Source organism: Pseudonocardia kongjuensis, from assembly GCF_039526905.1.
GTDB lineage: Bacteria > Actinomycetota > Actinomycetes > Mycobacteriales > Pseudonocardiaceae > Pseudonocardia > Pseudonocardia kongjuensis.
This window is the reverse complement of sequence record NZ_BAAAJK010000006.1, coordinates 229,668-285,900: the sequence shown is the minus strand read 5'-3', so window position 1 is coordinate 285,900 and position 56,233 is coordinate 229,668. Positions and strand designations below refer to the sequence as shown.

General features: G+C 74.1%; 55 protein-coding genes, 1 pseudogene and 1 riboswitch (2 of these 57 only partly in view). Of the genes and pseudogenes, 24 read left to right on the top strand and 32 right to left on the bottom strand.

The features are described from left to right. The 4 genes from ABD160_RS08955 to ABD160_RS08940 all read right to left on the bottom strand — a co-directional run. A protein-coding gene (locus ABD160_RS08955) for a TIR domain-containing protein (protein ID WP_344020343.1) crosses the window boundary here: on the bottom strand, positions 1–50 show its start. 460 nt of this gene lie to the left of the window's left edge; 50 of the gene's 510 nt are visible here — the first part of the coding sequence; its start codon is at positions 48–50; its stop codon lies off the left edge, out of view. Positions 51–415: 365 nt separating this feature from the next. Further along, a complete protein-coding gene (locus ABD160_RS08950) occupies positions 416–970 on the bottom strand; it encodes a sugar O-acetyltransferase (RefSeq protein WP_344020341.1) in 555 nt (184 codons plus the stop codon). Positions 971–1,146: 176 nt separating this feature from the next. After that, the gene (locus ABD160_RS08945; RefSeq protein ID WP_344020339.1) at positions 1,147–1,830 is read right to left on the bottom strand and encodes a uridine kinase family protein; all 684 of its coding nucleotides are present in this window, start codon (positions 1,828–1,830) and stop codon (positions 1,147–1,149) included. 473 nt (positions 1,831–2,303) lie between these two features. Continuing rightward, the gene (locus ABD160_RS08940; RefSeq protein WP_344020337.1) at positions 2,304–3,215 is read right to left on the bottom strand and encodes a putative RNA methyltransferase; all 912 of its coding nucleotides are present in this window, start codon (positions 3,213–3,215) and stop codon (positions 2,304–2,306) included. 313 nt (positions 3,216–3,528) lie between these two features. On the opposite strand from ABD160_RS08940, the gene ABD160_RS08935 reads away from it, so the two are divergent. Continuing rightward, positions 3,529–4,005, top strand: a complete 477-nt coding sequence (locus ABD160_RS08935) for a hypothetical protein (protein WP_344020335.1) — start codon at positions 3,529–3,531, stop codon at positions 4,003–4,005. Between the two features lie 38 nt (positions 4,006–4,043). Here ABD160_RS08935 and ABD160_RS08930 read toward each other — a convergent pair whose 3' ends face one another. Next, positions 4,044–4,565, bottom strand: a complete 522-nt coding sequence (locus ABD160_RS08930) for a GNAT family N-acetyltransferase (protein ID WP_344020333.1) — start codon at positions 4,563–4,565, stop codon at positions 4,044–4,046. 340 nt (positions 4,566–4,905) lie between these two features. Then, complete coding sequence (locus ABD160_RS08925; protein ID WP_344020331.1) at positions 4,906–5,904, bottom strand: Abi family protein; 999 nt, start codon at positions 5,902–5,904, stop codon at positions 4,906–4,908. Positions 5,905–6,280: 376 nt separating this feature from the next. Between ABD160_RS08925 and ABD160_RS08920 the strand changes: the two genes are divergently transcribed. Next, a complete protein-coding gene (locus ABD160_RS08920; protein ID WP_344020329.1) occupies positions 6,281–6,709 on the top strand; it encodes a pyridoxamine 5'-phosphate oxidase family protein in 429 nt (142 codons plus the stop codon). A 219-nt stretch (positions 6,710–6,928) separates the two neighbouring features. On the opposite strand, the gene ABD160_RS08915 is transcribed toward ABD160_RS08920, so the two are convergent. Beyond that, complete coding sequence (locus ABD160_RS08915) at positions 6,929–7,384, bottom strand: hypothetical protein (RefSeq protein WP_344020327.1); 456 nt, start codon at positions 7,382–7,384, stop codon at positions 6,929–6,931. 391 nt (positions 7,385–7,775) lie between these two features. Here ABD160_RS08915 and ABD160_RS08910 point away from each other — a divergent pair, with 391 nt between their 5' ends. Continuing rightward, positions 7,776–9,476 (top strand): NAD(P)/FAD-dependent oxidoreductase, encoded by a 1,701-nt coding sequence (locus ABD160_RS08910; RefSeq protein WP_344020325.1) that lies wholly within the window; start codon positions 7,776–7,778, stop codon positions 9,474–9,476. Next, entirely contained in the window at positions 9,473–10,909 is a 1,437-nt protein-coding gene (locus ABD160_RS08905; protein WP_344020323.1) for an ATP-binding protein, read from the top strand. The genes ABD160_RS08910 and ABD160_RS08905 overlap by 4 nt, the downstream gene beginning before the upstream one ends. A 46-nt stretch (positions 10,910–10,955) precedes the next feature. Here the strand turns inward: ABD160_RS08905 and ABD160_RS08900 are convergent, their stop codons facing one another. Together ABD160_RS08900 and ABD160_RS08895 are read right to left on the bottom strand one after the other, a co-directional pair. Further along, a complete protein-coding gene (locus ABD160_RS08900) occupies positions 10,956–11,729 on the bottom strand; it encodes an SDR family NAD(P)-dependent oxidoreductase (RefSeq protein ID WP_344020321.1) in 774 nt (257 codons plus the stop codon). Then, positions 11,726–12,325, bottom strand: coding sequence for a hypothetical protein (locus tag ABD160_RS08895; RefSeq protein ID WP_344020319.1), 600 nt, complete (start codon positions 12,323–12,325; stop codon positions 11,726–11,728). The genes ABD160_RS08900 and ABD160_RS08895 overlap by 4 nt, the downstream gene beginning before the upstream one ends. Before the next feature lie 161 nt (positions 12,326–12,486). Here ABD160_RS08895 and ABD160_RS08890 point away from each other — a divergent pair, with 161 nt between their 5' ends. Beyond that, positions 12,487–13,392: a LysR family transcriptional regulator gene (locus tag ABD160_RS08890; RefSeq protein ID WP_344020318.1), complete on the top strand. Its 906-nt coding sequence runs from the start codon at positions 12,487–12,489 to the stop codon at positions 13,390–13,392. An 18-nt stretch (positions 13,393–13,410) separates the two neighbouring features. Here ABD160_RS08890 and ABD160_RS08885 read toward each other — a convergent pair whose 3' ends face one another. Continuing rightward, positions 13,411–14,391 carry an AraC family transcriptional regulator gene (locus ABD160_RS08885; protein ID WP_344020316.1) on the bottom strand — a complete coding sequence of 327 codons (981 nt, stop codon included), beginning with the start codon at positions 14,389–14,391 and terminating at the stop codon, positions 13,411–13,413. Positions 14,392–14,472: 81 nt separating this feature from the next. Here ABD160_RS08885 and ABD160_RS08880 point away from each other — a divergent pair, with 81 nt between their 5' ends. Continuing rightward, positions 14,473–15,318 (top strand): NAD(P)H-binding protein, encoded by an 846-nt coding sequence (locus tag ABD160_RS08880; RefSeq protein ID WP_344020314.1) that lies wholly within the window; start codon positions 14,473–14,475, stop codon positions 15,316–15,318. 17 nt (positions 15,319–15,335) lie between these two features. Next, positions 15,336–15,755 carry a pyridoxamine 5'-phosphate oxidase family protein gene (locus tag ABD160_RS08875; RefSeq protein ID WP_344020312.1) on the top strand — a complete coding sequence of 140 codons (420 nt, stop codon included), beginning with the start codon at positions 15,336–15,338 and terminating at the stop codon, positions 15,753–15,755. A gap of 16 nt (positions 15,756–15,771) precedes the next feature. Here the strand turns inward: ABD160_RS08875 and ABD160_RS08870 are convergent, their stop codons facing one another. Beyond that, positions 15,772–16,071: a hypothetical protein gene (locus tag ABD160_RS08870; RefSeq protein ID WP_344020310.1), complete on the bottom strand. Its 300-nt coding sequence runs from the start codon at positions 16,069–16,071 to the stop codon at positions 15,772–15,774. A gap of 187 nt (positions 16,072–16,258) precedes the next feature. On the opposite strand from ABD160_RS08870, the gene ABD160_RS08865 reads away from it, so the two are divergent. The 4 genes from ABD160_RS08865 (at position 16,259) to ABD160_RS08850 (ending at position 20,671) form a co-directional block, all read left to right on the top strand. Next, the gene (locus ABD160_RS08865) at positions 16,259–16,483 is read left to right on the top strand and encodes a hypothetical protein (RefSeq protein WP_344020308.1); all 225 of its coding nucleotides are present in this window, start codon (positions 16,259–16,261) and stop codon (positions 16,481–16,483) included. Between the two features lie 107 nt (positions 16,484–16,590). Beyond that, on the top strand, positions 16,591–17,655 hold the full coding sequence (locus ABD160_RS08860; protein WP_344020305.1) for an alpha/beta fold hydrolase: 1,065 nt from the start codon (positions 16,591–16,593) through the stop codon (positions 17,653–17,655). Between the two features lie 5 nt (positions 17,656–17,660). After that, positions 17,661–19,481, top strand: coding sequence for a helix-turn-helix domain-containing protein (locus ABD160_RS08855; RefSeq protein WP_344020303.1), 1,821 nt, complete (start codon positions 17,661–17,663; stop codon positions 19,479–19,481). A gap of 146 nt (positions 19,482–19,627) precedes the next feature. Then, positions 19,628–20,671, top strand: coding sequence for an alcohol dehydrogenase catalytic domain-containing protein (locus ABD160_RS08850; protein WP_344020301.1), 1,044 nt, complete (start codon positions 19,628–19,630; stop codon positions 20,669–20,671). Positions 20,672–20,721: 50 nt separating this feature from the next. Here ABD160_RS08850 and ABD160_RS08845 read toward each other — a convergent pair whose 3' ends face one another. Then, positions 20,722–21,339 carry a DedA family protein gene (locus ABD160_RS08845; RefSeq protein WP_344020902.1) on the bottom strand — a complete coding sequence of 206 codons (618 nt, stop codon included), beginning with the start codon at positions 21,337–21,339 and terminating at the stop codon, positions 20,722–20,724. A 64-nt stretch (positions 21,340–21,403) separates the two neighbouring features. Here ABD160_RS08845 and ABD160_RS08840 point away from each other — a divergent pair, with 64 nt between their 5' ends. After that, entirely contained in the window at positions 21,404–22,141 is a 738-nt protein-coding gene (locus tag ABD160_RS08840; protein ID WP_344020299.1) for a class I SAM-dependent methyltransferase, read from the top strand. Positions 22,142–22,148: 7 nt separating this feature from the next. Here the strand turns inward: ABD160_RS08840 and ABD160_RS08835 are convergent, their stop codons facing one another. The 10 genes from ABD160_RS08835 to ABD160_RS08790 form a co-directional block, all read right to left on the bottom strand. Further along, positions 22,149–22,829, bottom strand: coding sequence for an SDR family NAD(P)-dependent oxidoreductase (locus ABD160_RS08835; RefSeq protein ID WP_344020297.1), 681 nt, complete (start codon positions 22,827–22,829; stop codon positions 22,149–22,151). Next, positions 22,826–24,043, bottom strand: coding sequence for a sialidase family protein (locus ABD160_RS08830; RefSeq protein WP_344020295.1), 1,218 nt, complete (start codon positions 24,041–24,043; stop codon positions 22,826–22,828). The genes ABD160_RS08835 and ABD160_RS08830 overlap by 4 nt, the downstream gene beginning before the upstream one ends. After that, complete coding sequence (locus ABD160_RS08825; protein WP_344020293.1) at positions 24,040–24,867, bottom strand: ATP-binding cassette domain-containing protein; 828 nt, start codon at positions 24,865–24,867, stop codon at positions 24,040–24,042. Before ABD160_RS08825 ends, ABD160_RS08830 begins: the two co-directional genes overlap by 4 nt. Continuing rightward, entirely contained in the window at positions 24,864–25,679 is an 816-nt protein-coding gene (locus ABD160_RS08820) for an ABC transporter ATP-binding protein (RefSeq protein ID WP_344020291.1), read from the bottom strand. Before ABD160_RS08820 ends, ABD160_RS08825 begins: the two co-directional genes overlap by 4 nt. Then, positions 25,676–26,620, bottom strand: coding sequence for an ABC transporter permease (locus ABD160_RS08815; RefSeq protein ID WP_344020289.1), 945 nt, complete (start codon positions 26,618–26,620; stop codon positions 25,676–25,678). Before ABD160_RS08815 ends, ABD160_RS08820 begins: the two co-directional genes overlap by 4 nt. Then, a complete protein-coding gene (locus tag ABD160_RS08810) occupies positions 26,617–27,609 on the bottom strand; it encodes an ABC transporter permease (RefSeq protein WP_344020287.1) in 993 nt (330 codons plus the stop codon). The genes ABD160_RS08815 and ABD160_RS08810 overlap by 4 nt, the downstream gene beginning before the upstream one ends. Before the next feature lie 3 nt (positions 27,610–27,612). Then, on the bottom strand, positions 27,613–29,190 hold the full coding sequence (locus ABD160_RS08805; RefSeq protein WP_344020285.1) for an ABC transporter substrate-binding protein: 1,578 nt from the start codon (positions 29,188–29,190) through the stop codon (positions 27,613–27,615). 186 nt (positions 29,191–29,376) lie between these two features. After that, positions 29,377–30,162: a DeoR/GlpR family DNA-binding transcription regulator gene (locus tag ABD160_RS08800; RefSeq protein ID WP_344020282.1), complete on the bottom strand. Its 786-nt coding sequence runs from the start codon at positions 30,160–30,162 to the stop codon at positions 29,377–29,379. A gap of 4 nt (positions 30,163–30,166) precedes the next feature. Continuing rightward, positions 30,167–31,210 carry a 4-hydroxythreonine-4-phosphate dehydrogenase PdxA gene (gene pdxA / locus ABD160_RS08795; RefSeq protein WP_344020280.1) on the bottom strand — a complete coding sequence of 348 codons (1,044 nt, stop codon included), beginning with the start codon at positions 31,208–31,210 and terminating at the stop codon, positions 30,167–30,169. Continuing rightward, a complete protein-coding gene (locus ABD160_RS08790; RefSeq protein ID WP_344020278.1) occupies positions 31,207–32,421 on the bottom strand; it encodes a four-carbon acid sugar kinase family protein in 1,215 nt (404 codons plus the stop codon). Before ABD160_RS08790 ends, pdxA begins: the two co-directional genes overlap by 4 nt. Positions 32,422–32,740: 319 nt before the next feature. On the opposite strand from ABD160_RS08790, the gene ABD160_RS08785 reads away from it, so the two are divergent. Both ABD160_RS08785 and ABD160_RS08780 read left to right on the top strand, forming a co-directional pair. Continuing rightward, a complete protein-coding gene (locus ABD160_RS08785; RefSeq protein ID WP_344020276.1) occupies positions 32,741–33,715 on the top strand; it encodes an aldo/keto reductase in 975 nt (324 codons plus the stop codon). 11 nt (positions 33,716–33,726) lie between these two features. Next, a complete protein-coding gene (locus ABD160_RS08780) occupies positions 33,727–34,482 on the top strand; it encodes an HpcH/HpaI aldolase family protein (protein ID WP_344020274.1) in 756 nt (251 codons plus the stop codon). Positions 34,483–34,559: 77 nt separating this feature from the next. On the opposite strand, the gene ABD160_RS08775 is transcribed toward ABD160_RS08780, so the two are convergent. The 5 genes from ABD160_RS08775 to ABD160_RS08755 form a co-directional block, all read right to left on the bottom strand. Beyond that, positions 34,560–35,378, bottom strand: a complete 819-nt coding sequence (locus tag ABD160_RS08775; RefSeq protein ID WP_344020272.1) for a class I SAM-dependent methyltransferase — start codon at positions 35,376–35,378, stop codon at positions 34,560–34,562. A gap of 64 nt (positions 35,379–35,442) precedes the next feature. After that, positions 35,443–36,411: an ABC transporter substrate-binding protein gene (locus ABD160_RS08770; protein WP_344020270.1), complete on the bottom strand. Its 969-nt coding sequence runs from the start codon at positions 36,409–36,411 to the stop codon at positions 35,443–35,445. Continuing rightward, entirely contained in the window at positions 36,408–37,268 is an 861-nt protein-coding gene (locus ABD160_RS08765; protein WP_344020268.1) for an ABC transporter ATP-binding protein, read from the bottom strand. Before ABD160_RS08765 ends, ABD160_RS08770 begins: the two co-directional genes overlap by 4 nt. A 2-nt stretch (positions 37,269–37,270) precedes the next feature. Continuing rightward, the gene (locus ABD160_RS08760; protein ID WP_344020266.1) at positions 37,271–38,374 is read right to left on the bottom strand and encodes a FecCD family ABC transporter permease; all 1,104 of its coding nucleotides are present in this window, start codon (positions 38,372–38,374) and stop codon (positions 37,271–37,273) included. Next, positions 38,371–39,426 (bottom strand): FecCD family ABC transporter permease, encoded by a 1,056-nt coding sequence (locus ABD160_RS08755; protein WP_344020264.1) that lies wholly within the window; start codon positions 39,424–39,426, stop codon positions 38,371–38,373. Before ABD160_RS08755 ends, ABD160_RS08760 begins: the two co-directional genes overlap by 4 nt. Positions 39,427–39,679: 253 nt before the next feature. Between ABD160_RS08755 and ABD160_RS08750 the strand changes: the two genes are divergently transcribed. Continuing rightward, entirely contained in the window at positions 39,680–40,360 is a 681-nt protein-coding gene (locus tag ABD160_RS08750; RefSeq protein ID WP_344020262.1) for a hypothetical protein, read from the top strand. A gap of 80 nt (positions 40,361–40,440) precedes the next feature. Here the strand turns inward: ABD160_RS08750 and ABD160_RS08745 are convergent, their stop codons facing one another. After that, positions 40,441–41,283: a MaoC family dehydratase gene (locus ABD160_RS08745; protein ID WP_344020260.1), complete on the bottom strand. Its 843-nt coding sequence runs from the start codon at positions 41,281–41,283 to the stop codon at positions 40,441–40,443. A 144-nt stretch (positions 41,284–41,427) separates the two neighbouring features. Here ABD160_RS08745 and rsfS point away from each other — a divergent pair, with 144 nt between their 5' ends. From rsfS to ABD160_RS08710, 7 genes and pseudogenes are all read left to right on the top strand, one after another. Next, the gene (gene rsfS, locus ABD160_RS08740) at positions 41,428–41,820 is read left to right on the top strand and encodes a ribosome silencing factor (protein WP_344020258.1); all 393 of its coding nucleotides are present in this window, start codon (positions 41,428–41,430) and stop codon (positions 41,818–41,820) included. Beyond that, entirely contained in the window at positions 41,817–42,437 is a 621-nt protein-coding gene (locus tag ABD160_RS08735) for a histidine phosphatase family protein (RefSeq protein WP_344020256.1), read from the top strand. The genes rsfS and ABD160_RS08735 overlap by 4 nt, the downstream gene beginning before the upstream one ends. Further along, positions 42,430–43,173, top strand: a complete 744-nt coding sequence (gene octT / locus ABD160_RS08730) for a diglucosylglycerate octanoyltransferase (RefSeq protein ID WP_344020253.1) — start codon at positions 42,430–42,432, stop codon at positions 43,171–43,173. Before ABD160_RS08735 ends, octT begins: the two co-directional genes overlap by 8 nt. Beyond that, on the top strand, positions 43,170–44,609 hold the full coding sequence (locus tag ABD160_RS08725) for a xylulokinase (RefSeq protein ID WP_344020251.1): 1,440 nt from the start codon (positions 43,170–43,172) through the stop codon (positions 44,607–44,609). The genes octT and ABD160_RS08725 overlap by 4 nt, the downstream gene beginning before the upstream one ends. Positions 44,610–44,737: 128 nt before the next feature. Continuing rightward, positions 44,738–45,595 (top strand): DegV family protein, encoded by an 858-nt coding sequence (locus ABD160_RS08720; RefSeq protein ID WP_344020249.1) that lies wholly within the window; start codon positions 44,738–44,740, stop codon positions 45,593–45,595. 195 nt (positions 45,596–45,790) lie between these two features. Then, the gene (locus tag ABD160_RS08715) at positions 45,791–46,786 is read left to right on the top strand and encodes a helix-hairpin-helix domain-containing protein (RefSeq protein ID WP_344020247.1); all 996 of its coding nucleotides are present in this window, start codon (positions 45,791–45,793) and stop codon (positions 46,784–46,786) included. After that, positions 46,786–49,059, top strand: a pseudogene (locus ABD160_RS08710) (ComEC/Rec2 family competence protein); the annotation flags it as partial. The gene ABD160_RS08715 and the pseudogene ABD160_RS08710, both read left to right, overlap by 1 nt. Before the next feature lie 339 nt (positions 49,060–49,398). Here the strand turns inward: ABD160_RS08710 and thrC are convergent. Next, positions 49,399–50,667, bottom strand: a complete 1,269-nt coding sequence (gene thrC, locus ABD160_RS08705; protein ID WP_344020245.1) for a threonine synthase — start codon at positions 50,665–50,667, stop codon at positions 49,399–49,401. A gap of 6 nt (positions 50,668–50,673) precedes the next feature. Then, a riboswitch (SAM riboswitch) is annotated at positions 50,674–50,824 on the bottom strand. A gap of 127 nt (positions 50,825–50,951) precedes the next feature. On the opposite strand from thrC, the gene holA reads away from it, so the two are divergent. After that, on the top strand, positions 50,952–51,938 hold the full coding sequence (gene holA, locus ABD160_RS08700; protein WP_344020243.1) for a DNA polymerase III subunit delta: 987 nt from the start codon (positions 50,952–50,954) through the stop codon (positions 51,936–51,938). A gap of 77 nt (positions 51,939–52,015) precedes the next feature. On the opposite strand, the gene rpsT is transcribed toward holA, so the two are convergent. Further along, positions 52,016–52,279 (bottom strand): 30S ribosomal protein S20, encoded by a 264-nt coding sequence (gene rpsT, locus ABD160_RS08695; RefSeq protein WP_344020241.1) that lies wholly within the window; start codon positions 52,277–52,279, stop codon positions 52,016–52,018. Positions 52,280–52,654: 375 nt separating this feature from the next. Between rpsT and lepA the strand changes: the two genes are divergently transcribed. After that, positions 52,655–54,517, top strand: a complete 1,863-nt coding sequence (gene lepA, locus ABD160_RS08690; protein ID WP_344020239.1) for a translation elongation factor 4 — start codon at positions 52,655–52,657, stop codon at positions 54,515–54,517. A gap of 88 nt (positions 54,518–54,605) precedes the next feature. On the opposite strand, the gene ABD160_RS08685 is transcribed toward lepA, so the two are convergent. Beyond that, entirely contained in the window at positions 54,606–55,034 is a 429-nt protein-coding gene (locus ABD160_RS08685) for a MarR family winged helix-turn-helix transcriptional regulator (RefSeq protein ID WP_344020237.1), read from the bottom strand. A gap of 251 nt (positions 55,035–55,285) precedes the next feature. Next, positions 55,286–56,233: the 3' portion of a zinc-binding dehydrogenase gene (locus ABD160_RS08680; RefSeq protein ID WP_344020235.1), read on the bottom strand. It continues 18 nt past the right edge of the window; 948 of the gene's 966 nt are visible here — the last part of the coding sequence; its start codon lies beyond the right edge, outside the window — the gene reads right to left on this strand; the stop codon is at positions 55,286–55,288.

Sequence of the window (56,233 nt, the reverse complement as noted above, 5' to 3'; positions counted from 1 at the left end):
TTGATGTCTTCGCTCGCGAAGGCAACGTACGTCTTGTTCCGGTAGCTCACTCGGCCTCCCAGGCTTCAGGCGCTCGGCTCGCCAAACCGGACGCGGCACAACACAAGACACGCCCACGACCATAGTTGGGTGACGGCGATGCTACGCAACGTCACCGACGCGCCGACGCCGCCCCTCGATCGTGGACAACAGCTTCTGCCTCCCTGACCCACTGCAGTCGGCGTAAAACAGCTCGCCCTAGCTCGCTCCCAGCGGGCCGTTCCTGGGCCGTCTGGGCCGTCTCTGGGTGGTGTCAGACCACCCAGCACGAGAAACGACGCTGACCGACGGGCTGGCTGGTGTTCTCGCTGCTCGGCACCGTTTCCGTGCGCCTGGTCAGGCAGCCTGCTTGGTCTCAGAAGATCTTGTCGGTCTCTCAGATCTGGCGGATGGTGCGGGCCGGGTTGCCCGCGACGAGAACGTGATCCGGCACGGCGCGGGTGACGACGCTGCCCGCCCCGACCACGGCATCCGCCCCGATGGTCACGCCGGGGCAGACGATGACCCCGGCACCGAGCCAGGTGTTGCTCCCGATGCTGATGGGCAGGGGGCGCTCCCATCCCTCGCGACGGTGGTCGTGGTCGTCCACGGGGTGTTGCGCCGTGAGGAGCTGGGTGCGCGGTCCGATCCGGACGTCGTCGCCGATGGTGATGGTGGCGTCGTCCATGAAGAGGGCGTCGTGGTTGACGAAGGCGCGGTGGCCGAGGGTGATGTGGGTGCCGTAGCTGCACAGGAAGCGGGGCAGCACCACGACGCCGTCGCCGAGCCGGTCGACGATGTCGCGGAGGAGGGTTGCGCGTTCGTCGTCGTCATCGGTGCCGGTCGCGTTGAACCGGTCGAGGAGGCGCCCGCAGCGACGACGGTCGTCGGCGAGGTCGGGTTCGTCGAGGTACCAGTCGTTGCGGAGCATGCGTTCTTTGTGCTCGCCCACACTGCTGATCCTGGGTCCCGAATGTCCTCGGGTACAAATCCGGTACAAACCAGCCCGGCCAGCGACACCCAATGACGACCGACCGCCACCAGCGAATCCGCAGCTCAGCGACCGGATCGGCGGTGTTTCGGGTGGTCGGAGTTTCCCCAGCGGCAGTACATCTCCAAGCGCAGGCTCTACGTGGATCCGGGAGCACCGAGTACGAGGTCGAAGCAGCCGCAAGGCATTGTGGTGTCGAAGTAGTAGTTCTCAGCTGCGGACCAGCGTGCCTCCCAGCCCGCCTGGTACGAGTCACCTTCACGATCAATCAACCGCTGCCGACGGACGTCGCGCGGAATCTCCAGCAGCACCCGTAGGTCGAGCAGGTCCTGCAATTCCGGTCGGCAGCTGTACGCACCCTCGAGCACGACGACCGGCGCTATCCGGGCGATCGTGGGAGTCGCTGAGGGCGGGACGCTGTCGCTGTCCCAGTGCTCGGACTCCCAGTCGAAGCCGTGCCACTCGGCAACACCATCTCGGCGAAGTCGCTGCAGGACATCGCGCTGACGACGCCAGTCGATCACCGCAGCCGCCTTCTCCGACGCTGCTCTCCGATCCCAGGTGTCAGCACTGCCGCCGTTGTAGAACTCGTCGCCCTCGATCACGGTCACTGTGTCGCTGACATCGCCTGGTTCGACGAAGTCCTCCGAGACCGTCGCCGCGAGGGTCGACTTCCCAGCTCCGCTACGGCCGTCCACCCCGACGAACAGCGGGCGGCGGCCGGCCGTGAGGCGTCGCCGCAGCTCAGCGATCAGAACGCCGGCCGGCTCCCGCCCGTCCACGGCTGCCGCGAACACGGCCGGTCGATCGTCGGGAACCATACGACCAGAATGGCGCACTGGTTCCGTCTGCCGGTGAGTGTCCAGTCGAGTGACACCGACCGGCACGCGGCCGGACGTCCGTGGACTGTGCAGGATGCCTGACCAGTACAAGCCCCGGAGCCAGGGCAGACCCGCGCCAGGCCCGTCAGTCGGCTCGCCGACCGGCCGGTAAGGAGACGGAGCGGTAACCGGGAGAACCTGTCGTACGAATTTCCTCAGCCGTACGTCGATCGGGCGCCTCCCGGTCGGCCTACACGGCGATCCCGATCGGATCGTCCGCCGCTCGCCGTTCCATCTCGTCTGGGTCCCGGGGGCATACGGAATTCCCGCGACCGGCCCGGGGAATCCGCTCGGACGGACGGCGATGGCTGCGCCGCGATGCGCTTTCTCCGGCCGCGCCCGCCGCAGGTACCGCCGATCCGGTCCTCGCGACAGCGTCTCCGGGACGATCTCCGATCGCCCGACGTGCCGCGTCATCCGGCGCCCCGGGTCGCATCCCGACGGAGGACGACGACGTCCACCGCGGCGGTCAGCCCCACGATCCGCGGAAGCCGTGCGAGCACGCGGTCACGGTGGTCTCCGTCGACGTGATGGGCGCTCGGCCCCATGCCGACGAGTGCGCGGACCTCGCGGGGCTCCAGAGCGAGCCGCCATCGCACCTGTTGCCGGGCGACGGCCGTGAAGCCCGCGAAGGCGTGGCGCAACCGGTCCGCCTTGCGGGCGTCCACGCCGACCACGCCGAGTCGGCCGCGCAGCTCGCGCAGATGGTCGGCGCCCGCGGTCGCGACGATCGCGATCCCGTCACGCGTCAGGACACGATCGATCTCCGCCGGTGTCCGTGGACCGAAGACGTTCAGCACGACGTCGGTCGATCTCGACGCGAGCGGCAGCGGCTGCCACATGTCCGCGCCGACGGCAGCGGCCCTCGGATGGGCGCGGCCTGCGCGTCGGAGTGCCGCCACGGACAGATCCAGGGTCACGCCCCACGCGCCCGGGAGCGCGTCGAGGGCGGCTCCGAGGTAGTGGCCGGTGCCTCCGGCGAGATCGGCGACGAGTCCGTCCTGCCGGGGAGTGTGCTCGACGGCGAACGCCGTGATCGTCGAGCGCAGTGCCCCGAAGTGGCCCTGTCCCAGGAACGACTCGCGTGCCGCCACCATCGCCGCGGTGTCCCCGCGGTGGCGGCGCCGGCCGGGCAGCAGCGTGACATGGCCCTGGCGGGCGATGTCGAAGGAATGCCCCGCCGGGCACCGGAGGGTGTCGGTGTTCCGTTGCAGCGCAGCGGCATCGCACAGCGGGCACCGCAGCCGCCGGAGAACGGCGTCCAGCGGGGTCGGGTATCGGGCGGAGCCGTCGGAGTGGCAGCCGACGGCGGGTGTGGTCTCCACGATCGCGCAGTCCCTGTGAACCGGAGGGGGACGCGGCGGTGGCACGTCTGCACGACGAGCCCATGTCGGCACGGGTCAGAGGCCGTCGGACCGCGAGGCCGGACGGCGGGGTGCACCGCCTCAGGCGGTGCGGGGGCGCTTCGCGAGCGGGAGCCACATGGGTCCGGACCCTACCTGCCCGGTCGTCGTCGCGCGTCGAGCCGACACCGGATCGGATGACGATCCCGCAGTCGCAGTAACCCTCGTTGGACCGTTCGCGACACAGAGGGCAGAACCCCAGCTCACGGGGTCGGCCGTCGGGTAGAGGGGGTCCATGGGAATCGGTCGCCACGTCCTGGTCGCTGCCGTCGCCGCCACCCTCGCCGCGTCCGCGTGCAGCGCCGCGTCGGGTGCGGACCGGGTCGCCCTCGAACCGGCGGCCCCGTCGGCGACGAGCCCCTCCGCGCCCGCCACCGGTCTGCTGCCCCGGGTCGATGCCGGCTCGTCCGGGCTGCGGTCGGCGGTGGACGAGGCGATCGTGGCGGCGCACGACCGGGTCGCCGCGGCGGAGAGGCGGGCGCAGGAGGCTGCCCGTCGCAGCGAGGACCCGGACCCTGCGGGGGCCGCGCGGGCGACGTCCGATGCCGGCTGCGCGCAGCGGGCGATGGCCGCCGGGCAGTTCGACCCGTCCTGTGCGGCCTACCAGGGGTACCTGGACCCGGGTACGTCCGCCGGTCGCGCGCCGACCAGCGGCGAGGTTCAGCTGCAGTACGCCTGCGAGCAGGGCCTGGTCCCCGAGGACGACTGCTGACGCCGTGCTCGGCGTGACCGCCGGCGGGCGGTGCCGGTCTACCGGTGTCGCCTCGTAGGGTCGGTCGATCGCCGTACATCCAGCGCTGTATCAGAAGTGAGATCCCTGAGGTGGGTGGCGTAAGTGTCGGCGGAGAGCAGCGGAAGCGGGGCTCGACGGTCGCGGAAGAGTGCTCGTAGCTCGTGCCGATAGCGCAAGGCTCGAATCGTGACTCCGGCCATCAGGTCGTCCTTGCCTTGGCCGTCGCGAGCCCAGCCGGTGGCCTCGTAGAAGGCCTGGGCCCGGATGTTGGTCTCCAGGACCCACAGCGTGCCGGTCCGATACGCACTACCCAGCTCTGCGAGCGCGCTGTGCATGAGGCGGCTGCCCAAGCCCTGTCCCCACGAGGCGGGGTCGATGTAGAACGACGCGATCTCGCCCGTCGAGTCCGGACCGTCGTCGCCATCTCGGCTCGGTACAAAGTGAGCGAAGCCTGCGACCCGGGCGTCGTGGTCCTCGATGAGCAATGTGCCGCGGCCCGGCCACTCTGCCGCTTCGATCTCGGCTTCCCAACGGGCCACGCGGTCCGTCGCGTTCAGTGAATCCAGGAGTTCGTCCGGTAGCTGGCCTCGGTACCCGGCCTGCCACGATCGGACGTGGACCCTCGCGATGGCGCCTGCGTCCATTGGCTCAGCGCGTCTCACGGCCACCCTCCTCACGCTAGCTCGCCTCCGCGGCCGATGGCGGATGACGGCGCGAGTGCTATGTGGGTGCGAATCCGGTACGGACCAGCCCGGCCGACGACGACCGGCGTTCACCAGTGAATCCGCATTTCAGCGGCCCGATCAGCGGTGGTTCGGCCGGTCGATCCTTTCCCGCCGTTGAGGCCGGACCCGTACCGAGTGGGTGTCGACGAGGGTGTCAGGGAAGGAGATGCGGTCGCCAGAAGTCGTCGGCCGCCCAGCCGTCGGGGACGCCCATGCCGCGGAGATTCATCTGGGGCCGGGTACTGAGGAGGTTGTGCAGCCGCCTTGCCCACCCGCTGCCGGGGGACACCGAGCCGAGAACCGATTGCAGGGACACGAGCACGGGGTAGAGGCGCTTTCGCGACCGCTCCGGCAGGGAGTCCGCTCCCTGGAGCCATGAGATCGCGGGTGTCGTCGGGATCGCGGGGTAGACGCCGAGGCCGACGTTCCACAACCGCCCGTGATGGGCACAGATGTTGCGCGCGCGGACATAGGTCTGCATCCAGGACTCCAGTACGGGGGTGGTCAGCCCGAGGTTCTTGGCGACCGCAGTCCGGTCGGCCCGCCTGCCCAGGTTGCGGTACGCGCCGGCCAGCTGACCGATCGTCAGGGTCTCGACCATCAGCCAGGACGGCGGAAGCTCGGGTGAGCCGTACGTCGTCAGGTAGTGCTCGAGGGCCGAGCGGTGGACCAGCGAGTCCTCGCCGGTCTCCGGTGCACCGCGCAGCCGCTCGTCGCAGGTGTCCCGGACGATCTTCAGCAACCTCGTGTGCCTGCGGGAGTCGCCGAAGTGCCTGCTGCGCATGTACCAGTGCGGGTCGCCGTACGTCGTCGACATGTGGTCGGTCAGTGCGGTGCGCACGGCGACCTCTACGCGCTCGAGGGCGTCCAGGACCAGCAGACGCAGGGCGCGGTCGAAGGTGTAGAGGTCGAGCACATCGTCGAACGCCGTGCCTTCCCGGAACTCGTGGTCAGGTTCGCCGTGCCGGAACGGGATCGTGTAGGGAGAGATGCGGTAGTAGCCGATGTGCTGCAGGTGCCTGCGAGCTCGGTTCGGGTCCGGGATCCTCAGTCCGCGATCTGCGAGCCGGTCGACGAGCTCGTCCAGGCTCAGCGGCGGCTTGTCGTAGGGCAGCGAGCCGCGGGGACGAGGCGGACGAGGTCGTGGAGGCATCCTGCGCACATCCCCGACCCAAGCAGACGAAAAAATCCCCCAAGTGCGCATCGAGGAGAGGCGTGGGGGATGTAGTGGTGCGATGTTAGCACTCGCGACCGACGCGCCGCGTCCGAGCAGGCGCGTGCATAGAGGGGGACCGGCCTCCGTCCCGAGGCACGTCCGCCGAGAGTCGCCCCTCAGCGCGGGAATCGGCAGATCGGGTCGAGTCCGAGAGGGGAAGCCCTCCGAGGGTCGGTCACGGTGCGCGAACTGCCGCGGGCGAACGTGGACGGTGACCTGGGATCCGAGCACCGGCAGCCGGTAGATCGAGCCCGGTGCCGTGCGGTCCCACCGGCTTGACCTCCACCGGACTCCAGCTCCTAGCGTGCCGACCATGTCGAACGGAGCAGTCCGGGCGGGCCTGTCGGCCGACGAGTTCCTGGCCCGTCCGCTGGTCGCGCACCTCGCGACGAGCGGACCGACGGTCCGGCCGATCTGGTTCCTGTGGGAGGAGCAGGCCCTCTGGTGGATCACCGGCTCGTACAGCCGGCTGCCGGCCCGGCTCGCCGTCGACCCGGACGTCGCGCTGGTCGTCGACTCCTGCGACCTCGCCACGGGGGAGGTGCTCCAGGTGGCCCTGACCGGTCGCGCCGAGGTCGTCGACATGGACGTCGAGCGTGCCCGCCGCAAGCTCACCCGCTACCTCGGAGCAGATCCCGGCCGGTGGCCCGAGCGGTTCCGGGCCGTGCTGCGCAGTCCGGACACGCGACTGGTCAGGATGGATCCGCGGCGCCCGCCGGCCCTCGTCGACCTGAGCTTCTGACCGGCGACACACCCCGGCTGCGGGTGCCCACTTGACGCCCGGCTCGACGTGGTGCCCGCAGCCGGTCCGGGCCCGACCGGCAGTCCCGCACACCTCGGCACTGCCGGACGTCGATCACCGGCCCCACGGGCGGCCGAGCTGGAGGTGGCCACCCGGCCGGTCGCGCGGCGTCGAGCAGCCCCGGCCGCGCTCCCGGTGCCGGCCGGCGAACCCGGCCCGCTACCGGGCGTCGACCTGCGGCACCCGCCCGTCGGATCCGTGCAGCAGCCACCGGACGCCGGAGCGCGCCAGCATCAGGGTGACGACCAGCAGCGTCACCGAGACGAAGCCGCCGAGGCTGACCCGGTCGCCGAAGACCAGGTCGACCGCCTCCAGGACGACGAACTTGCTCCCGAACGCGACCAGCCAGAGACCCACCGCGGCCGTCACCTTCCCGAGCGGGGTGGACGCCCCGCGCAGCCGTGCGACGATCCGCTGCTTGGCGACGAGCACGACCTCCAGAACGGCCTTCAGCAGCACGGCCGTCAGCAGCGTGAGGGTGAACGTCTCGCTCAGCACCCGGGGCAGGTACTCGACGAAGAGGTTCAGCACGACGACGTAGGCGAACACGTCGACCAGATCGGCCGCGAGCCGTGGGTTCACCTGCGGGCGGGCGCCCCCGGCCTGATCGGACATGCCAGCCACCACCGTCGGAGATCCTCGCCGGCAGCGCCGGGCCGTGTCGCGACAGCGTAGTCCGGCCGCGCCCGCGGCCGGGCCGTCCGGCCGGGGACCCGGGCGGGCGGGAGCACCCCGCGGCCGGTCCGCGCGCTGGTCGCGCCGGGCCGCCGCCCGACGAGCGGGTACCGGGCCCGGTCGGTGGTCCGGGCCCGGCTGCTGGGCGGGTCCGGGCTCGCGCTCGCGCCCACCTCACCCGCTGGTCGGCGCCGGCGGTCGGGATCGGCACCTGGCCGGCCGAGACCGCGCTGCGCCGGCTCGCCTACCGCCCGCTACGCCACAACGGCCGGGAAGCGCGGGCCGCCCGATGAGCCTGCCGCGACGGCCGTCGGCACGGCAGGATGGTGTCATGACGGAATCCCCGGCGTCGTCCGCCGGCTCGTTCCTGCCCGCCAAACCCGCACTGGTGACGGTCGACGACGATCCCAGCGTCTCCCGGGCGGTGGCCCGCGACCTGCGCCGCCGCTACGGCGAGCGGTTCCGGGTGGTCCGCGCCGAGTCCGGCCAGGCCGCGCTCGACGCGCTCAAGGAGATGGCGCTGCGCGGCAACGACGTCGCCGTGCTCCTGGCCGACTACCGGATGCCCGGTATGAACGGCCTGGACTTCCTCGAACACGCCCTCGATCTCTACCCGGTGGCCCGCCGGGTGCTGCTCACCGCCTACGCGGACACCTCCGCGGCGATCACCGCGATCAACGTCGTCGACCTGGACCACTACCTGCTCAAGCCGTGGGACCCGCCGGAGGAGAAGCTCTACCCGGTCGTCGACGCGATGATCGAGGCGTGGGAGCGGGCCGAGCGCCGCGAGGTCTGCGAGACCCGGGTGATCGGGCACCGCTGGTCGGCCCGCTCGCACGAGCTCCGCGACTTCCTGGCCCGCAACCAGGTCCCGTACCGCTGGTACCCGGTGGAGGCGCCGGAGGCGTGCCGGCTGCTGGCCGCCGCCGGGGTCGACGACTCCCGGCTCCCGGTGGTGATCTCGCCGGCCGGTGAGTGCCTGGTGGCGCCCGAGGAGGTGCAGCTCGCCGACCGGGTCGGGCTGGCGACGGTCCCGGCCACCGACTTCTACGATCTCGTGGTGGTCGGCGGCGGCCCCGCCGGGCTCGGCGCGAGCGTGTACGGCGCGTCCGAGGGGCTGCGCACCGTGCTGGTCGAGCGCACCGCGACCGGCGGCCAGGCCGGGCAGAGCTCGCGGATCGAGAACTACCTGGGCTTCCCGGACGGCGTGTCCGGCGCCCAGCTCACCGACCGGGCCCGCCGGCAGGCCGTCCGGCTCGGCGCGGAGGTGCTGACCACCCGCGACGTCGTCGGGCTGGAGGCCAACGGCAGCGCCCGCACGGTCCGGTTCGCCGACGGCACGGCGATCCACGCGCACGCCGTCGTGCTCGCCACCGGGGTCTCCTACCGGGAGCTCACCGCGCCCGGGCTGGCCGACCTGGTCGGCCGCGGCGTGTACTACGGCTCCGCGCTGACCGAGGCGTCGGCCTGCTCCGGCGACGACGTCTACATCGTCGGCGGCGCCAACTCCGCCGGTCAGGCCGCGGTGTACTTCGCCCGCTTCGCCCGCAGCGTCACCATCCTGGTGCGCGGCCCGGGCCTGCAGGACTCCATGTCGCAGTACCTCATCGAGCAGATCGACGGGATCGACGCGATCACCGTCCGCACCGGCACCGAGGTCGTCGAGGCCACCGGCGGCGAGCACCTGGAGAAGCTGACGCTGCGGGACCGCGCGACCGGCGAGACCGAGACGGTGGACGCCGGCTACCTGTTCGTGTTCATCGGCGCCAGCCCGCGGACCGAGTGGCTGGGCGAGCGGATCCGGCGCGACGCGGGCGGCTTCGTGCTGGCCGGCCCGGATCTCCTGACCGACGGCAGGCGCCCGGCGGGATGGAACGCCGACCGCGATCCGTTGCACCTGGAGACGAGCCTGCCCGGGGTGTTCGTCGCCGGCGACGTGCGGGCCGAGTCCGTGAAGCGGGTCGCGTCGGCCGTCGGCGACGGGGCGATGGCCGTGTCGCTCGTCCACCGGTACCTGGAGAACCCGTCATGACCGAAGCCGTGCAGACCAGTTGCGACCCGGACGAGCTGCGCACCCTGTTCCTGTTCGAGAAGCTGGCCGACGAGCAGCTCGGCGCGCTCTGCGAGCAGGGCCGGGTCGAGCTGCACCAGCCCGGCCCGGTCTACACCGAGGGCGACGCGGCGACCTGCTTCTTCGTGCTCATCGAGGGCACCGTGGTGATCAGCAGGCGGTCCGGCAGCGAGGACGTCGAGGTGGAGCGGACCTCGCAGCGCGGCGTGTACGCCGGGGCGTGGACCGCCTACCTCGGCGACCGGGTCCCGCAGGTGTACGGCAACTCGCTGCGGGTCACCGTGCCGTCCCGGTTCTACGTGCTCGACGCGGAGAAGCTCGCGGTGCTCATGCAGGCGTGGTTCCCGATGGCGCTGCACCTGCTCGAGGGGCTGTTCTTCGGGATCAAGAACACCCAGCAGGCGGTCGCCCAGCGGGAGCGTCTGCTGGCGCTGGGCTCGCTGTCGGCCGGTCTGACCCACGAGCTCAACAACCCGGCCGCGGCCGCGGTCCGGGCGACGGCCACGCTGCGCGAGCGGGTCGCCGCGATGCGGCACAAGCTCGGCCTGATCGCGGCGGGCCCTTACCAGCGGGCCGATCTGGAGACCCTGATGAGGCTGCAGGAGGACGCCGCCGACCGGGTCGGCAAGGCGCCCGACCTGAGCCCGATCGAGGCGGGCGACGCCGAGGACGCGGTCGGCGAGTGGATGGAGGACCAGGGCATCGCCGGCGCCTGGGACGTCGCCCCGAACTTCGCCGCCGCCGGGATCGACGTCGACTGGCTGGAGCAGGTCCGGGCGAGCGTGCCCGAGCCGCTGCTGGAGAGCGCGGTCCGCTGGCTGAACTACACGGTCGAGACCGAGCTGCTGATGAACGAGATCGCCGACTCGACCACCCGGATGTCCACCCTGGTCGGCGCCGCGAAGCAGTACTCGCAGATGGACCGGGCGCCGTACCAGACGGTCGACGTGCACGACCTGCTGAAGTCCACGCTGGTCATGCTGGGCGGCAAGTTCGGCGACGGCGTCACCCTGGTCAAGGACTTCGACCGCAGCCTGCCGCCGATCTCGGTCTACGCCGCCGAGCTCAACCAGGTGTGGACGAACCTGATCGACAACGCGGTGCAGGCGATGGACGGGCACGGCACCCTCACCGTGCGCACCGGCCGGGACGACGACCGGCTGCTGGTCGAGATCGCCGACACCGGGCCGGGCGTGCCGGAGGAGATCCGCTCCCGGATCTTCGAGCCGTTCTTCACCACCAAGGCCGTCGGCGAGGGCACCGGCCTCGGCCTGGACATCTCCTGGCGGATCGTGGTCCGCCGGCACCACGGCGACCTGCGGGTGCTCTCGGAGCCCGGGAACACCCGCTTCCAGGTGCTGCTGCCGTTCGAGGTGGCCGAGCCGCAGGACTGACCGGGCGGCACCCGCCGCCCGGTCAGCCGGTGCCGGACCGGGCGGATCAGGTGAGGACGGTGCCGCCGTCGACCGCGATGGTCTGGCCGGTCACGTTCGCGGCCCGCTCGGAGAGCAGGAACGCGACCATCTCGCCGAGGTCCTCCGGGGTCTGCGGGCGCCCCATCGGCACCATCGACTCCACGAACCCCTGGAAGATCGTCTCCGGGGTCGACCCGGCGTGCGCCGGGTCGTTCGCCAGCAGCCACTCGCTGGTGGTGCGCCACATGTCGGTCCAGATCAGCCCGGGCATCACGGTGTTGGCGCGCAGCCCGGTCGGTGCCCCCACCCGGGACAGCACGTGCGTCAGCTCGATCACCGCGGCCTTGGACGGGCCGTAGTCGGCGAGCACCTCCAGGCCGAGCCGGGCGCCGATCGAGGCGATGTTGACGATCGCGCCCGGCCGGCCCGCCCGGCGCAGGAACAGCTCCTGCGAGGTGAGGAAGGTGCCCCGGGTGTTCACCGCGAACGTGCGGTCCCACTGCTGCTCGGTGAGCTCGGTGAAGGGCACGAACATCCCGACGCCCGCGACGTTCGCGAGTGCGTCGACCTCGCCGAGCTCGGCCTCGGCGGCGTCGAACGCGGCCCGGACCGACGCCCGGTCCGCCACGTCGCACACCGCGTGCGCGACCCGCGCGCCGTCGGCGGCGAGCTTGCCGGCGACCTCGGCGAGCCGGCCGGCGTCGACGTCGGTGAGCAGCACCGGCTGCTCCTGCGCGAGCCGGGCGGCGATCGCCGCGCCCAGGCCGCCGGCCGCCCCGGTGACGAGTGCGACGCTCACGGCAGCTCCCGGGCGATCTCCGGGGCGAGCAGCTCGGCGGCCCGCTCGGCGGTGATCACGTCGGCCGGGTCCGGGCGGGTGATCTCGCGGGAGGCGCCGTCCTCGTAGACGTGCTCGCCGATCAGCCTGCCCCGCTCGTCGTAGGGCCAGACGAACGCGAGCGTGCGGCGCAGCAGGTACATCTCGGCCGGGTCGTCGCCGGCCCGGACGTTGCCGAACGCGCTCTCGCCGAGCATCGGGGCCGGGACGAACGCGTTGAACACGACCTCGCCGGAGAAGCCGTGGTCGTTGACCGCGATGTCCTGGTCGGCCACCCACATGACCAGCGCGTTGGCCGCGACCAGCGACTCGTAGAAGCCGGTCACCTCGGCCATCCCGTCCAGGACGATCGACTGGCCGCCCTCGTGCAGCCGGTACTGCGGGTGCTCGACGGTCATCTCGGGGGCGAGCAGCTCCTGGTAGCGCCCGGACACCTCCAGCAGACCGTGCAGGCGGTAGTTCTTGAGGATCTTCCGGTGCCGCGGGTTCTCGATGTTCTCCAGCTGCTTCTCCAGCCCGGCGAACATCGTCACGAACTCCTGCTCGTAACGGCTCATGTGGTGGTACCTCCGTCGTTGGTGGTGCGGCAGAGGCTCGCCCGCCGGGCGGCGCAGCGTCCAGGACATGTTCCGGCGCTCGCGTGAACCGATCGGTTATCACCGCAGGTGCTGACGCCGGTAGCGACATGGCGTGCAACACTGGCGACGGAGGAGTCGCCGTGGACCTGAACCTGCACCTGGTGCGCTATCTCGTCGCCGTCGTCGACGAGGGGCACTTCGGCCGTGCGGCCGCCCGGCTCCTGGTGAGCGGCCCGGCGCTGAGCAAGCAGATCCGCACGCTGGAGCGCAGGCTCGGGGTGGAGCTGCTCGACCGCAGCGCCCATCCGGTCGTCCCCACCGAGGCCGGCCGCCGGTTCCTGCCGGACGCCCGGGCGGCGCTGGCGGCGGCCGACCGGGCGGTCGCCGGCATCGAGGCGTACCGGCGGGACCTGCACGGCGTGCTGCGGCTCGGGTTCATGAGCGCGGCGACCGGCACGCACACCCGGCGGATCCTGGAGCTGCTGCAGCGCGACGCCCCGGCGGTGAGCGTCCAGCTCGTCCAGCTGCCGTGGCACGAGCAGGTGAGCGCGGTCCGCGACCGCACCGTCGACGCGGCACTGGTCCGGCCGCCGGTCGCCGACCCCGGCGGGCTGCGGTTCGACCTGGTCCGGCACGAACCCCGGGTCGTCGCGCTCCCGGCCGGGCACCGGCTGGCCGCCCGGTCCGCGGTCACGCTCGCCGATCTCGACGGGGAGCCGCACGTCGACGACGACCGCAGCGACCGGGTGTGGGTGCGGTGGTGGGCCTGCGATCCGCGGCCCAGCGGGGCGCCGGTGCGCTACGGCCCGGTCGTGCACACCATGGACGAGCTGCTGGAGGTCGTCGGCCGGGGTGCGGCGATCGCGATCACCGGGGGATCGGTCGCGGACAGCTTCCGGCATCCGGACGTCGCGTTCGTGCCGGTGCTCGACGTCGATCCGTGCCCGATCTCGCTGTGCACCCTGGACGGCGAGCAGTCGACGCTGGTGGCGGCGCTGCGCCGGGCGACGCGGGCGGTACAGGACACCTTCGGCGCCGGGAGCTGAGACCGGGGCCGGGCGGGCTCAGCCGGACCGTTCGGCGGCCGGCGACCCGGGCGGTGACCCGGCGACCGGCCCGCCGCCGGTGCGCCGGAAGTCGCTGGGGGTCACCCCGCGCACCCGCTTGAACGCCGCGCTGAACCCGAACGCGTCGGAGTAGCCGACGCTCCGCGCGACCTCGGCGACGGTGGCGCCGTCCCGGCCGGTCAGCAGGTCCGCCGCGAGAGTCATCCGCCAGCCGGTCAGGTAGGTCAGCGGGGGCTCGCCGACCAGCTCGGTGAACCGTTTCGCCAGCGTCGCCCGGGACACCCCGGCCCGCTCGGCGAGCGACGACACCGTCCACGGCGCGGCCGGTTCCTCGTGCAGCAGGCGCAGCGCGTGGCCGACGACCGGATCGCGGTGCGCGCTGTACCAGGCGGGCGGCGCCCCGCCGGGCCGGTCGAACCACTCGCGCAGCGTGCACACCAGCAGCCAGTCCAGCAGCCGGTCGAGCACCACCTGCTGACCGGGCGCGTCGACGGCGACCTCCGCGGCCAGCAACGCCCGCACCGCGTCCGCGGTGCCGTCGGGCGCGAGCCGCAGCACGTCGGGCAGTGCGTCGAGCAGCCGCCGCCCGATCTCGCCGGTCACCGGGTACGCGCCGGTCACCAGCGTCGTCGAACCGGGGCGGTCGGCGGTGTCGTCGTGCCAGCCGAGCCGGTGCTGGGTGCCGCCCAGCTCCGGCACCGCGCAGGACTCGCCGCACTCGATCGGCTCGGCGGCCGTCCCGGGCGCGTCGACGAAGGAGAACCGGGCCGGACCGCGCACGACCAGCATGTCGCCGGCCGCGAGATGCTCCGCTGGACGCCCGTCCGGCACGATCCATCCGGCGCCGTCGAGCACCGTGCACAGGGTGAGCGGGGCGCCGTCGACGAACCGCAGCGACCACGGTGCGGTCAGCGTCGAGCTGCCGAACAGCGAGCCCTGGGCACGGACCCCGCGGAACAGGTCACCGAACGCGTCCACCCCGCCAGGCTAGACGAACACACAGGAGATCCGGCTTCCTGTCCATGGAATCGTCCGATCCGGCGGCGTTGACTCGGTGCCATGACCACCACAGCCACGGACAGAACGCTGGTACTCGGCGCCACCGGCAAGACCGGCCGGCGGATCGTCCCCCGGCTGCGGATGCGCGGCGTCCCGGTCCGGCCCGCGTCCCGCTCCGGTCCGACCCGGTTCGACTGGTCGGACCCGGCCGGATGGGACGCGGTGCTGCGCGGCGTCGGCACCGTCTACGTCGTCGCGCCGACCGTGCCCGGCCCGGTGCACGGGTTCGTCGACCGGGCCGAGGCGGCCGGGGTGCGCCGGTTGGTGCTGCTGTCCGGGCGCGCCGCCGACGACTGGGGCGACACGACGTTCGGCCGGGACATGCTCTCGGCCGAGGACGCGGTGCGCTCCTCGGCCCTGGAGTGGACCGTGCTGCGGCCGTCGAACTTCGCGCAGAACTTCGACGAGGACGTCTTCCACGCCCCGCTGCTGGCCGGCTCGCTCGCGCTGCCGGCCGGCCCGGTGCCCGAGCCGTTCGTCGACCTGGAGGACGTCGCCGACGTCGCCGCGGCCGTGCTCACCGAGCCCGGCAGGCACGCCGGGCTGGTGCACGAGCTGACCGGCCCGCGTGCGGTGCGCTTCGCCGAGGCCGTCGACCTGATCGCCGGCGCGTCCGGCCGGCCGATCAGCTACCGGCAGGTGTCCCCGGACGCCTACACCGCGTCGCTCGTCGAGCAGGGTGTGCACCGCGACGAGGCGGAGCTGGTCACCGCGATGTTCGTCATGATGGAACGCGGCGCCGGCGCCGCGACCACCGACGGGGTCGCCACCGTGCTGGGACGCGCACCGCGGCCCTTCGAGGACTACGTCGTCCGCGCCGCCGCCGCCGGTGCCTGGCGCGGCTGACCGACGGGAGGGACACGATGAGCACCAGCACCGCACTCACCGCCGAGGACGTCGAGTTCCTCGGGCGCCCGCTGCTCGGCCTGCTGACCGTCGCCGGGGCCGCGGAGCCGCCGCAGCCGCGGCCGGTCTGGTTCGAGGCCGCCGCGGACGGCACGATCGCGCTGTTCACCCTGCGGGGCTCGCCGAAGCTGCGCCATCTCGAACGCGATCCGCGCGCGTCGCTGGTCGTCGCCGCCCCGGTCGGAGAGCGCGAACGCTGGGTCGCCGTCGCCGGCCGCACCACGCTGCACGACGACGGGGTGGACGAGCTGGTCACCCGGCTCGCCGGCCGCTACTGGGATCCCGTCGACCGGGCCGGCGATCTGGCCGGGATGCTCGCCGGGGACAACGTCCGGGTGCAGCTGCACCCGGAGAAGGTGTCCCGGTTCTCGTTCTGAGCCCGGCCGTCCGGACTCAGGTGCGGTCCCGCATCCGGTCGATCTGCTCCTTCGCCTCGACCAGCGAGGCGCCGGTCGTCTCCCGGTACGCCTTCACCGCGGCCACGTCGCTGCCCTCCGCGAGCAGCGCCTCGACCCGGCTCAGGTCGGGCCGCTCGTGGTCGATCCCGAGGTGGTCGAGGACGGCGTCGAGCTTGCGCTCGACGTTCCGCAGCCGGGCCCGCTCGCGCTCCCGGTCGCGGCGGTCCGCCGCCAGCGCCGCCATGATCACCAGCACCGCGCCGAGCACCAGCAGGCCCACCATCGCGTAGTCCATGTGGCGCAGCGTACGTCCAGCGGCCGCCCGCGCGACCGGGCACGCGGGGTGACGGCCGCTCCGCGGGACGGCGGGGCCTGCGGGTGGCCCGGTGCCCCGCGTGACACGCGGCGCTACTTCGATCATGTTGCGGGACACGAGGGGTCGAATTGCGGTTCCCTGTCGTCGAGTCGCGCGTTGACCGGGTATGAACGTCGACGCCGACGCCCTGACCGCGCCCATCCTCGGCCGTTCCGACATCGAGTCGCTGCGCCGCTCCGGCCCCCGCCACCGGCTGCACGACGAACCCGCGACCGTGGCCCCGGCCCCCGCCGGGGCGCCCGCGTCGCCCGGCTGGCCGTGGCTGGCACTGGTCGTCCTCGGCAATCTCGTCGTACTGGGCATGCTCGTGCTCGTCGTGCTCTGGACCTGACCTTCCGGCAGGTCACGCCGGGCGCGCCGGACGCCGCTGCTTGTGTCCCGACTCACAACGGGGGAGAGTCGCGGAGCAGGCCCGCGGCGTCGAGGAGCAGAGGATCAATGGCGATCGAGAACCCCTACTACACGCACGAGTTCCACGGTGACTACGACCTGGTGAGCATCGGGGAGTTCGCCCTGGAGGAGGGCGGGGTCATCCCCGACCTGAACCTGGCCGTCGCCACGTTCGGCACGCTGAACGAGGCCGGGGACAACGCGATCCTGGTGACCACCTGGTACTCGGGCACGCACCAGATCTTCCGGGACGTCTACATCGGCCCGGACCGGGCGCTGAACCCGGAGCGGTACTTCATCGTCGTGATCAACCAGATCGGCAACGGGCTGTCCACCAGCCCGCACAACGCCGCCGGGGCGAACGCCAAGATCGCCATGTCGCGCTTCCCGCACGTCCGGATCGGCGACGACGTGCGCGCCCAGGAGCAGCTGCTGCGCGAGCACTTCGGCATCGAGACGCTGCAGCTCGTCGTCGGCGGCTCGATGGGCGCCCAGCAGACCTACGAGTGGATGGTGCGCTTCCCCGGGAAGGTCCGGCGGGCCGCCCCGATCGCCGGGACCGCGCAGAACACCCCGCACGACTTCCTCTACACCAAGGCCCTGATCGAGGCGATCACCTCCGATCCCGGCTTCAAGGACGGCGAGTACTCCTCCAACGCCGACGTCGTCGACGGCCTGAAGCGGCACGCCGGCATCTGGGCGGTGATGGGCTTCTCCACCGAGTTCTGGAAGCAGGAGCTGTGGCGGGCCCTGGAGTTCGAGTCGAAGGAGGCGTTCATCGAGGGCTTCCTGGAGCCCTACTTCACCCAGATGGACCCCAACGACCTGCTCTGCATGGCCTGGAAGTGGCAGCGCGGCGACGTCGCCCGGCACACCGGCGGCGACCTCGAGGCCGCACTGGGCCGCAACACCGCGGTCGCCCGGATCATCCCGATCAACGAGGACATGTTCTTCCCGGTCCGGGACCACGAGGCCGAGCTGGAGCTCACCCCGCACGCCACGATCCGGGTGATCGACGACCTGCTCGGGCACCTCGCCCTGTTCGGTGTCTCGCCGACCTACATCGGGCAGGTCGACAGCTACCTGCAGGAGCTGCTCGACACCGACGCCTGACGACGGTGACGGACCCGGTCGCGATCGAGTCGGCGCGCCGCAGCTTCCTGGCCGACGGCGCCGCCGGCCGGTCGCCCGCGGTGCGCCCCGAGGTGCTCCGCTCCTGGGAGCGCTCGAAGGTGGGGGAGCCGGTCTTCGCCGGGCACGAGGCTGCCGGTTCGGCGGTCGCCGAGGCCGACGAGGTGTTCGCCCGGTTCCTGACGCTCACCCCCGACCTGCCGTGCTCGCTGGCGCTGGTCGGGGAGGACGGCGTGCTGCGGGTCCGCCGGGACGGCGGCGGCGGGCTCGCGGCGCTGCTCGACGCCGTCGGGTTCACGCCCGGGTTCCGGCTCGCCGAGGACGTCGTCGGCACCACCGCCGCCGCGCTCGCCCCGCACACCGGCGGCGCGGCCCGCGTCGACGGTCCCGAGCACCTGCATCCGGACCTGACCTGGCTGGCCGAGGCCGCCGCCGTCGTCGGGCGGGACGACGGCGGGCCGTGCGACGCCGTCGTCGTCCTCGGGCACGTGTCCGACCCGCCCGGTGAGCTGGGGCTCGCCGTCGCCCGCGGGCTCGCCGCGGACGTCGGCGCGCTCGTCCGGGACCGCCGGACCCGGCTCGCCAGGGCGGTGCACGACGGGTACGCGGCCGCCGAGACGACCGGCCACGCCTGGGTGCTGGCCACCGACGGGGCGTTCCTGCTCACCTCGCCGGGGGTACGCCGGCTGCCCGCCGCCGACCAGCAGGCGCTCGCCGATCTCGCGCTCGGCGGCGCCGTGCTGTGCGAGGACGGGACCCGGCACGCCGACCTGCCGTCCGGGCGGTGCGCGCAGCTCGGCGTGACGCCGGTACCGGGCGGCGGCTGCGTCGTCGCCGGCGGGCCGGTCGACGAGTCCCGGGCCGCGGTCGTCCCGGAGGCGGTGCGGCGGCAGGGCTCGCACGTCGCCCCGACCGGCCGCCGCGACTACGCCGCCGACCTGCGCGACGGCGAGGGTCGCGCGCACTCCGAGGCCCGGCGGCGGGCCAACCGCGAGCTGCTCAGCCCGTACCTGCGGGCCCGGCACGAGGTCGCCGCCGCGGTCGGGCAGGGGCGGCACCAGCTGCTCGTCGGGGAGGCCGGCGCCGGGAAGCGGACGCTGGCCGTCGAGCAGTTCCGGCGGGCGCACCCGCAGGGCCGCACCCGGGTCGTCGACTGCGCGACGATCGGGAACGGCGGCCCGGACCCGCTCGCCCCGGTCGCCCGCGAACCGGGGGACCGGCCGCACCTGCTGGTGCTGTCCCAGCTGAACCTGCTCGGCCCGGTCGCCGCGCGCCGGCTCGACGAGTCGCTGCGCACCCTGGTCGCGATGCCCGGGCCGCTGCTCGTCGCGGGCTGCGTCGACTCCGCGTCGGTCGACGCGACCCGGCCCTACGGACTGCTGCTGCGGCACTTCCACGAGACCGTCCGGGTCCCGGCGCTGCGCTACCGCGCCGACGAGCTCGGCGACATCGCGCTGTCCATCCTGCACTCGCTCTCCGGCGGCCGGTCGCTGCGGCTGTCGCTGCAGGTCGTCCGGGTGCTGGAGGGGTACGCCTGGCCGGGGAACCTGCGCGAGCTGACCGACGTGCTGCGCTACGTGGTGGCCCGCAAACCGGTCGGCGTGATCCAGGCGCCGGACCTGCCCGCGTCCTGCTTCACCGGCCGCGCGCCGCGGATGTCGATGCTCGAGGCCGCCCAGTGCGACGCGATCATCCAGGCGCTCTACGAGTCGCGCGGCAACCGCTACAAGGCCGCCGAGATGCTCGGCATCGCCCGGTCCTCGCTGTACCGCAAGATCGACGCGTTCGGGATCAGCTACATCGGCTGAGAGTGTCCCGTTCCCGGGACGACCGGCCCTGCCACGGCACCCACCGGCTGCGGAACAGTCCCATATCGCGACAGTCGAATGTGTTCCGGGTCACTAGCGTCGAGGACGCTGGACCAGACCCACCTGCGATGACGCGGAGGCAGCAGATGAAGGCACTCGTGTACCACGGCCCGGAGAGCAAGGCCTGGGAGGACGTCCCGGACGCGGCCGTCCAGGACCCGACCGACGTCGTCGTCAAGGTCGACACCACCACCATCTGCGGCACCGACCTGCACATCCTGCAGGGCGACGTCCCGGCGGTCACCGACGGCCGGATCCTCGGTCACGAGGCGGTCGGCACGATCACCGAGGTCGGCGACGCGGTCAGCGGGTTCTCGGTCGGCGACCGGGTGCTCGTCCCGGCGATCACCAAGTGCGGCCGCTGCGCGTACTGCCAGCGCGGGATGCCGTCGCACTGCCAGACCGTCGGCGGCATCGGCTGGATCTTCGGGCACCTGATCGACGGCACCCAGGCCGAGTACGTCCGGGTGCCCTACGCCGACACCTCGCTCTACGCGGTACCCCAGGGCGTCAGCGACGAGCAGGCGATCTTCCTGGCCGACTCGCTGCCCACCGGTTACGAGGTGGGCGTGCTGGCCGGCAACGTCCGGCCCGGTGACACCGTCGCCGTCGTCGGGGCCGGCGCGGTCGGCCTGTCCGCGGTGCTGACGACCGGGCTGTGGGGCGCGTCGAAGGTGATCGCCATCGACTCCAACAAGTTCCGGCTGGAGAAGGCACTGGAGTTCGGCGCGACCGACGCCGTCGAGGTCGGGCCCGGCACCGTCGGGGACGTGACGGCGCTGACCGACGGGCTCGGCGTCGACGTCGCCATCGAGGCGGTCGGCTACCCGGAGACCCTGCTGACCGCCGCGTCGCTGGTGCGGCCCGGCGGCACCATCGCCAACGTCGGCGTGCACGGCACCCCGGTGGAGCTGCCGATGCAGGACATGTGGATCTCCAACGTCACCCTGACGATGGGCCTGGTCGACACCGTCTCGATCCCGACGCTGCTGAAGATGGTCGCCGGCGGACGGATCCCGGCCGAGAAGATGGGGACCCACGAGTTCACCTTCGACCAGATCGACGAGGCGTACGACGTGTTCAAGAACGCCGCCGCCAACCAGGCGCTGAAGGTCGTCATCCGGCCCTGAGGCCGGGCCCCCGCGGCCGGCCGAGCGGATCGGCCGGCCCGCCGGGGGCCTCACCCGTCGGACGCGGCCCGCTCCAGCCGGGCCCGGACCTGCCGCGACACCAGCAGCCCCAGCACGACGGCGACCACCAGCGCCACCCAGGAGAACCGCTTCAGCCAGGTCTCGGCGACCAGCCCGAGCAGCTGCACCGCCGCCACCGTGCCGCCGGCCCAGAGCACCGCACCGGTGGCGTTCGCGGCGAGGAACGCCGGGTAGCGCATCCGCATCGTCCCGGCCAGCGGGCCGGCCAGGATCCGCAGCAGCGCGACGAACCGCCCGAACAGCACCGCCCACCCGCCGTGCCGCTCGAACACCCGGCGCGCCACCGCGACGTGGCCCGGCCCCAGATGGCGGGGGAACCGGCGGCCGAGCCGGTCCAGCAGGGCGGTGCCGTACCGGCGGCCCACGGAGTACCCGATCGAGTCACCGACGACCGCGCCGGCCGTCGCCGCCCCGGCCAGCGCGACCGGATCGATCCCCGGCCCGGGCCGGGTGGCCAGCAGCGCGGCCCCCACCAGCACGATCTCGCCGGGCAACGGCACACCGACGCTCTCCACGCCGACCACCACCGCGCACAGCAGGTAGATCGCGAGCGGCGGGACCGCCGTCAGCCAGGTGTCGAGGTGCACGGATTTCATCATGCCTGGGTATGTCTGCTGCGGGGACCGGCCCGGCCGGGCAAGATCCGCGGCCGTGAGCACACCGCTGGAGCAGGCCTTCCTGGCCGCGCACGAGGACCTGCCCCGCGAGGCACCCGGATCGGAGGAGACCACGGCGCTGCTGCTGCAGCTCGTCGGACCGCTGCCGGAGGCACCGCGGATCGTCGACATCGGCAGCGGCACCGGCCCGGCGACGCTGCCGCTGGCCGCCGCGACCGGCGGCGAGGTGATCGCCGTCGACGCGCACGAGCCCTACCTGGCACGGCTGCAGGCGCGCGCCGCGATCTCCGGACTGGGCGAGCGGGTCCGCCCGCTGGTCGCGACCATGGACGACCTGCCGTTGCCCGACGGCGAGGCCGACCTGGTCTGGGCCGAGGGCTCGGCCTACATCATGGGCTTCGACGCGGCACTGGCCTCCTGGCGGCGGCTGCTCGCCCCCGGCGGCACCCTGGTGCTCACCGAGGCCGAGTGGACCACGACCGACCCGTCGCCCGGGGCCAGGCGGTTCTGGGACGCCGGGTACCCGGCGATGCGGACGACCGCCGGCAACGTCGCCGCCGCCCAGCAGGCCGGGTACACGGTGGCGGCCACCTACCTGCTCCCGGACTGCGACTGGGACGCCTACTACCGCCCGCTCGCCGCGCGGCTGGAGCTGCTGCGCGCCGACGGGGTGGATCCGGAGGTGCTCGACGAGGTCGGGCGGGAGATCCGGGTCCGCGAGGAGTTCGGTACCGACTACGGCTACACCGGGTACGTGCTCCGGCCGCGCTGACCGGCGATCAGCGGGGCAGCGACGTCCCCGCGCAGACCGTGATCGTCTGCCCGGTGATCGCGCCCCCGTCCGGCCCGACCAGCAGCGCCACCAGCGCCGCGACCTCGGCCGGCCGGACCCGCCTGCCCAGTGGTGGCAGCAGCGGCGGGGTCGCCGCCCGGCCCGGGTCGGCGAGCATCGGGGTCTCGGTCGGTCCGGGCGCCACGACGTTCACCGTGATCCGGCGATCGACCAGCTCCGCCGCCCAGGACCGGGCCATCCCGGCCAGCGCTGCCTTCGTGGCGGCGTACTGGCTCTTGCCCGGCGCGCCGCCCGCGGTGCGGCTGCCGATCAGCACGATCCGGCCGCCGCCGGTGATCCGGTCGAGCAGCGCCCCGGCGAGCTCCGCGGCGGCGGCCACGTGCACCCGCCACATCAGGTCGCCGTCGGCCGCGTCCAGCGAGCCCAGCCGGCCGGTGCGCTGCAGCCCGGCCGCGTGCACCAGCGCGTCGACCGGGCCGAGCCCGGCGACGGCGCCGGGCACGGCGGCCGGCTCGGCCAGGTCGGCCGGTATCCAGCCCAGGCCGTCCCGGGGCTCCGGTGCGCCGCGGGACAGCCCGGTGACCCGCCATCCCTCGTCCAGCAGGCGGCCCGCGACGGCGGCGCCGATCCCGGAGCTGACCCCGGTGACGACGGCGTGCCCGGTCACCGGCCCGCCGTCCCCGGCGGGCCGGCGGGCGCCAGGTGCACGTGCCGGATCGCCTGCCGGAAGTAGGTGTAGGCGATGTCCAGGCCGCCGTCGGCGGCGACCCGGATGCTCGGGTAGGAGAACTCCCGGTTCCGTTTCCCGCGCGAGTCGTTGACCAGGCAGAACCCGTCCCCGGTCTGCAGGTCGCGGCGTTGCGGCCAGGTCCTGCCACCGTCGTCGGAGATCGCCAGGGTCATCGGGGCGCGCGGGGCGCCCCAGAACGCGCCCTCCCGGACCGTCTCGCCGGACCCGGCCCCACCGACCCCTCCCGTGTCGTCGATCTCGTCGTACAGCGACGCCCGGCGGGCGGTCGCGTCGGCCCGGCTGCTGGGGTTGCCGACCAGCGCGAGCCGGCCGTCGGGGAGCCCGGCCACCTGGATCGAGGAGTTGTTGTTCGGCAGGTCCACCGGCTCCGGGACGGACCAGCTGCCGCCGTCGTCGTCGGAGACCGAGCGGTGCACGGCGTCGGCGCGGCGGCTGCGGTAGAAGGCGGCCAGCGAGCCGTCCGGACGGGGCACGATGTTCATGTGCACCTGCCCGGTGCTGTCCGGCACGCCGACCTCCCGCCAGCTGCCGCCCGCGTCGTCGGAGACCAGCACCGCGGAGGTGTCCAGGTCGCCGGCCCAGCGGCCCTCCGGCGGGGTCACGCAGTGCCAGATCGGCAGCAGCCAGCGGCCGGAGCCGGTGACCACGATCGGCTGCCGCACGAAGACACCGCCGTCCGGGCCGGCCGGGAACAGGGTGCGATGCGGGCCCCAGGTGCGGCCGCCGTCGTCGGAGGTCCGGACGCGGACCTCGGCGGTGTCCTGGTTCCCGGCGATCTGCGCGGTCCACAGCAGCCACACGGTGCCCGACGGCGCGACGAACAGCAGCGGGTTCTGCTCGGACCGCTCCGGGTCGCCGGACAGCGCGACCGGCGCGCTCCAGCGCCGTGCCCCGGGCTCCAGCCGGGAGTAGCGCACCCGGATGTCGGGGACGCCCTCCTGGGTGCCGCCGAACCAGACGCAGCCCAGCGCGCCGCCGGGCAGCTCCATCAGGTTCGCCGCGTGGTTCTGCACGTCCGGCGCGGGCAGCAGCGCGTCGGTCCGGTCCGGCTCGCCGGCGTGCGCGCGCAGCACGCCGTCGGTCGGTCCGGGCAGCTCGGCCGGGGTGGTGCCGTGTTCGGTCGTGGTCATCGCGGCGAACCTCCGGACGGTGCGGGCACGGCGCCGGCCAGCGCGGCGCGGGGCTTGCGGCCACGGATCGTGGACGGGTCGAGGGCGGCGGCCCGCAACCGGCGGGTCACCTCGTGCGACGGTGCGGCGAGTACCTCGGCGGTCCGGCCGGACTCGACGACCCGGCCCTGGTCCAGGACGACGATGTGCTCGGTGATCTGCCGGACGACGCCGAGGTTGTGCGCGATCACCACGAACGTCAGGCCGGTGTCGCGTTGCAGCTCGCGCAGCAGGTCGAGCACCTGGGCCTGCACCGAGACGTCCAGCGCGGAGGTCGCCTCGTCGCACACCAGCAGCTCGGGATCGCTGGCCAGCGCCCGGGCGATGCCGATCCGCTGGCGCTGGCCGCCGGAGAACTCCGACGGCCTGCGCTGTGCGGCAGCCGCCGGCAGCCCGACCCGGTCGAGCAGCGCGGCGGCGCGGCGCTCGCGCTCGGCTCGCCCGCGCACGCCGCGCAGGGCGAGCGGTTCGGCGACGATCCGGCCCGCGGTCAGGTGCGGGTCCAGCGAGCCGTACGGGTCCTGGAAGATCATCTGGACCTTGCGGCGGTGCGGGCGCAGCGCCCGTTCCGGCAGGGTCGCGACGTCCAGGCCGTCCAGCTCGATCGAGCCTGCGGTCGGCCGGATCAGCCGGACCAGGCAGCGGGCGATCGTGGACTTGCCGCAGCCGGACCCGCCGACCACGGCCAGCGAGCCGCCGCGCGCGACGGACAGGTCGACGCCGTCGACGGCCCGGAATCCGGCGAAGTCCACGGTCAGCCCGCGGACGTCGAGGTGCGGGTTCATGCCGGGACCTCCTCGAGGGTGGGGACGGCGGCGACCAGCGCGCGGGTGTACTCCTCGCGGGGCGCGCCGACGACCTGCTCGACCTCGCCGGACTCGACGAACACGCCGGCCCGCATCACGTGGATCCGGTCGGAGACCAGCCGGGCGACGCCCAGGTCGTGGGTGATCAGCAGGATCCCGATGCCGGTGCGTTCCTGCAGCTCCAGCAGCAGGTCGAGGATCCCGGCCTGGACGGTGACGTCGAGCGCCGAGGTCGGCTCGTCGGCGACGAGCAGCCGCGGTTCCCCGGCCAGCGCGATCGCGATCAGGACGCGCTGCAGCATGCCGCCGGAGAGCTGGTGCGGGTACGACCGCCACTGGGTCGCCGGCCGGGCCACGTGCACCTGGTCCAGGAGCGCGATGCCGCGGTCCCGGACCTGCGTGCGGGAGAGCCGGGGATGCCGCAGCCGCAGCGCGTGGCCGAGCTGCGCGCCGATCGAGTGCACCGGCGACAGCGCGGTCATCGGGTCCTGCGGGATCAGCGAGACACCACGGCCGCGCACGCCGTCCAGCGCGGTGCGGTCGGCGAGCACGTCGACCGGGTCGTCGTCGCCGAGCCGGTACCGGACCGAGCCGCTGACCACCGCGGACCCGGCGGGCAGCAGGCCGAGCACGGCCATCGCCGTCGTCGACTTGCCGGAGCCGGACTCGCCGATCAGGGTGACCGTCTCGCCGGGCCCGACGTGCAGGTCGACACCGTCGACGGCGCGCACGATCCCGGTTCCGGTCACCAGCTCGACCTGTAGCTCACGGACCTCCAGCAGTGGGGTCACCGGTTCGCTCCCTTCCGGAACGCGCCCAGCAGGCGCGGTCGCCCGATCCCGTCCGGCCGGTCGCGCAGACCGTCGCCGAGCAGGTTGACGCCGACCACCAGCAGCACGATCACCAGGCCGGGCAGGGTGGCGATCCACCACGACGTGGTCACGTAGTCCTGCCCGTCGGAGACGATCCGTCCCCAGGTGGCGAACGGCCGCTCCGGGCCCGCCCCGAGGTAGGACAGCGCGCTCTCCAGCAGCACGGCCTGCGCCAGCAGCAGGAGCACGACCAGCGACGCCGGCTTCACCACGTTCGGCATCACGTGCCGGGCGAGCACGGCGAGCCGGCCGAGACCGAGCGTGCGGGCCGCGTCGATGTAGGGCTTGCCGCGTTCGACGAGCACCAGCGACCGGGTCAGCCGGAACACCTCGGGCCACTGCGCGACCGCGATCACCGCGGTGATCACCGGGATCGACGAGCCGAACAGCGCCACCACCAGCAGCAGCATCATCAGCAGCGGCAGCGCCATCTGGGCCTCGGCGAGGCGGGAGGCGAGCGCGTCCACCCAGCCGCCCAGGAACCCGGCGAGACAGCCGAGCACCAGCCCGATGAGGCCGGAGACCAGCACGGCGAGCACCCCGACGGTGAGCGAGACCTGACCGCCGGCCAGCACCCGGGCCAGCAGATCGCGGCCGAGCTGGTCGGTGCCGAACAGGTGGCCGTCGGTCAGCGGCGGCAGCCGGCGCGCGGAGAGCTGCTGCGCGTCCGGGTCCGGCAGCGGCAGCACGGTGGCGAACAGCACGGGCAGCACCACGAGTGCGGTGCAGACCGCGCCGGCCCAGATCTTGACCCGGGACGCCCTGGCCCGGCGGTGGGCGGGGGACGCGGCGGCGAGGGCGGGGGTGACGGCCGACGGCCGGGCCGGTCGCGCCGTCCGGTCCGGGAGGGTGGTGCTCATCGCGCGGACTCCTTTCCGAGCCGGACCCGCGGATCGAGCAGCGGGTACGCCAGGTCGATCAGCAGCTGGACACCGATCGCGAGCGCGGCGGTGACCAGCACCGTCGCCTGGATCAGCGGGTAGTCGCGGGTCTCCAGGGCGCGCACGACGAGCGAGCCGACGCCGGGCCAGGAGAACACCACCTCGACGACGACGACGCCGTTGAGCATCGCGGCGAACCGGGTCCCGAGCGCGGTCAGCACCGGGATCGCCGAGTTGGCCATCGCGTAGCGCCAGATCAGCGACCGTTCGCCGGCCCCGCGGGACCGGGCGACCGTCAGGTAGGGCGAGGCGAGCGCGCCGGTCATCTCCCGGCGGACCAGCCGGGAGATCAGCGCGATCTGCAGCACGGCGACGGTCAGGGTCGGCAGCACCAGCCCGGACCAGGTCGCGAAGCCGGAGGCGGGCAGCACCGGCACCAGCACCGCGAACACGGTGAGCAGCATGATGCCGCTCCAGAAGTCCGGCATCGACTGCCCGGCGACGGTGAGCACGTTCGCGCCGAGCTCGCGGCCGGTGTCGGCGCGGCGCGCCATCCACACACCCAGCGGCACCGCGACCAGGGTCGTCACCAGCACCGCGGACACGGCCAGCGTGATCGTGTACGGCACCCGGTCGAGCACCACGTCCAGCGCCGGGGCGCCGAAGGAGTAGCTGGTGCCGAGGTCGCCGGTGAGCAGGTTGCGCAGGAACGTCAGGTACTGGGTGAACAGCGGCTCGTCCAGCCCGAACTGGGCGCGCACCCGCTCCAGGTCCTCGGTGCTCGCGGTCGGCCCGGCGTAGGCGGCTGCCGGGTCGCCCGGCGCCATCCGGACCAGCAGGAACACCGTGGACACGGTCAGGAAGATCGTCAGGACGCCCTGGCCGACCCGGGTCAGCGCGTACCGGGCGAGCCCGGCGGCGCGGGACGGGCCCGGCCGCGGCGGGGCGGTGAGGGTCGCGGTCGCCATCGCTCAGGCCTCCAGCCGGACGGACGAGATGTCGTAGGAGTTCGTCGGGAGCAGCTCGACCCCGGACACCCGCTGCCGCCGCGCCAGCACGACGTCCGGGACGAACGCCCACATGCACGGCCAGGTGTCCCAGATCCGGCGCTGGGCGTCGGCGAGGGCGGCGTCGCGGCGGGCCGGGTCGGTCTCCGCCGTGGCGGCGTCGATCGCACGGGCGACCTCGCCGACGACGTAGCCCTGGTAGGTGTCCCGGGTCGCCTCGGCGGCCGGGGTGCCGCCGAACATGCCCTGCAGCGCGGTGCCCGCCTCGCCGGTCGGCCCCGGGTAGCCGTTGCCGAGCACGTCCCAGTCGCCGCCCCGTCCCTGCCGCCAGGCGAGGATGTCGCCGCCGGGCTGGAACTGCTGCAGCCGGGTCCGCACGCCGACCTGGCCGAGCATCGCCGCGACCGACTCCATCACCGCGGTGTCCGCGGGGAACTCGCCGGTCTCCCAGATGATCGTCAGCTCCAGGTCCCGGACGCCCGCGGCGTCGAGCAGCTGCCGGCAGCGGGCCGGGTCGTAGCGGTACGAGCCGGTCTCGACCGCACCCTGCAGGGCCGGCGCGACGACGCCGCGGGCGGGGGAGACCGAGCCGACGAGCACGTCGCGGGCGAGTGCCTCGCCGTCGATCGCGTAGCTGAGTGCCTCCCGGACGGCGGGATCGGCGAGCGGGTGCTCGGGGGGTTTGCGGAAGTTGTAGAAGAGCTGGTTGATCCGGTTCCCCGGCGAGCGGTCGAGCGCGACGGCGGGCAGGCCGGCGAGCTGCTCGGCCGAGTCCGGGGTGATGGAGTCGATGACGTCGAGCTCGCCGGAGCGCATCGCGACGACCCGGCTGGACTCCTCCGGCACGAACCTGACCTGCACCGACTCCAGCGGCGGCGCGGCGCCCCAGTAGTTCTCGTTGCGGACCAGCGTGTAGTTGCCGGTGCCGCCGTCCGCCTCGGCCACCCGGAACGGCCCGGATCCGATGCCGTCGGTGAGCTGTTCGGGGCGGTTCGCCGCGGCCGGGGTGACGAGGATGTTCGCCATCAGCAGGTCGAGCACCGGCACCGGCTGCGCGGTGCGCAGCCGGAAGGTGCGGGCGTCGACCGGCTCCACGGTGGGCAGCTCCGGGAACAGCCCGACCACGAACGACCCGTTCACGCCGGCGTAGCTGCGCAGGGCGGTGTCGACGTCGGCGGGGGTGACCGGGCTCCCGTCGGAGTACCGGACGCCCTCGCGCAGCCGCACCGTCCACTCGGTCGGCGCGGTCTGCTCGAAGCGTTCGGCGAGCACCGGCTGCGCGACCATGCCGGGCGCGACCCGGGTGAGTGCCTGCCGGACGGCGCGTTGCACGGTGATCGCGCCGTCGAACTGGTTGAGCTTGTTGTCCAGGCTGGCCAGCGACCGGTTCAGCCCGAGGACGAGGGTGCCGGGGCCCGGGGCGCCGGTGGGGCCGGCGCAACCGGCGAGCGGGGCGGCCGCGGCGCCGGCGGCGGCGAGCGCGGACCACCGCAGGAACGCCCGGCGGTCCAGGCGTGGGCCGGCCTGTCGGTTCAGGGTCATCGTCGACCTCCGGAGGCGGATGGGGACGGGATCGGCGGCGGGCCGCGCGATCCGCATGAGGACGGTCTCACGTGATGCGCATTTCGCGCAATACAGAGTTAGTTCCGCGTGTATCGCGCATATCGGGGCACAGCGGGACAGCGGTTGCTGCTCGGTGACGGTCAGTCGCGCGAAACGCGCAGTCGCTCAGGCAGCGCCGTCGGCCTGGGCCACGGACACCCCGACCCCGGACGCCCGCAGCGCGGCGAGCTGCGCTGCGTCCGCGGCCGGATCGGTGATCAGCGTCCAGCCGGGCTCCAGCCGGGCCCAGGCGTGGAACGGCCGCCTGCCCAGCTTGTCGGCGTGCGCGAGCACGTAGACCGCGGCCGCCCGGCGGGCCATCAGTTCCTTGAGCCGGGTCTGCGCGAGCTCGGCCTCGCACAGCCCGCCGTCGGTGGTGACGCCGTCGGCCCCGAGGAAGGCCCGGTCGAACGTGAGGTGCTCCAGAGCGGCCTCCGCGAGCGGGCCGACGAAGCCCTGGCTGACCGGGCGCAGGGTGCCGCCGAGACAGTGCACGGTGACGCCGTCGGCGTCGGAGAGTTCGCCGAGTGCGGTCAGGCCGGTGGTCACCACGGTGAGGCCGGGCATGGTCCGCAGCTCGTGGGCCAGCGCGCCGACGGTCGAGCCGGCGTCGAGCAGCACGGTCTCGCCGGGCCGCACCAGTGCGGCGGCCGCCCGGGCGATCGTCCGCTTGGCCCCGAACGCCTCGCCGATGCGCTGCCGCAGCGACGTCTCCGGGTGCGCGGACAGCGCCATCGCACCGCCGTAGGTGCGGGCCAGCCTGCCCTCGGCGGTCAGCTGGGCGAGATCCCGGCGGATCGTCGACGCGGTGACGTCGAAGACCCGGGAGAGCTCGTCGACGCTGGCCAGCCCGGACGTCGTCGCGAGCCGGACGATCTCGTCCCGGCGGGCCCGGGATCCGCGCGGCGGCATGCGGTCACGCTACCGGCCGCGCCGCGAGTTCCACGGCCTGGCGCAGCGCCTCGACCATCGAGCCCGGATCGGCCCGGCCGGTACCGGCGATGTCGAACGCGGTGCCGTGGTCGACCGAGGTGCGGATGACCGGCAGTCCGACGGTCAGGTTCACCCCGTTCTCGATGCCCAGCACCTTCACCGGCCCGTGGCCCTGGTCGTGGTACATCGCCACGATCAGGTCGTAGTCGCCCCGGCCGGCCAGGAAGAACGCGGTGTCGGCCGGTAGCGGGCCGCGGGCGTCGATCCCGTCGGCGCGCAGCACCTCCAGGGCCGGGACGATCTTCTCCTCCTCCTCGCCGTAGCCGAACAGGCCGTTCTCCCCGGCGTGCGGGTTGATCCCGCAGACCCCGATCCGCGGCGCGGCCACCCCGGAGCGGACCAGCGCGTCGTGCCCGCGCCGGACGGTCCGCTCGACCAGGCCCGGCTCGATCCGCGCGACCGCGTCGATCAGGCCGATGTGGGTGGTCACGTGCACCACCTTCACCGTCGGGGTCGACAGCATCATCGACACCTCCGCGGTGCCGGTCAGGTGCGCGAGCAGTTCGGTGTGCCCGGGATAGTGGTGCCCGGCGGCGTGCAGCGCCTCCTTGTTCAGCGGTGCGGTGCAGATCGCCTGCACCGCACCGGCGACGGCGAGTTCGGCGGCGGCCGCGACGTAGCGGTACGCGCCGTCGCCGGCGGCCGGCGAGACCTCGCCCCACGGCAGGTCCGCGGGCAGCTCGCCGACCTGCAGCACGCACACCCGGTCCGATCCGGGCTCGGCGGCGGCGACGTCGTCGACGGTCGTGATCCGGGCCGGGTGGCCGAGGATCTCCGTGGCCCGCCGGAGCCGGCCCGCGTCGCCGATCACGACCGGGCGGCAGCGGCCGAGCACGTCCGGGTGCACGAGCGCGGGGACGATCACCTCGGGTCCGATCCCGGCGGCGTCGCCCATCGTCACGGCGATCGTCGGGAGGGTGCCGAGGGGCGGCGGGGGGCCGGTCGGGTGGGTGGCGGCGGTGGTCATACGGCGGCCTTCCGGTCGGTGGGTGGGGGGAGTACGGCGGCGGCCATCGCCCGTAGCGAGGTGTCGTCGCCGAAGCTGCCGGGACGGGTGACGACCTGGCGGCCGGTCGCGGTGCGGCTGCGGACCGCGCCGTGCGCGACCGCGCCGAGCGGTTCGAGCCGGTCGACGCCGAGCGCGTCCAGCACCCGGCGGGCGGTCTCGCCACCGGTGAGCAGGAGGTGCGGTGGTGCCGGGCCGCCGGCCAGGGTGACGGCGGCCCGGGTGAGGGCCTCGGCGACCGCGACCGGGTCGCCGGCGACCCGCGGATCGGGGCGGAGCACGGTGATGCCGGACCGGGACGCACGCGGGGGATCACCGGGTCGCAGGTCGGCCGCGCCCTCGGCGAGCAACAGCTCCACCTGCCGGGCGGCGGCCGGCTCGGCCGAACCGACGACGGCGAGCACCGGCCGGACCGGGCCGCGCGGTGCGGGCCCGGCGCCGAGCCCGGGCCGACCGGTCACCCGGCCGAACGCCGCGGCGAACGCGCCGGACCCGGCGGGCGCGGCACCGGTCGCGATGACCGCGCCGGCGATCAGGTCGAGATCGGCATCGGTCGCGGCGTCGCACACGACGACCGGATGCCGGGCGGGTGCGGCCGGCGCCACTCCGTGTGGCCGGCCGCGCCGTGCCTCGGACCCGGCACCGGCGGCCCGGGTGAGCGCGGTCCGGAGCCCGGCCACCGGGTCGCGGCGCAGCGTCCGGACGTCGACGACCGGGCAGCCGGGCAGTCCCAGCGCGGCCGGTACGTCCGGCGGTGGCGAGCCCGGTTCGAGCTGCCAGGCGGCTGTCCGGTGCAGTGGCTCGGCACCGAGGTGCACGACACCGTCGCGGACCGTGCGCCCGGCCGCGGGCAGCGCCGCGGCCACGACCACCGGTTCGTGCGTCGCGAGCGCCCCGACACCGGCCGCGACGTTGCCGCGCAGCAGCGAGTCGATCTTCAGGAACGGCCGGGTGCCGGGCGCCGCCACGGTGAGTGCGTCGGCGGTGCGCCGGGCGGCCTCGGTCGCGTCGACGCCCCGGCAGTGCAGGTCGACCACGGTGAGCCCGGCCTGCCGGAGCGGTGCGCCTGCGTCCAGCAGGATCGTGGCGGGCTCACCGGGCGCGGCCAGCACGGCGGCGGCCTCCGCAGCGCCGGACAGATCGTCGGCGAGTACGAGGACGGGCTGGTGCACGGCACCTCCGTGACGGGGTGGTCGGTCTCGGCGCGGAGGGCTGCGCCGATGCTGCTCATCATGCATCAATCGCGCGCTATCCGCGAGGCTAATCTGCGTGTTGTGCGCATCCAACACGTGTGAGTGCGTCGCCCGATCGCCCGGTCTGCGGCTATCTACCTGGCATATCTCGGCCCTTCGGCGCTCTCCCGACGTCTTGCGCACAGTGCGCAGAATGTGTCATGTTCTGCGGGTGCCGGGCGCACCGCGCACGGCCTGCCAGGGTGTCGACGACCGCCACGACCGGCACCGCCGAACCCGTCAGCTGAGGAGACGCGACATGCAGACGACCGAGGTGCCGGGAACCGGCCCGGTGTCCCGCCTGGTGCTGGGCACGATGAACATCGGCGACACGGTCGACCGCGACACCGCGGCGACCATGCTCGACGCTGCCGCCGAGGCGGGCATCACGATGATCGACACCGCGAACGGCTACGCCGGATCGCGCTGCGAGCAGATCCTCGGCGAGCTGCTGCGCGACCGGCCCGGCCGGTTCCGCGTGGCCAGCAAGGTCGGCATCCCGCACTCCGACGCCGGGGGAGCGCCGCCGCTGTCGCGCAAGGCGATCCACGCCTGCATCGAGGGTTCGCTCACCCGGCTCGGTGTCGAGCGGCTCGACGTCTACTACCTGCACCAGCCCGACCGTGCCACGCCGATCGCGGAGACCCTGGAGACCGTCGCCGAGCTGGCCGACGCGGGTACCGTCGGCGCGCTGGGCGTGTCCAACTTCGCCGCCTGGCAGATCGCCGAGCTACGACACGCCGCGATCGCCACGGGCGCCCCGCAGCCGGTGTTCTCGCAGCCGCTCTACAACCTGCTCGCCCGCCGGATCGACGAGGAGTACGTCGAGTTCTCCCGGACCGCGGGCCTGTTCGACGTCGTCTACAACCCGCTCGGCGGCGGCCTGCTGTCCGGGCGGCACTCGTTCGACGCGCCGCCGTCGGACGGCCGGTTCGGCTCGTCCGGGCTGGCGACGATGTACCGCGACCGGTACTGGAACGAGGGCCTGTTCCGGGCCGTCGAGGCACTGTCCGGGGTCGCCGCCGACGCCGGCCTCGACCTGCCCGAGCTGGCCCTGCGCTGGCTGGTCGGCCGGGAGAACGTCGGCGCGATCCTGGTGGGCGCGTCGAAGGTCGAGCAGTTGCACGCCAACGTCGCCGCGGCCGAGCGCGGCCCGCTCCCGGAGGACGTCATCGCGGCCTGCGACGCCGTCTGGGCCGACCTGCGCGGGCCGGTGCCCGCCTACAACCGCTGAGGGGACCTGTCATGAGCAACGGCTTCGCCGCCCGGCTGCGCGCCGGGGAGAAGACGATCGGCTACTGGGTGGTGCTCGACAACCCGGTCGGCACCGAGCGGATCGCCCGCACCGGCTACGACTACGTCTGCATCGACGCCCAGCACGGGCTGGTCGACTCGCGCGCGGTGCTGTCGACGATCACCGCGGTCGACACCTTCGGCGTCCCGAGCATGGTGCGCGTGCAGGCCAACGACGCGTTCTGGATCGGGCAGGCGCTCGACACCGGCGCCCGCGGCGTGATCGTGCCGATGGTCGACTCGGTCGCCGACGCCGAGTCCGCGGTCGCCGCCACCCGGTACCCGCCGGTCGGGCGGCGCAGCTACGGCCCGATGCGCTCGCAGCTTCGGATCGGCCCGGTCCCCGCGGCCGCCGACGAGGAGGTGGCCTGCCTGGTGATGATCGAGACGCCGGACGGTCTGGCGAACGTGAAGGAGATCGCCGGGGTCCCCGGGGTGGACGGCCTCTACGTCGGGCCGTCCGACCTGCGGCTCGCGCTCGGCGGGAGGTCCTCCACCGACCCGGACCTCGACGAGCGCTTCGAGCAGGCGCTGACCGAGATCCTCGCCGCCGCCGCGTCGGCCGGGATCGCCTGCGGCATCCACTGCCCGGACGGTGCCACCGCCGCCCGCCGGCTGGCCCAGGGGTTCAGCTATGCCAGTGTCGCCTGCGACCTGGTGCACCTGGAGCAGGCCGCCCGGGCGCACCTGGACGCGGCACGGGCCTGACCGGCCTCGCACGGCCGGCTCGTCGTCCCGTCGCCGGTCGCCGGTCGCCGGTCGCCGGTCGCGCGGTCGGCCCGGGCTCAGCCGCGGACGGCCCGGACGAACCAGGCGGCCGAGCCGAGTGCGACGCCGTCCGGCCCGGCGTGCCCGGCGAGCACCCGGCGCAGCGCGTCCTGCGCGGCCCGCCGCGCGGGCTCCGGCCGCCGGGCGAGCGCCGCGGCGACCCGGTCGAGATGGAAGGCCGTCGCGTCGTCGACGTCGGTGCCGAACCACATCGGGCTGCGCGCCCCGGTGATCCGGACGTCGGTGAACCCGGCACCGGACAGCAGCGCCCGGCACCGGTCCGGATCGCCGAACGAGACCGGGCTCGGGCCGTCCGCGGGTGGATCGGGGAGCTCCAGCGCACGGTGCACGACGGTCAGCCACTCCTGCTCGGCGAGCGATTGCCAGACCTGCAGCGCGATCCGGCCGCCGGGACGCAGCGCGCGGTGCAGGTTCGCGAACGCGGCGGCCGGGTCGTCGAAGAACATCACGCCGTTGCGGCTGATCACGACGTCGGCGGTGCCGGCGCCGAGATCGTCGGTCTGGGCGTCGGCGACGGCGAAGCTCGCCCGCCCCGGGCCGGTCGGGCGGCTGCGGGCGATCGACAGCAATGCCTCGGACATGTCGACGCCGTGCGCCGCACCGTCCGGACCGGCGGCAGCGGCGGCGTCGAGGGTGGTCGTCCCGGCACCGCAGCCGATGTCCAGCACCCGCTCACCGGGCCGGACGGCCGCATTCGCCCGGAACTCCGGGAGGTAGCCGGCGACCCCGGCGTCGAACCGGGCCGCGTGTGCGGCCCAGAAGTCCCCGCCGCTACCGGCCCACACCGACCACTGTTGCGCGTTCGCCGTCGTCACCGGCGGGAGCGTAGCGCCGGTCCGGCCCCCGTCACCGGCGGTCCGCCGGGACGGGGGCGGGGTGTCAGGACAGTGTCTCGGCGAACAGCGGCACGGCGTTGTCGATCGCGTACCGGGTCGCCAGCGTCGATCCCGCCGAGAACGCCTCGACCAGGGTGGCGTCGTCCAGGATCAGCAGGTGGCCGGCCTGGGCGGCCGGGATCTGGTTCAGCACCGGGTCCTCGCGCAGCGGGGTGGCATCGGCACCGATCGGGAACATCACCGTCAGGTCGGCGCTGAGCTGCTCGATCTGCTCGCGGGCCAGCTCGATGTAGAAGCTGTCCCCGGCCTGGTCCTGGATCTCCGGCTTGTTCACGAAGCCGAGGCTCTCCATGAAGTCGACCCGGCCGTCGCCGCGGACGTAGCCGCCGTACTGGTCGCTGAAGTACGCGCCGACCGCGACCGTCTTCCCCTCGAACTGGGGGTTCGCGGCCCGGGCGTCGGCGAAGGCCTGCTCGATCTCGCTGATCTGCTGGGCGCCCTCGTCCTGCTTGCCGAGCGCCGCGGCGACCATCTCGTGCTGCTGCTGCCAGGGCGTGCCGTAGGCGACGACGCCGGCCGGCGCCGAGACCGTCGGCGCGATCTTGGACAGCTCGTCGTGCTTCTCCCGGCTGTTGTCCGAGCGGGTGTTGAGGATGAGATCCGGTTCGAGCGACGAGATCTGCTCGTAGCTGAGCTCGAGCGTGCCGAGCAGCGTCGGCGGCTCGGTGACCAGGTCGTCCGCCCACGGGCCGACGCCGTTGCCGCCGAAGGCCATCCAGTCGCTGACGGCCACCGGCTGCACGCCGAGCGCCAGCGCGGCCTCCGCGTCCGACCAGCCCAGCGCGATCACGCGCTGCGGGTCCGCGGGCACCGTGACCGGCCCGAACATGGTCTCGATGGTGGCGCCGTCGGCCGCCGGGGTCTCCTCGACCTGGCCGCAGCCGGCGAGGACGAGTGCGCCGGCGAGCAGGGTCGCCACGCCCGCCACCAGGCGTCGTCGCTGGAACCTCATGCTGTGTTCTCCACTTCGTCCGTGCTGCTCGGCGCGGTGGCCGAGACGTGGTGCCGCCCGATCGGCACGATCATGGGTGTCCCGGACACGGGATCGCGCAGGATGTCGGCGTCCATCCGGAACACCTCCTTGATCATTTCGGAGGTGACGATCTCGGACGGATGGCCCTCGGCCATGATGGAACCGGCCCGCATTGCGACTAGGTGGTCGGCGTAGCGGCAGGCGAGGTTGATGTCGTGCAGGACGACCGCGATCGTCGTGCCGGACCGGCGGTTCAGGTCGGTCAGCAGGTCCAGCAGCTCGACCTGGTTGGCGAGATCGAGGTAGGTGGTCGGCTCGTCGAGCAACAGCAGGTCGGTGCGCTGGGCCAGGGCCATCGCGATCCACACCCGCTGGCGCTGGCCACCGGAGAGCTGGTCCACCGGCCGGTCGGCGAGCTCACCGGTGGCGGTGACGGCGAGCGCGTGCGCGACCGCCTCGTCGTCCTCGGCGTTCCACTTCCGGAACCAGCCCTGGTGCGGGTAGCGGCCGCGGCTGACCAGGTCGGTGACGGTGATGCCGTCCGGTGCGACCGGGGACTGCGGCAGGATGCCGAGCACGGTGGCGACCTCGCGGTTGGGGACCTCGCCGATGTCCCGGCCGTCGAGGTAGACGGTGCCCTCGACCGGGGTGAGCAGCCGGGCCAGCGCGCGCAGCAGGGTCGACTTCCCGCAGCCGTTCGGCCCGATGATCATCGTGACGGCCCCGGTGGGCACGTCGATGCTGAGGTCCGCGACGACCTCGCGCTTGTCGTAGGCGAGGCGGAGGTGCTCGGCGCGCAGGGTGTGCCGCGGGCTGCCGGCCGTTTCCTGGGTCATCGTCATCCTCCTCGGCCGGCGCGGTTCATCGTCGCCAGCTGGAACAGCAGGTAGGGCGCGCCGATCGCGCCGGTGAGCACCCCGACGGGCAGCAGCGGCAGGCCCGGCGTGTGCTGCGCGAGGAAGTCCGCGACCAGCACGATCAGGGCGCCGACGAGGGCCGACGCGAGCAGCGCCGGGCTCCCGTCGCGGGCCAGCCTGCGGCCGATCGGCCCGGCCAGCAGCGCCACGAAGGCGATCGGCCCGCTCGCCGCCGTCGCCACCCCGGCCAGTGCGACGGCAGAGACCAGCAGCCCCAGCCGGGCCTGCTGGACCGGCACCCCGAGCCCCTTCGCGGCGTCGTCGCCCATGCCGAGCAGGCCGAGCACCCGGGCCAGCAGCACGGTGACCGGGACCAGCACCGCCAGCGTGATCGCCAGCGGGACGGCCTGCGACCAGTTGCGTCCGCTGAGGCTGCCGCTGATCCAGACCAGTGCGTCGGACGCGCTGGTGACCTGCGCCCGGGTCATGAAGTAGCTGATCACGCTCAGCAGCAGTGCGGCCAGCCCGATGCCGACCAGGATCAGCCGGTAGCCGGTGACGCCGTTGCGCCAGGCCAGCGCGTACATGGCGGCCGCGGTGAGCAGCGCCCCGGCGAGCGCCATCGCCGACACGCCCAGTCCGTCCAGGCCGAACAGCACGATCCCGAACACCGCGGCGGTGCTGGCCCCGGTGCTGATCCCGATCACGTCCGGGCTGGCCAGCGGGTTGCCGAGCAGGGACTGGATCACGGTGCCGGACATGCCGAACGCGATCCCGACCAGGATCGCGGTGACGATCCGCGGCAGCCGCAGCTCCAGGATCACGTAGTTGGTGTTGCGGCTGCCCTGCCCGGCGAGGGTGGACAGCACGTCGGGCAGCGGGATCAGCGACTCGCCGACGCACAGCGACACCGCGGCGACCAGCAGCACGCCCGCGCCGAGCGACAGGCCGACGCCGATCCGCCGGACCCGGGCCGCCGCCCGGCTGCGCAGCACCGCGGCCCGCTCGACGGCGCCGAACGCCGTGTCGGCGGGGCCGGACGCGCCGTCGCCGGGGCCGGTCGCCCGGGGGGCCTCGATGCTCACAGGCTGCTCACCCGCCGTCCGCGCACCAGCGCGATGAACACCGGCGCCCCGATGACGGCGGTGAGGATCCCGACCTGCACCTCGCCGGGGCGGGCGATGATCCGCCCGAGCACGTCGGCGCCGAGCACCAGCACCGGCGCGAGCACCGCGGCGTAGGGCAGCAGCCACCGGTTGTCCGGGCCGGCGATCAACCGCGCGACCTGCGGTATCGCCAGCCCGACGAACCCGATCGGCCCGGCCGCGGCGGTGGCGGCGCCGCACAGCAGCACCACCGACAGCCCGGAGACCACCCGCGCCCGGGTGATGTTCGCGCCGAGCGCCCTGGCCATGTCGTCGCCGAGGGCGAGGGTGTTGAGCAGTCCGCCCGAGAGCAGCGCGACGACGGCGCCGAGTGCGATGAACGGCGTCACCGAGGTGACGACCTCCCAGTCCCGGCCGGCCAGTGAGCCGACCTGCCAGAGCCGGAACTGCTCGAACGCGTCGGAGTTGGTGAGCAGCACGGCGGTGGTGAAGGAGACGAACGCGGCGTTCGCGGCGGCGCCGGCGAGTGCCAGCTTGATCGGGGTGGCGCCCTCCCGGCCGAGCGCGGAGACGCCGTAGACGACGACCGCGGCCAGAGCGGCACCGACGAACCCGAACCAGACGTAGCCGGACAGCGCGGTCAGGCCGAACGTGGTGATGCCGACGACGACCAGCAGCGACGCCCCGGCGTTGATCCCGAGCACGCCGGGATCGGCCAGCGGGTTGCGGGCGACGGCCTGCATCACGGTCCCGGCCAGGCCGAGGGCCAGCCCGACGAGCAGTCCCAGCACCGTCCGGGGCACCCGTTCCAGCCGGACGAACAGGTGGTCGTTGTTCGTGGGATCGAACGCCGTGAACGCGTCCAGCACGGTCGACGCCGGGATCTCCTTGGCGCCGACCATCACGCTGAGCAGGCACACCCCCAGCAGGACGGCGCCGGAGACCAGCAGCCCGGCGGCGCGCACGCCGATCCCGGTGCGTGTGCGGCCCGGCGGCGTCCCGGGCACGGTCACACCCGTGGCAGCGCTCATCGCCCGCCCACCTCCCCCCGGTGACCGCCCGCTGCGGATCGCGGGGCACCTGATTAGCGTTGGCTAACCTATGACCTGGTTTCGTGGTGGGCAAGATGGGCCCGATGTCGAGATGCGATCGAGACGTCCGGGTCGGCGGGCTCCGGCGGCGGGTCGATCCTCGGTCGTCACTCCCCGCCGAGTGAGTGATGACAGAGTGCGAAATCTGACAGTCGGTGACGCTGAGCTGCGCTGATCGGGTTACCGTGGGGTCGTGATCGACGTCCCGACCCCGGCCGTCGCCGGGCTCCTGCTGCGCGCGGTGCCGCCACCGGTGCGCCGGGACGCGCACGTCGCCATGCACGCACTGGCCTCCTGGGGGGCGGTGTCGGCGCAGCTCGTGCAGGACGCGGGCGGCGGCGTCGCCGACCACGACGTGCACGTCGACGGCGATCCCGTCCAGATCCCGTACCGGGTGGCGTTCCCGTGGCCGGCCGCGACCTACGTCGCGCGGCTGACCCCGCGGCGGCAGGCGGTGGTGGCCGCGTGGATGTCGCGCAGCGAGAACGCAGGCCTGCGCCAGCGCGCGGTGCGGGAGCTGTTCGGGGTGGACGAGCCGTGGGTCGCGCCGTTCGTCGTGCAGCTGTGCGGGGAGTACGTGCACGAGATCGGCGCCGACGTCGACCGGTTCGTCCGGGTCGAGCTCCCGCGCCGGCCCGAGCTGCGGCACGCCTACGCCCGGTTCGTCCGCGACAACCCGCGCTACCTCGCCACCACCCGGCACCGGGCCGTCGCGTTCCGGGAGCTCGACCACCGCTGGCCGCACCGCAACGACCCGCACCGCAGCTACCCGCAGATCGCCGCGCTGGACGCGCTGTCCGAGCTCGCCTACCGGGGCGGGGTGGACTATCCGGGGGACCCGGTGCAGGCCCGGGTCGCCGTCGCGGTCTCCTGAGCCGCGAGGCCGCAGTGCCGACCGGCCCGGTCGCACCACGCGCCCGGGTGCCCGACCGGCCCGGGTGCCGACCGGCCCGGTCAGCCCGCCAGCGTCGCCGACCCGTGGTCGAGCACGATCTCGTCGCCGACCGCGGTCCGGAAGGCGACCGCGTCCCCGTCCCGCCACACCGCGACGGTCAGGGTCTGGCCGGGGACGACCGGCCGGGTGAACCGGGCGTCCATCCCGCGCAGCACCCCGGCGTCGGAGTCGCAGACGGTCGCGACCAGCGCCCGCGCAGTGAAGCCGTAGGTGCACATGCCGTGCAGGATCGGCTGCTCGAAGCCGCCCTTGGCGGCGAACTCCGGGTCGGTGTGCAGCGGGTTGCGGTCCCCGGTGAGCCGGTAGAGCAGGGCCTGGCCGGGGGAGGTCCGGTAGGTGACGACGTGATCGGGTGCCCGGTCCGGGACCGGGTTGGGCGGCCGCGAGCCCCGGGCGCCGCCGAACCCGCCCTCGCCGCCGATGAACACCGAGCGCACGGTCGACAGCAGCGGCGCGCCGGTCTCGACGTCGACCGCCTCCGCCTCGGTCCGCACCAGCGCGCCGGAGCCCTTGTCCAGCACCTCGGTGACCGTCGAGGTGACCCGGGCGCGGCCCTCCACCGGGAGCGGGGCGGCGAGGCGGAACGACTGCTCGGCGTGCACCAGCCGGGACCGGTCGATGTCGCCGAGATCGACCCGGGCGGTGCGGGTCACCAGCTCGGCGAACGACGGCAGCACCACGGTCCGCACACCGGCGGTGTTCTCGGTGGTCAGCGCCAGCTCGGCGGCCGGATCCTCGGCGCCCGCGCCGACGGCGACCGCGTAGAGGAGCACGTCGTCCCGGGCCCACGCGAAGTTGACCGGCTCGCACTGCACGCCCTCGAGGTCGGGGGCCAACGCCATGGGGAGTCTCCTTCGACGGTCCACCGTGGGCGTGAACCTATCCCGCGCGGTGCCCGCCGCCCAACCCCCGGCGGCGCGGCTGACACACTGTGGTGTCGTCGGGCGAGTCCGTCCGAGGTAACCGAGCGGGGGACGTGAAGCGCAGTGACGGCATCACCGGAGGCGATCGAGCTGACGAAGGTGGCTGCGGCCGCCGCGGCGGACAAGAAGGCCGCCGACATCATCGCCCTCGACGTGTCCGAGCAGCTGGTGATCACCGACTGCTTCCTGCTGGCGTCGGCGCAGAACGAGCGCCAGGTCCAGGCGATCGTGGACGCGGTCGAGGAGAAGCTGCGTGAGCGGGGGAGCAAGCCCACCCGCCGCGAGGGCGACGCCGACAACGGCTGGGTGCTGCTGGACTTCACCGACATCGTCGTGCACGTGATGCACACCGAGCAGCGCGGCTTCTACGGGCTGGACCGGCTGTGGAAGGACTGCCCGGCGATCGAGGTGCCGCGGGCCCAGCCGCCGGGCGACGACGAGGACGACGCGGGATGACGCTGCGGCGGGTCACACTGCTCCGGCACGGCCAGACCGGGTACAACGCCGGCGGCCGCATGCAGGGGCACCTGGACACCCAGCTGACCGACGAGGGCCGCGCGCAGGCCGCCGCGGCGGCACCCCTGCTCGCCGGCGTGGCGTTCGACCGGATCATCACCTCCGACCTGAGCCGCGCGTACGACACGGCGATGGCCGTCGCGGCCCTGTCCGGGCTGCCGGTGTCGGTGGACAAGCGGCTGCGCGAGACGCACCTGGGCGACTGGCAGGGCCGCACCGTCGCCGAGATCGAGACCACCGATCCGGGCGCGATCGCCTCCTGGCGTTCCGACCCGCGGTGGGCGCCGCCCGGCGGTGAGTCCCGGGTGGACGTCGTCGCCCGGTCGCTGCCGGTCGTCGCCGAGCTGGACCTGGAGTACGCAGACGACCCGGTGGAGCGCTCGGTGCTGCTCGTCGCGCACGGCGGGATGATCGCCGGGATGGTGTGCGGGCTGCTCGACCTGCCGGAGTCGGCGTGGCCGGTGATCGGCGGCATGGGCAACGCGAAGTGGGCCGTGGTGGCCCGGCGCGACGACCATCCGCGCTGGCGGTTGTCGGGGTACAACATCGGTGCCTGACCTCCTGGTCGTCGCCGACTCGCTGGCCTTCCACGGTCCGGACCGGCCCTACCCGGCGGACGAGGCCCGGCTGTGGCCGAACGTCGCCGCGCACCGGCTCGGCGGCGAGGTGGAGCTGGTCGCCAGGGCCGGGTGGACGGCCCGGCACGCCTGGGCCGCGATCACCGGCGATCCCCGGGTGTGGGCGGCGCTGCCCCGGGTCGACGCCGTCGTCCTCGGGGTGTCCGGGATGGACTCGTTGCCCTCGCCGCTGCCGACCGCGCTGCGGGAGCTGATCCCGGTGCTGCGGCCGCCGTCGCTGCGCCGGATCGTCCGCGCCGGCTACCGGCGCGCGCAGCCGGTGCTCGCACCCGCGCTGGCCCGGCTGCCCGGCGGCGGCCCGGCGACGCTCCCGCCCCGGCTCACCGTGCAGCACCTGGAGCGTTGCCGGGCGGGGGTGCACGCGCTGCGACCGGGGCTGCCGGTGGTGGCGATGCTGCCGTCGGTGCACCGGGCCGCCGACTACGGATCGGCCCACCCGCACCGGTCGGCCACCGAGGCAGCGATCCGGGCCTGGGCGGCGGGCGTTCCTGCGGTGTCGTTGCTCGACGTGGCACCGCTGGTCGCCGCGCACGTCCTCGGCGGGCGCGGCAACCCGGACGGCATGCACTGGGGCTGGGAGGCGCACCGGGCCGTCGGTGACGCGCTCGCGGAGCTCCTCGCCGGGCACCCGGCCGCATCGGACACCCCGTCGTGAGCAGGCTGCTCGGAATCGACCTCGGCACCACATCGGTGAAGGTGGCCGTGTTCACCGACGACGGCGAGCGGATCGCCGCGGCGACCCGCCGCCATCCCACCCACCGGCCCCGGCCGGGCTGGGCCGAGCAGGATCCGGCGGACTGGTGGCGCGGGCTGACCGGTGCCGTCGCCGAGCTGGACGCGGCCGGTGCGCTGCGTGATCTCACCGCCGTCGGACTGTGCGCGCAGGTCAACACCCAGCTCGTCGCCGACGACGCCGGCACGCCGCTGCACCCGGCGATCACCTGGCAGGACGGCCGCTGCGCGGAGACCGCCGCCGGTCTGACCGAGCGGCTGGCCGCGGCCGACCGGGCGCGGGTGCGCGGCGGGCTCGGGACGGTCGACGCCTCGCACCCCGCCGCCCGCGCGGCCTGGCTGCGGACCCACCGCCCCGACGTGTGGCGGCGCACCACCCGGCTGCTGGCCCCGAAGGACTGGATCCTGGCGCAGCTGACCGGCCGGGCCGTCGCCGATCCGCTGTCCTCGATCGGCCTGGTCGGCCCGGACGGCGACCATCCGGCATGGCTGGACCTGCTCGTCCCGGGCCTGCGCGGGCTGCTGCCCGCACTGGCCGACCCGGCCTCGGTGGCGGGGGAGACCACCGGGGCGGGTGGCCTCCCGCCGGGCCTGCCCGTCGCCGTCGGGACGATGGACGCCTGGTCGGCGCTGCTCGGGGGCGGTATCGCCGCCCCGGGCGACGCGATCGACGTCGCCGGCACCTCGGAGGTCGTCGCCGTCGCCGCGACGCCCGGTGGCGGCGCCCCCGGGATCGTCACCTTCCCGACCTGGCGCGGCCTGCACGTGCACGCCGGACCGACCCAGGCCGGTGGCGACGCCCTGACCTGGGCGTGCTCGGTGCTGGGCGGGACCGTCGAGGAACTGCTCGGGCTCGCCGGGACCGCCGGGCCCGGGACGGTGCTGTTCCTCCCGCAGCTGGCCGGCGAGCGGGCCCCGCTGTGGGACCCGCACCTGCGCGCCCACTGGCTCGGCGCCGGATTCGGCACCGGCCGTGCCGAGCTGGCGCTGGCCGTGCTGGAGGGCGTCGCGCACGCTGCCCGGCACGTGCTCGCCGCGCTGGAGAGTGCCGCCGGAGCGCCGGTCCCCGCGCTCGCCGTCTGCGGCGGCGGGGCGAACAGCGACCTGTGGTGCCAGGTGAAGGCCGACGTGCTGGACCGGCCGCTGCGCCGCACCGCCGAGCGCGACGCCGGAGTGCTCGGCGCCGCGATGCTCGCCGGGCTCGCCGTCGGGACCGGTGGCTCGGTGGCCGGGCTCGCGGCCCGGATGGTGCGGGTGGACCGCGAGTTCACGCCCGATCCGCGGCAGCGCCGGCGGCTCGACGACGCCCACGGCCGGTACCTCGAGGCCCAGCGGGCCCTGGCGCCGATCTTCCGGTGAACCACCGGGCAGGGCACCGCGCCGGGCACCGTGGCTCCCCGCGGCCGCACGGCGCCGCCCGCCCTCCGGGCGCCGCCGGCGCGGGCAGTCCGCCCGGCCCGGCCCCCGCACCCCGGTAGGGTCCCCGCGTGTCCAGCTCGCCGGTCGCCGTGGTCACCGACTCCACCGCCTACCTCCCGCCCGGCGTGGCGGAGCGGCGCGGACTGCACGTCGTGCCGCTGGAGGTGCGCTACGGCGACCGGACCGCGCGCGACGGCGTCGACATCACCCCGGCCGAGCTGGTCGCCGCGCTCGCCGACCGGAACCTCGACGTCCAGACCTCGCGGCCGGCCCCGGCGGCGTTCGCCGCCCTGTACGAGGACATCCTGCGCGGTGGCGCCGAGCAGATCGTGTCGGTGCACCTGTCGCGTGAGCTGTCCGGCACCTGGGACGCGGCCCGGCTCGCCGCCCAGGAGACCGCCCCGGACCGGATCCGGGTGGTGGACTCGCGGGCCGTCGCGATGGGGCTGGGCTTCGCCGTGCTGACCGCGGCGGACGTCACCGCCGGTGGCGGCGACGGTGCCGCGGCCGAGGCCGCGGCCACCGCGGTCGCGGCCCGGTGCCGGGTGCTGTTCGGAGTGCAGGACCTCGAACGGCTGCGCCGAGGTGGGCGGATCGGTGCGGCCTCCGCGCTGCTCGGGGCGGCGATCGCGGTGAAACCGCTGCTGCACCTGTCCGAGGGACGGATCGCACCGCTGGAGAAGGTGCGCACGACGGCGCGACTGACCGAACGGCTCGTCGCACTGGCGGTCGGGGCGGCGGCCGGGCCGGGGGCCAGGCTGGCGGTACACCACCTCGGGGCCCCGGACCGGGCCGAGGACATCGCCGACCGGCTCCGTGAGCAGCTGCCGCACGCCGCGGAGGTGCAGGTGTCGGAGGTCGGCGCGGTGATCGGGGCGCACGTCGGCCCCGGGCTGGTGGGGGTCGTGGTCGTCCCCGCCGGATGAGCTCTGCCGCACCGCCACCACCTCCGTGACCGTTCGTCCGGCGGTCGCCGGCACCGGTCGATGTGTACCAGCGGGCACCGGTGGTGACCGGCGTTCCGGGCCCCGCGGAGCCCGGTCCATCCACAACCGGCCGGTACATCCACAGGTTCGGAACTCGCCGCTGCACGACCCGTCCGCGCTCCTAGCGTCGGGGGCGTGACCAGGTCGGATGTCAGTCGAGTCCCGTCCCGGCGGCTCGCCGGGCTGACCGCGCACCCGCCGCGGCGCCCGCCCGCCGGGGCACCGGACCGTCCCGGTCCGGCCGCGGCGCCGGGTGCCGGCGGTGGGATCCCGGAGGCCCCGGCCGGCCGGGGATCGGACCCGCCGACGGTTCCGCTCGACATCGTGGTCCCCGGCCCGGTCGCCGCGGGATCGCGCCCGCCGGGCCGCGCCGGTTCCGTGCGGCCCGCCGGCGCCGCACCGCACGGCGCCCGCCCGTCGCTGCTGCGCCGGACCGCGCTGCGCTGGCTGCCGCCGTCGCTGTCCGGGGCCCGGGTCGACCCGGGCCGGCCGGCCGCGATCGTGCTGGTCGGTGTCGTACTCGGCGGTGCCCTGCTGGCCGGTGCCGGGGTGTGGTCGAACAGGCCCACCGCACAGCCCGTCGCCGGGCTGCCGGAGGTGACGGCCGCCCCGGTCGCCGCGGCGGGCCCGGAGGGCGCCGACCTCCCGGACGCCGCGGCGCCGGTCACCGCCGGGCCGCTGGTGATCAGCGTCGTCGGCCGGGTGGCGCGGCCGGGGCTGGTCCGGATCCCGGACGGCTCGCGGGTCGCCGACGCGGTCGACGCGGTGGGCGGCGCGCTGCCGGGCGTCGACCTGACCGGGGTCAACCTGGCCCGCCGGGTCGGCGACGGCGAGCAGATCGCGATCGGCGTCCCCGGCGCCGCACCGGACGCGCCGGCGGTCCCCGGCGGCGAACCGGCCTCCGGCGCCGAACCCGGTGCCGCCGGCGCACCCGGCACCGGGAAGGTCGATCTCAACCGGGCGACGGCGGCCGATCTCGACGCGCTGCCCGGCGTCGGGCCGGTGACGGCCACGAAGATCGTCGACTGGCGGACCGCGAACGGCCGGTTCAGCCGGGTGGAGCAGCTGCGTGAGATCGACGGGATCGGCGAACGCCGGTTCGCGCAGCTCAAGGACCTGGTCCGGGTCTGATGCACAGCCGGCAGAGCTCCGGCGCCGGGCGGCGCACCACCCCTCGGCCGGGCCTGGGCCGTGACCGTGCACCTGGCACGGTCGGCACGGACAGCACGGACAGCACGGACAGCACGGACAGCACGGACAGCACGGACAGCACGGACAGCACAGACAGCACAGACAGCACAGACAGCACGGACGGGGAGGACCGCCCCGCCCCGCCCGATCTCCGGCTCGTCCCCGCGGCGCTGGCGACCTGGGGCGCCGTCCTGTGCGGGCTGCTCGGCGGGACGGCCGGTGGGATCGCCGCCGCACTGACCGCGGCGACGGTCGTCCTCACCGTGCTGCTCCGGGCGCGGATCAGCGCCCGCGCGGCCGCCCCGGGCTCGATCGTGCTGGCCGCGGGCGGCTGCGCGGTGGTGGCAGCGGTGCTGGTGACCGGGCACGCCTCGGCGCTGGCCGCGCACCCGCTCCGGGGGCCCGCCGAGCGCGGTGCGGCCGCGGAGGTCCGGGTGGTGCTGGGCGACGACCCGCGGATCCTGCGTGGTCCCGGTGGCGGCGACGAGTCGGGTTCGGCGCGGGCGATCGCGCTCGTCCCGGCCGAGCTGGTCGCCGCGACGGCGGGGGACGGCTCGTGGACGACCGGCGGGAAGGTGCTGCTGCTGGCGCCGGCCGACACCTGGGCCGGGCTGCTGCCCGGGCAGGCCGTCACCGCGTCCGGGCTGCTGGCACCGGCCCAGCGGCCCGATCTCACCGTCGCGGTGCTGCGGGTGCGGGGCGCGCCGCAGGACGTCGGGCCGCCGCCCTGGTGGCAGACCGTGGCCGGTGGGCTGCGCGACGGGTTGCGTGACGGTTCGCTCGCCGCGCTCCCCGAGGCGCCGGCCGGCCTGCTCCCCGGGCTCGCCATCGGCGACACTCGATCCCAGCTCGCCGAGACCGAGCAGGACTTCCGCACCGCCGGTCTCGCGCATCTCGTCGCGGTGTCGGGCGCGAACGTGACCGTGGTGACGGGGGCGGTGCTGCTCCTGCTCCGCGCGTTCCGCGTGGATCCGCGGATCGCGGCGGCCGCGGCGATGCTGGCCCTCGTCGGGTTCGTGGTGCTCGCCCGGCCGTCCCCGTCGGTGCTGCGGGCCGGCGTGATGGGCGCGATCGTGCTGCTCGCGCTGGCCGTCGGGCGGGCCCGGTCGGCGCTGCCCGCGCTGTCCGCCGCGGTGCTCGGGCTGCTGCTCGCCGATCCGGCGCTCGCCGTCGCCGCCGGGTTCGCACTGTCGGTCGCGGCGACCGGTGCGCTGGTCCTGCTCGCGCCCCGCTGGTCGGCCACGTTGCGGCGCCGCGGCGTACCGCCCGGCCCGGCGGAGGCACTGGTCGTCCCGGTCGTCGCGGCGTTCGCCACCGCCCCGCTGCTGGCCGGGCTGAACGGCCGGATCGGTCTGGTCACCGTGGTCGCGAACCTGCTCGCCGCCCCCGCCGTGGCACCGGCGACCGTGCTCGGCGTGCTCGGCGCCGTGCTCTCGGCGGTCAGCGCCGACGCGACCTGGCTGTGCGCCCGGCTCGCCGGCCCGTTCGTGCAGTGGCTGGTGCTGGTCGGGGACCGGGCCGCGGCGGTACCGGGGGCGGAGGTGCCGTGGCCGGCCGGCACGGCCGGCGCGCTGCTGCTCGCCGGGATGCTGCTGGCGCTGCTGGCGATGGGCCGGGTCCCGCGGTTGCGGGCCGCGCTGGTCGCGGCGCTGGTGGGCGCGCTGATCGTGCTCGTCCCGACCCGGTTCGTGCCGCCCGGCTGGCCGCCGGCGGGATGGCGGGTGATCGCCTGCGACGTCGGGCAGGGCGACGCCCTGGTGCTGGCCACCGGCGTCACCGGGCACGCGGTGCTGGTCGACACCGGGCCGACCGACGACGCCGTCGACGTCTGCCTGGACCGGCTCGGTGTCCGGGTGATCGACCTGGTGGTGATCACCCACCTGCACGCCGACCATCACGGCGGTCTGGCCGGGGCGCTGCGCGGCCGGGGGGCCGGCGGGGTCGCCGTCGGACCGGTGCGGGAGCCGGCGTCGGCGATGCGTGAGCTCGTCCGGGTCGCCGGCCGGGCCGGTGTGCCGGTCGTCGCCCTCGCCCGCGGCGGTGAGCTGAGCTGGCCCGAACTCCGGGTGCGGGTGATCGGCCCGGTGCGGCCACCCGGCTCGGTGGACGGCGACGACGGCACCGCGGTCAACGACGGCTCGCTGGTGCTGCACGCCGTCACGCCGGCCGGATCGGTGCTGCTGACCGGCGACATCGAGCTCGCCGCGCAGGACGACCTGATCGCCTCGGGCAGCGACCTGCGGGCCGACGTGCTGAAGATGCCGCACCACGGTTCCGGGAAGGTCGTCCCGGGACTCCTCGACGCGGTCCGGCCTCGCGCGGCGCTGGTCAGCTCGGGCAACGGCAACAGCTACGGGCACCCGAACCCGGAGCTGGTCGATCGGATGCTGCGCGCCGGGATCGTGGTCGCCAGGACCGACCGCTCGGGTGATCTCGCGGTGACCGGGGCCGACCCGGCGGAGCTGACCGTCGTCGTGCGGGGCGGGCCCCGTCCGGCGCCGGGCGGGCGGGGCCGCCGCCCGGCCGGGACCGGCGGGCCCGCCCGGTCCGGCTCAGCCGCGCTGCGCCAGCGCCTCGCGCACGGCCGCGCTGGTGGACGGCACGGTGGCCGTCGGGCCGACCTCACCGGACACCGCGTCGAGGGTCTTCAGCCCGTCACCGGTGATCATCAGGACGGTCTCGGCGTCCGGGTCCAGCTTGCCGGCCTCGAGCAGCTTCCTGGTGGTGGCGACGGTGACCCCGCCCGCGGTCTCGGCGAACACACCCTCGGTCTCGGCGAGCAGCCGGATGCCCGCGACGACCTCGGTGTCGGAGACGTGCGCGAGCGAGCCGCCGGTGCGCCGGACGGAGTCCAGGACGTACGGGCCGTCGGCCGGGTTCCCGATCGCGAGCGACCGGGCGATGGTGTCCGGCTTCTGCGGCTGGATCACGTCGTGGCCGGCCTCGAACGCGGTGGCGACCGGCGAGCAGCCGGTGGCCTGCGCCCCGAACACGGTGTACGGGGTCGGCTCGACCAGGCCGAGGCGGCCCAGCTCGGTGAACCCCTTGTCGATCTTGGTGAGCTGCGATCCGGAGGCGACCGGGACGACCACCTGCTGCGGGAGCCGCCAGCCCAGCTGCTCGGCGACCTCGTAGCCCAGGGTCTTGGAGCCCTCGGCGTAGTACGGGCGGACGTTGACGTTCACGAACGCCCAGTCCTCGTGCTCGGCTGCGAGCTCGGTGGCCAGCCGGTTCACGTCGTCGTAGTTGCCGTCCACGGCGAGCAGCGTGCCGCCGTACACGGCGGTGGTGATGATCTTCGGCTGCTCCAGGGAGGACGGGATGAGCACGACCGAGTCCCAGCCCGCACGGGCCGCGGCGGCCGCGACGGCGTTCGCCAGGTTCCCGGTGGACGGGCAGCACAGCACCGAGAAGCCGAGCTCGCGGGCCGCGGCGAGGGCCACCGCGACGACCCGGTCCTTGAACGAGTGGGTGGGGTTGCCGGTGTCGTCCTTCACCCACAGCTTCCGGACGCCGAGCGCCCGGGCCAGGTTGTCCGCCTCGATCAGCCGGGTGAGGCCGGGCTCGGTGTTGCGGTGCTCCTGCACGGTGCTCGGCACCGGCAGCAGGTCCTTGTAGCGCCAGATCGACTTCGGTCCGGCCTCGATCGCCGCCCGGGTCACCTTCGGGAAGTCGTAGGCCACCTCGAGCGGCCCGAAACACCGGGGGCAGGCGAACTCGGCGGCCAGCGGCACCTCGTGGCCGCACTCCCGGCAGGAGAGCGCGCGGGCCGGGCCGAGGTCGTAGGCGGAGGTCGTTTCGGGCGCAGCAGTGAGAGTCACGAGATCTCCTCATCTGTCCCGCCGGGCCGGCGGGTCGGAATTGGCACCGTGTTCGTCGACGTCCTGCCGCGCGGTCACGCGCAGGCGGGCGGATCGTCGTGCGACGCCGGTTGCCGGGGCTTCAACGGGCCGTTCCCTCTGCCCCTCTGGATGAGCCATATGCGGTTGTGGCCGGCCGAAGATCCGCCGGGCGACGAGAACGCTACGCGACGTGGTGCGCCCCTGGCCAGCCGAACCGTCCCGATGGGGACGCGGCTCACCGGCTGTCGGGGGAGTGGGCCACGATGAACGGCGTGAGCAGGACGCGTGACGCCGGACCGCCCGCCCCGCTGCAGCTCGTGGTGGGCGACGAGGAGTTCCTGGCCGAACGGGCGGTGTCGGAGCTGGTCCGCCGGATCCGGCAGGACGATCCCGAGGTCGAGCTGCGCCGGTTCCGCACGTCCGAGGTCGCGCCCGGCGAGCTGGCCGGCCACCTCAGCCCGTCGCTCTTCGCGGAGAGCAGGGTGATCGTGCTCACGCACGCCCAGGACACGACCAAGGACATGCTCGCCGCGCTCGCCGAGTACACGAAGGATCCGGCACCGGGGATCGTCCTGGTCGCCCAGCACGCCGGCGGCGCCAAGGGCAAGGCGGTGGTCGACCTGCTGAAGAAGGCCGGCGCGCAGGTGACGACCTGCAACCGGATCACCCGCGCCGACGAGCGGTCCGACTTCGTGCACGCCGAGGTGCGGCGCAACGGCGGGAGCATCACCCCCGGTGCGCTGGCCGTGCTCGTCGAGGCGGTCGGATCGGACCTGCGCGAGCTCGCCGCGGCGGCCGGGCAGCTCGTCGCCGACACCGGCGGGAAGATCGACGAGGCCGGGGTGCGCCGCTACCACCGCGGTCGCGCCGAGTCGTCCGGCTTCGCGGTCGCCGACGCGGCGGTGGCGGGGGACCGCCGCGGAGCGCTGGAGGCGCTGCGCTGGGCCCTCGTGCTCGGGGTCCCGCACGTCCTGATCGCGGACGCGCTGGCCGACTCGGTGCGGACGCTGGCGAAGGTCGGCTCCGCGGGCCGCGGCGACCCGAACCGGCTGGCCGGCGAGCTGGGCATGCCGCCGTGGAAGATCCGCAAGGCGCAGGGCACCGTCCGGCAGTGGCGTCCCGAGCAGCTGGCCGTGGCGATCGCCGCGACCGCCCGGGTCAACGCCGACGTGAAGGGTGTCGCCGCGGATCCCGGGTACGCGCTGGAACGGGCGGTGCTGGCCGTCGTCGAGGCCCGCACGGCGCGCTGACCCGGAAGGGCCCCCACACACGACGACGGCGCCGCCCCGGTGCGGGACGGCGCCGTCGTGCTGCGCGAGCGGCGTGCTCAGGAACCGATCTTGTTGAGCTGCTTGGCCAGCGACGACTTGCGGTTCGCCGCCTGGTTCTTGTGGATGACGCCCTTGCCGGCCGCCTTGTCCAGGGCCCGCGCCGCCTTGCGCTGCAGCTCGGCGGCGTTGTCCGCACCCTGCTCCGCGGCCTCGCGGAAGTGGCGGATGGCGGTCTTGACCGACGACTTCACCGACTTGTTGCGCTGGCGGCGCTTCTCGTTGGTCTTGACCCGCTTGATCTGCGACTTGATGTTGGCCACGTCTACCTGGTCTTCCTGCCTGCTGAGTTTCGGCTGGTCTGCTCGAGTCCGGTCCGCTCCGGCGGCACCGGACGGTCATACCGTCCCGGGCGAGCACGCCGAGCGCTCAGCGGTCAAGGCTACCAGCGGGGAATTCCGGGCTCCCTGCGGGGCCGCTCCGCCGGTACCGGACCTCTCCGGACGCGGTACGGGACGAATCTACCGTCGAGCACCGCGGGGCCCTCGTCCGGCCGCCTCGCCGGCCCCTCCCGCGGCGATCCCTGCTCCGCAGGAGCCCGGCCCGACCGGCGCACCCGGCTGCCGTGGGGGCCGCCGGTCGCGACATGGGACGATGGTCGCGGACCCGACGCGACAGCGAAAGCCGAGTACAACCGAGTGACGACGTACGCCGACCGCACGTTCACCCCGCCGGAGCGCATCCGGAACTTCTGCATCATCGCGCACATCGACCACGGGAAGTCGACGCTGGCCGACCGCATGCTGCAGGTGACCGGCGTGCTCGACGAGCGCAGCGCCCGGGCGCAGTACCTGGACCGGATGGACATCGAGCGCGAGCGCGGCATCACGATCAAGGCGCAGAACGTGCGTCTGCCGTGGACGGCGAAGAACGCCGACGGCGAGCAGACCGAGCACGTGCTGCACCTGATCGACACCCCGGGGCACGTGGACTTCACCTACGAGGTGTCCCGTGCGCTGGAGGCCTGCGAGGGCGCGATCCTGCTGGTCGACGCCGCGCAGGGGATCGAGGCGCAGACCCTGGCCAATCTCTACCTGGCCATGGAGAAGGACCTGCACATCATCCCGGTCCTGAACAAGATCGACCTCCCGGCGGCCGATCCGGAGCGCTACGCCGCGGAGATCGCGCACATCACCGGCTGCGAGCCGGAGGACGTGCTGCGCTGCTCCGCCAAGACCGGCGAGGGCGTGGAGGCGGTGCTCGACGCGGTGGTCGCCCAGGTGCCCGCCCCGGTCGGCGACGCCGACGCGCCCGCCCGGGCGATGATCTTCGACTCGGTCTACGACACCTATCGCGGCGTCGTCACCTACGTCCGCGTCGTGGACGGCAAGCTCTCGCCCCGCGAGAAGATCAAGATGATGTCCACCGGCGCCGAGCACGAGCTGCTGGAGATCGGCATCGTGTCCCCCGAGCCGAAGCCGAGCGACGGGCTCGGGGTCGGCGAGGTCGGCTACCTGATCACCGGGGTGAAGGACGTCCGGCAGTCGAAGGTCGGCGACACCGTCACCAGCAAGCGCCACGGCGCCGACACCCCGCTGACCGGCTACCGCGAGCCGAAGCCGATGGTCTACTCCGGGCTGTACCCGATCGACGGCTCGCAGTACCCGGAGCTGCGCGAGGCGCTGGACAAGCTGCAGCTCAACGACGCCGCGCTCACCTACGAGCCGGAGACGTCGGCGGCGCTCGGGTTCGGCTTCCGCTGCGGCTTCCTCGGCCTGCTGCACCTGGAGATCACCCGGGACCGGCTGGAGCGCGAGTACGACCTGGACCTCATCTCGACCGCGCCCAACGTCGTCTACCAGGTCACCACCGACGACGGCGCCGAGCTGGAGGTCACCAACCCCAGCGACTGGCCGACCGGCAAGATCGCCGAGATCCGCGAGCCGATCACGAAGATCACGATCCTCACGCCGTCGGAGTTCGTCGGCACGATCATGGAGCTCTGCCAGAGCCGGCGCGGCCAGCTCGGCGGGATGGACTACCTGTCCGAGAGCCGGGTCGAGCTGCGCTACACGATCCCGATGGGCGAGATCATCTTCGACTTCTTCGACGCGCTGAAGTCGCGCACCCGCGGCTACGCCAGCCTCGACTACGAGGAGGCCGGCGAGCAGGCGGCCGACCTGGTCAAGGTCGACATCCTGCTGCAGGGCGAGCCGGTGGACGCCTTCTCCGCCATCGTGCACAAGGACTCGGCGTACGCCTACGGCACGTCGATGGCCACCAAGCTGCGCGAGCTGATCCCGCGCCAGCAGTACGAGGTGCCGATCCAGGCCGCCGTCGGCGCGCGGATCATCGCCCGCGAGACGATCCGCGCCATCCGCAAGGACGTGCTCGCCAAGTGCTACGGCGGCGACATCAGCCGCAAGCGCAAGCTGCTGGAGAAGCAGAAGGAGGGCAAGAAGCGGATGAAGACCATCGGCCGGGTCGAGGTCCCGCAGGAGGCCTTCGTCGCGGCGCTGTCCACCGGCGGCGGCCAGGCGACCGAGAAGCCCAAGAAGTAGCGCACCCGGACATGAGAGCGGGCCCGGATCCCTGAGGGGTTCCGGGCCCGTGGTGTACGTGGGGGCGAGGGGGAGGGGAGAGGGAGCTCTACACGACGGATCCTGCGCGGGGGCCGGGGATCGTGCTGTCGCACGCGGCGGCACGGGCGGTGGGAGCGCGGCGCGGGGAGAGGATGCGCTGCACCCGCTGGCACACCGACTCGACCACGGTCCGCCCCTCGGCCGACAGGTGCACCAGCACCCGGCGGCGGTCGAGCGGATCGGCCGACCGGTAGGCCAGCTTCCGTTCGACCAGACGGTCCACGATCCGGGTCGCGGTGGGTGCGGGCAGCGACGTGTGTCCCGCGATCTCGCCCATGCTGCGGCCGGTGCCGCGGGCGAGCATCAGCAGGACCCGCCAGCCGTCACGGCTGACCTCGGTCGTGGAGGGATTGGTGGACAGGGCTGTGGCCACGGCGTGGTCGACCCGATCCAGGAACTCGACGACACCCGTGGCTCCAGGCGCCGGGGCTGCCATGGTGGCAGCACCCGACGCCCGTCGACTGAAAGGCTCGGTCACGATGACGGACTGTACTTGCCGAACCGGCGAAATCCGACCCTGTCCTGGGGAAACCGGACCCCAGCGCCGGGCGGTCGTCACACTGCGGTGACGAACATGGCCCGGACCAGCGTGGATGGACACCGGCCACCGCCATCCGGGTGCATCACGACTGCATCACATCCGGATCACGTAACAGACCTGTGACGCGGGACGATATGGCCGTCCGCTCAGCGGGTCAGCACGACCTTGCCGGCCGTCCGACCGGCCGCCATCGCCTCGAACGCCTCCTTCGCCGACTCCATCGGGAGCTCCATCCCGATCTCCGGGGTGATGCCGGAGGTCGCCACGAAGTCCATCAGGTTCGCCAGCTCCTCCCGGGTCCCCATCGTCGAGCCGACGACCTCGAGCTGGAGGAAGAACAGCCGCTGCAGGTCCGCGGGCGGGTTCGGCCCGGAGGTGGAGCCGCAGATGACGATCCGCCCGCCCGGCTTCAGCGCCCGCATCGAGTGCTTCCAGGTGGCCTCGCCGACCGACTCCATCACCGCGTCCACCTTGCCGGGCAGCTTCGCCCCGGACTCGAAGGTGGCGTGCGCGCCGAGCCGCTCGGCCAGTGCCCGCTTCTCCTCGTCCCGGCCGGTGACCCAGACCGTCAGGCCGGCCGCCACGCCGAGCTGGACCAGCGCCGTCGACACCCCGCCGGACGCGCCCTGGACCAGCACCGTCTGGCCGGGCTGCAGACCGGACCTGGTGAACAGCATGCGGTAGGCGGTGAGCCAGGCCGTGCCGAGCACGGCGCCCTGCGCCGGGGTGAGCCCCTTCGGCGCGGGGACGGCGTTGCGGGCCGGGACGATCACCTTGTCGGCCATCGTGCCCTGGTGCCGCTCGGTCAGCAGGGTGCGCTTCGGGTCCAGGGTCTCGTCCCCGCGCCAGTCCGGGTCGCCGATGATCGGGTAGAGCACGACCTCGGTGCCGTCGTCGAGGGTGCCCGCACCGTCGCACCCCAGGATCATCGGGAACTGGTCGGGCTTGATGCCGACACCGCGCAGGGTCCACAGGTCGTGCATGTTGAGGCTGGCGGCGGAGACGGACACCGAGACCCAGCCGTCCGGGACCTCCGGATCGGGTCGCTCGCCCACGACGAGGGAGTCGAGCGGGGCGTCGGCGTTGGGCTCCTG

Coding starts and splice junctions, on each gene's coding strand:
- ABD160_RS08895 (WP_344020319.1), bottom strand. CDS start 12,325: ATGAGCCGTTACGAGCAGGAGTTCGTGACGATGTTCGCCGGGCTGGAG.
- ABD160_RS08765 (WP_344020268.1), bottom strand. CDS start 37,268: ATGACCCAGGAAACGGCCGGCAGCCCGCGGCACACCCTGCGCGCCGAG.
- ABD160_RS08935 (WP_344020335.1), top strand. CDS start 3,529: ATGGGAATCGGTCGCCACGTCCTGGTCGCTGCCGTCGCCGCCACCCTC.
- ABD160_RS08875 (WP_344020312.1), top strand. CDS start 15,336: ATGAGCACCAGCACCGCACTCACCGCCGAGGACGTCGAGTTCCTCGGG.
- ABD160_RS08770 (WP_344020270.1), bottom strand. CDS start 36,411: ATGAGGTTCCAGCGACGACGCCTGGTGGCGGGCGTGGCGACCCTGCTC.
- holA (WP_344020243.1), top strand. CDS start 50,952: ATGAACGGCGTGAGCAGGACGCGTGACGCCGGACCGCCCGCCCCGCTG.
- ABD160_RS08685 (WP_344020237.1), bottom strand. CDS start 55,034: ATGGCAGCCCCGGCGCCTGGAGCCACGGGTGTCGTCGAGTTCCTGGAT.
- ABD160_RS08860 (WP_344020305.1), top strand. CDS start 16,591: ATGGCGATCGAGAACCCCTACTACACGCACGAGTTCCACGGTGACTAC.
- ABD160_RS08870 (WP_344020310.1), bottom strand. CDS start 16,071: ATGGACTACGCGATGGTGGGCCTGCTGGTGCTCGGCGCGGTGCTGGTG.
- ABD160_RS08880 (WP_344020314.1), top strand. CDS start 14,473: ATGACCACCACAGCCACGGACAGAACGCTGGTACTCGGCGCCACCGGC.
- pdxA (WP_344020280.1), bottom strand. CDS start 31,210: ATGACCACCGCCGCCACCCACCCGACCGGCCCCCCGCCGCCCCTCGGC.
- ABD160_RS08850 (WP_344020301.1), top strand. CDS start 19,628: ATGAAGGCACTCGTGTACCACGGCCCGGAGAGCAAGGCCTGGGAGGAC.
- ABD160_RS08910 (WP_344020325.1), top strand. CDS start 7,776: ATGACGGAATCCCCGGCGTCGTCCGCCGGCTCGTTCCTGCCCGCCAAA.
- ABD160_RS08915 (WP_344020327.1), bottom strand. CDS start 7,384: ATGTCCGATCAGGCCGGGGGCGCCCGCCCGCAGGTGAACCCACGGCTC.
- ABD160_RS08925 (WP_344020331.1), bottom strand. CDS start 5,904: ATGCCTCCACGACCTCGTCCGCCTCGTCCCCGCGGCTCGCTGCCCTAC.
- ABD160_RS08815 (WP_344020289.1), bottom strand. CDS start 26,620: ATGAGCACCACCCTCCCGGACCGGACGGCGCGACCGGCCCGGCCGTCG.
- ABD160_RS08830 (WP_344020295.1), bottom strand. CDS start 24,043: ATGACCACGACCGAACACGGCACCACCCCGGCCGAGCTGCCCGGACCG.
- ABD160_RS08780 (WP_344020274.1), top strand. CDS start 33,727: ATGAGCAACGGCTTCGCCGCCCGGCTGCGCGCCGGGGAGAAGACGATC.
- ABD160_RS08785 (WP_344020276.1), top strand. CDS start 32,741: ATGCAGACGACCGAGGTGCCGGGAACCGGCCCGGTGTCCCGCCTGGTG.
- ABD160_RS08865 (WP_344020308.1), top strand. CDS start 16,259: ATGAACGTCGACGCCGACGCCCTGACCGCGCCCATCCTCGGCCGTTCC.
- ABD160_RS08800 (WP_344020282.1), bottom strand. CDS start 30,162: ATGCCGCCGCGCGGATCCCGGGCCCGCCGGGACGAGATCGTCCGGCTC.
- ABD160_RS08735 (WP_344020256.1), top strand. CDS start 41,817: ATGACGCTGCGGCGGGTCACACTGCTCCGGCACGGCCAGACCGGGTAC.
- ABD160_RS08810 (WP_344020287.1), bottom strand. CDS start 27,609: ATGGCGACCGCGACCCTCACCGCCCCGCCGCGGCCGGGCCCGTCCCGC.
- ABD160_RS08945 (WP_344020339.1), bottom strand. CDS start 1,830: ATGGTTCCCGACGATCGACCGGCCGTGTTCGCGGCAGCCGTGGACGGG.
- ABD160_RS08755 (WP_344020264.1), bottom strand. CDS start 39,426: ATGAGCGCTGCCACGGGTGTGACCGTGCCCGGGACGCCGCCGGGCCGC.
- ABD160_RS08825 (WP_344020293.1), bottom strand. CDS start 24,867: ATGAACCCGCACCTCGACGTCCGCGGGCTGACCGTGGACTTCGCCGGA.
- ABD160_RS08805 (WP_344020285.1), bottom strand. CDS start 29,190: ATGACCCTGAACCGACAGGCCGGCCCACGCCTGGACCGCCGGGCGTTC.
- ABD160_RS08745 (WP_344020260.1), bottom strand. CDS start 41,283: ATGGCGTTGGCCCCCGACCTCGAGGGCGTGCAGTGCGAGCCGGTCAAC.
- ABD160_RS08920 (WP_344020329.1), top strand. CDS start 6,281: ATGTCGAACGGAGCAGTCCGGGCGGGCCTGTCGGCCGACGAGTTCCTG.
- ABD160_RS08905 (WP_344020323.1), top strand. CDS start 9,473: ATGACCGAAGCCGTGCAGACCAGTTGCGACCCGGACGAGCTGCGCACC.